57 protein-coding genes (1 of these 57 cut by a window edge) are annotated in these 54,106 nt (G+C 61.5%); 28 read left to right on the top strand and 29 right to left on the bottom strand.

Annotated features, from left to right (window positions below; translation table 11 throughout):
* From WNY61_RS17130 to lpxK, 6 genes are all read left to right on the top strand, one after another.
* Positions 1–1,326, top strand: the 3' portion of a protein-coding gene (locus WNY61_RS17130; protein WP_342852657.1) for a DUF2125 domain-containing protein. Its footprint begins 204 nt before the window's first position; 1,326 of the gene's 1,530 nt are visible here — the last part of the coding sequence; the start codon falls outside the window, past its left edge; the stop codon is at positions 1,324–1,326.
* A 112-nt stretch (positions 1,327–1,438) separates the two neighbouring features.
* Positions 1,439–2,785, top strand: coding sequence for a TldD/PmbA family protein (locus WNY61_RS17125; protein ID WP_342852656.1), 1,347 nt, complete (start codon positions 1,439–1,441; stop codon positions 2,783–2,785).
* Positions 2,778–3,554 carry a 3'(2'),5'-bisphosphate nucleotidase CysQ gene (locus WNY61_RS17120; RefSeq protein WP_342852680.1) on the top strand — a complete coding sequence of 259 codons (777 nt, stop codon included), beginning with the start codon at positions 2,778–2,780 and terminating at the stop codon, positions 3,552–3,554. The genes WNY61_RS17125 and WNY61_RS17120 overlap by 8 nt, the downstream gene beginning before the upstream one ends.
* 63 nt (positions 3,555–3,617) lie before the next feature.
* Positions 3,618–3,860 carry a DUF4170 domain-containing protein gene (locus WNY61_RS17115; RefSeq protein WP_342852655.1) on the top strand — a complete coding sequence of 81 codons (243 nt, stop codon included), beginning with the start codon at positions 3,618–3,620 and terminating at the stop codon, positions 3,858–3,860.
* A 6-nt stretch (positions 3,861–3,866) separates the two neighbouring features.
* Positions 3,867–5,099 (top strand): glycosyltransferase N-terminal domain-containing protein, encoded by a 1,233-nt coding sequence (locus WNY61_RS17110; RefSeq protein WP_342852654.1) that lies wholly within the window; start codon positions 3,867–3,869, stop codon positions 5,097–5,099.
* Positions 5,099–6,085, top strand: coding sequence for a tetraacyldisaccharide 4'-kinase (gene lpxK / locus WNY61_RS17105; RefSeq protein ID WP_342852653.1), 987 nt, complete (start codon positions 5,099–5,101; stop codon positions 6,083–6,085). The genes WNY61_RS17110 and lpxK overlap by 1 nt, the downstream gene beginning before the upstream one ends.
* Here lpxK and WNY61_RS17100 read toward each other — a convergent pair.
* Genes WNY61_RS17100 through WNY61_RS17090 form a run of 3 tightly spaced genes read right to left on the bottom strand, consistent with a single transcriptional unit; the run spans position 6,082 to position 8,433 of the window.
* Positions 6,082–7,200 (bottom strand): CaiB/BaiF CoA-transferase family protein, encoded by a 1,119-nt coding sequence (locus tag WNY61_RS17100; protein WP_342852652.1) that lies wholly within the window; start codon positions 7,198–7,200, stop codon positions 6,082–6,084. The genes lpxK and WNY61_RS17100 overlap by 4 nt on opposite strands.
* Entirely contained in the window at positions 7,200–7,886 is a 687-nt protein-coding gene (locus WNY61_RS17095; protein WP_342852651.1) for a DsbA family protein, read from the bottom strand. Before WNY61_RS17095 ends, WNY61_RS17100 begins: the two co-directional genes overlap by 1 nt.
* Before the next feature lie 37 nt (positions 7,887–7,923).
* A complete protein-coding gene (locus tag WNY61_RS17090) occupies positions 7,924–8,433 on the bottom strand; it encodes a DciA family protein (protein WP_342852650.1) in 510 nt (169 codons plus the stop codon).
* Positions 8,434–8,515: 82 nt separating this feature from the next.
* Here WNY61_RS17090 and mutY point away from each other — a divergent pair, with 82 nt between their 5' ends.
* The 3 genes from mutY (at position 8,516) to WNY61_RS17075 (ending at position 11,289) form a co-directional block, all read left to right on the top strand.
* Entirely contained in the window at positions 8,516–9,580 is a 1,065-nt protein-coding gene (gene mutY, locus WNY61_RS17085; protein WP_342852649.1) for an A/G-specific adenine glycosylase, read from the top strand.
* Between the two features lie 66 nt (positions 9,581–9,646).
* Complete coding sequence (locus WNY61_RS17080; RefSeq protein WP_342852648.1) at positions 9,647–10,795, top strand: alkane 1-monooxygenase; 1,149 nt, start codon at positions 9,647–9,649, stop codon at positions 10,793–10,795.
* Between the two features lie 68 nt (positions 10,796–10,863).
* Positions 10,864–11,289, top strand: a complete 426-nt coding sequence (locus WNY61_RS17075) for a response regulator (protein ID WP_342852647.1) — start codon at positions 10,864–10,866, stop codon at positions 11,287–11,289.
* A 114-nt stretch (positions 11,290–11,403) separates the two neighbouring features.
* Here the strand turns inward: WNY61_RS17075 and WNY61_RS17070 are convergent, their stop codons facing one another.
* The 3 genes from WNY61_RS17070 to WNY61_RS17060 form a co-directional block, all read right to left on the bottom strand.
* A complete protein-coding gene (locus WNY61_RS17070; protein WP_342852646.1) occupies positions 11,404–12,504 on the bottom strand; it encodes a site-specific DNA-methyltransferase in 1,101 nt (366 codons plus the stop codon).
* Positions 12,505–12,592: 88 nt separating this feature from the next.
* Positions 12,593–13,222, bottom strand: a complete 630-nt coding sequence (locus WNY61_RS17065; protein WP_342852645.1) for a ribonuclease HII — start codon at positions 13,220–13,222, stop codon at positions 12,593–12,595.
* Between the two features lie 125 nt (positions 13,223–13,347).
* Positions 13,348–13,929 carry a hypothetical protein gene (locus WNY61_RS17060; RefSeq protein WP_342852644.1) on the bottom strand — a complete coding sequence of 194 codons (582 nt, stop codon included), beginning with the start codon at positions 13,927–13,929 and terminating at the stop codon, positions 13,348–13,350.
* 217 nt (positions 13,930–14,146) lie between these two features.
* On the opposite strand from WNY61_RS17060, the gene WNY61_RS17055 reads away from it, so the two are divergent.
* From WNY61_RS17055 to WNY61_RS17045, 3 genes are all read left to right on the top strand, one after another.
* On the top strand, positions 14,147–14,440 hold the full coding sequence (locus WNY61_RS17055) for a hypothetical protein (RefSeq protein WP_342852643.1): 294 nt from the start codon (positions 14,147–14,149) through the stop codon (positions 14,438–14,440).
* Between the two features lies 1 nt (position 14,441).
* On the top strand, positions 14,442–15,116 hold the full coding sequence (locus WNY61_RS17050) for a hypothetical protein (RefSeq protein WP_342852679.1): 675 nt from the start codon (positions 14,442–14,444) through the stop codon (positions 15,114–15,116).
* A gap of 108 nt (positions 15,117–15,224) precedes the next feature.
* Positions 15,225–16,247, top strand: a complete 1,023-nt coding sequence (locus tag WNY61_RS17045; protein WP_342852642.1) for an aspartate-semialdehyde dehydrogenase — start codon at positions 15,225–15,227, stop codon at positions 16,245–16,247.
* Between the two features lie 78 nt (positions 16,248–16,325).
* Here WNY61_RS17045 and WNY61_RS17040 read toward each other — a convergent pair whose 3' ends face one another.
* A complete protein-coding gene (locus tag WNY61_RS17040) occupies positions 16,326–16,976 on the bottom strand; it encodes a carbonic anhydrase (protein ID WP_342852641.1) in 651 nt (216 codons plus the stop codon).
* 155 nt (positions 16,977–17,131) lie between these two features.
* Here WNY61_RS17040 and WNY61_RS17035 point away from each other — a divergent pair, with 155 nt between their 5' ends.
* The 3 genes from WNY61_RS17035 (at position 17,132) to WNY61_RS17025 (ending at position 19,734) form a co-directional block, all read left to right on the top strand.
* On the top strand, positions 17,132–17,509 hold the full coding sequence (locus tag WNY61_RS17035; RefSeq protein ID WP_342852640.1) for a hypothetical protein: 378 nt from the start codon (positions 17,132–17,134) through the stop codon (positions 17,507–17,509).
* Between the two features lie 63 nt (positions 17,510–17,572).
* Complete coding sequence (locus WNY61_RS17030; protein WP_342852639.1) at positions 17,573–18,955, top strand: leucyl aminopeptidase family protein; 1,383 nt, start codon at positions 17,573–17,575, stop codon at positions 18,953–18,955.
* A complete protein-coding gene (locus tag WNY61_RS17025; protein ID WP_342852638.1) occupies positions 18,952–19,734 on the top strand; it encodes an NlpC/P60 family protein in 783 nt (260 codons plus the stop codon). Before WNY61_RS17030 ends, WNY61_RS17025 begins: the two co-directional genes overlap by 4 nt.
* Here the strand turns inward: WNY61_RS17025 and WNY61_RS17020 are convergent.
* On the bottom strand, positions 19,731–20,078 hold the full coding sequence (locus WNY61_RS17020; protein ID WP_342852637.1) for a DUF2794 domain-containing protein: 348 nt from the start codon (positions 20,076–20,078) through the stop codon (positions 19,731–19,733). The two genes, WNY61_RS17025 and WNY61_RS17020, sit on opposite strands and share 4 nt — an antisense overlap.
* Positions 20,079–20,208: 130 nt before the next feature.
* Here WNY61_RS17020 and paaI point away from each other — a divergent pair, with 130 nt between their 5' ends.
* Positions 20,209–20,646, top strand: coding sequence for a hydroxyphenylacetyl-CoA thioesterase PaaI (gene paaI, locus WNY61_RS17015; protein ID WP_342852636.1), 438 nt, complete (start codon positions 20,209–20,211; stop codon positions 20,644–20,646).
* The gene (gene paaK, locus WNY61_RS17010) at positions 20,646–21,956 is read left to right on the top strand and encodes a phenylacetate--CoA ligase PaaK (protein WP_342852635.1); all 1,311 of its coding nucleotides are present in this window, start codon (positions 20,646–20,648) and stop codon (positions 21,954–21,956) included. Before paaI ends, paaK begins: the two co-directional genes overlap by 1 nt.
* An 11-nt stretch (positions 21,957–21,967) precedes the next feature.
* Here paaK and WNY61_RS17005 read toward each other — a convergent pair whose 3' ends face one another.
* Positions 21,968–22,453: an I78 family peptidase inhibitor gene (locus tag WNY61_RS17005; RefSeq protein ID WP_342852634.1), complete on the bottom strand. Its 486-nt coding sequence runs from the start codon at positions 22,451–22,453 to the stop codon at positions 21,968–21,970.
* Between the two features lie 155 nt (positions 22,454–22,608).
* Between WNY61_RS17005 and mbfA the strand changes: the two genes are divergently transcribed.
* Genes mbfA through WNY61_RS16975 form a run of 6 tightly spaced genes read left to right on the top strand, consistent with a single transcriptional unit; the run spans position 22,609 to position 27,449 of the window.
* Positions 22,609–23,583: an iron exporter MbfA gene (gene mbfA / locus WNY61_RS17000; RefSeq protein WP_342852633.1), complete on the top strand. Its 975-nt coding sequence runs from the start codon at positions 22,609–22,611 to the stop codon at positions 23,581–23,583.
* A gap of 55 nt (positions 23,584–23,638) precedes the next feature.
* The gene (locus WNY61_RS16995) at positions 23,639–24,568 is read left to right on the top strand and encodes an AEC family transporter (protein ID WP_342852632.1); all 930 of its coding nucleotides are present in this window, start codon (positions 23,639–23,641) and stop codon (positions 24,566–24,568) included.
* Positions 24,569–24,596: 28 nt separating this feature from the next.
* Entirely contained in the window at positions 24,597–25,430 is an 834-nt protein-coding gene (gene fghA / locus WNY61_RS16990) for an S-formylglutathione hydrolase (RefSeq protein WP_342852631.1), read from the top strand.
* 3 nt (positions 25,431–25,433) lie between these two features.
* On the top strand, positions 25,434–25,886 hold the full coding sequence (locus WNY61_RS16985; protein WP_342852630.1) for a YaiI/YqxD family protein: 453 nt from the start codon (positions 25,434–25,436) through the stop codon (positions 25,884–25,886).
* A 31-nt stretch (positions 25,887–25,917) separates the two neighbouring features.
* Positions 25,918–26,538 (top strand): HAD family phosphatase, encoded by a 621-nt coding sequence (locus tag WNY61_RS16980; protein ID WP_342852629.1) that lies wholly within the window; start codon positions 25,918–25,920, stop codon positions 26,536–26,538.
* Positions 26,535–27,449, top strand: coding sequence for an NAD(P)-binding domain-containing protein (locus WNY61_RS16975; protein WP_342852628.1), 915 nt, complete (start codon positions 26,535–26,537; stop codon positions 27,447–27,449). The genes WNY61_RS16980 and WNY61_RS16975 overlap by 4 nt, the downstream gene beginning before the upstream one ends.
* On the opposite strand, the gene WNY61_RS16970 is transcribed toward WNY61_RS16975, so the two are convergent.
* Entirely contained in the window at positions 27,446–28,687 is a 1,242-nt protein-coding gene (locus tag WNY61_RS16970) for an MFS transporter (protein ID WP_342852627.1), read from the bottom strand. The genes WNY61_RS16975 and WNY61_RS16970 overlap by 4 nt on opposite strands.
* A 127-nt stretch (positions 28,688–28,814) precedes the next feature.
* Here WNY61_RS16970 and WNY61_RS16965 point away from each other — a divergent pair, with 127 nt between their 5' ends.
* On the top strand, positions 28,815–29,246 hold the full coding sequence (locus WNY61_RS16965; RefSeq protein WP_243262086.1) for an Lrp/AsnC family transcriptional regulator: 432 nt from the start codon (positions 28,815–28,817) through the stop codon (positions 29,244–29,246).
* Between the two features lies 1 nt (position 29,247).
* Here the strand turns inward: WNY61_RS16965 and WNY61_RS16960 are convergent, their stop codons facing one another.
* Genes WNY61_RS16960 through WNY61_RS16945 form a run of 4 tightly spaced genes read right to left on the bottom strand, consistent with a single transcriptional unit; the run spans position 29,248 to position 32,211 of the window.
* Entirely contained in the window at positions 29,248–30,201 is a 954-nt protein-coding gene (locus tag WNY61_RS16960; protein WP_342852626.1) for an OmpA family protein, read from the bottom strand.
* Positions 30,198–30,767 (bottom strand): peroxidase-related enzyme, encoded by a 570-nt coding sequence (locus WNY61_RS16955; protein ID WP_342852625.1) that lies wholly within the window; start codon positions 30,765–30,767, stop codon positions 30,198–30,200. The genes WNY61_RS16960 and WNY61_RS16955 overlap by 4 nt, the downstream gene beginning before the upstream one ends.
* A gap of 11 nt (positions 30,768–30,778) precedes the next feature.
* Positions 30,779–31,495: a GNAT family N-acetyltransferase gene (locus WNY61_RS16950; RefSeq protein WP_342852624.1), complete on the bottom strand. Its 717-nt coding sequence runs from the start codon at positions 31,493–31,495 to the stop codon at positions 30,779–30,781.
* Entirely contained in the window at positions 31,492–32,211 is a 720-nt protein-coding gene (locus WNY61_RS16945) for a molybdopterin-binding protein (protein WP_342852623.1), read from the bottom strand. Before WNY61_RS16945 ends, WNY61_RS16950 begins: the two co-directional genes overlap by 4 nt.
* A gap of 48 nt (positions 32,212–32,259) precedes the next feature.
* Here WNY61_RS16945 and sfsA point away from each other — a divergent pair, with 48 nt between their 5' ends.
* Both sfsA and map read left to right on the top strand, forming a co-directional pair.
* Positions 32,260–32,967 (top strand): DNA/RNA nuclease SfsA, encoded by a 708-nt coding sequence (gene sfsA, locus WNY61_RS16940; RefSeq protein WP_342852622.1) that lies wholly within the window; start codon positions 32,260–32,262, stop codon positions 32,965–32,967.
* A gap of 51 nt (positions 32,968–33,018) precedes the next feature.
* Positions 33,019–33,849, top strand: coding sequence for a type I methionyl aminopeptidase (map, locus tag WNY61_RS16935; protein WP_342852621.1), 831 nt, complete (start codon positions 33,019–33,021; stop codon positions 33,847–33,849).
* 30 nt (positions 33,850–33,879) lie between these two features.
* On the opposite strand, the gene WNY61_RS16930 is transcribed toward map, so the two are convergent.
* From WNY61_RS16930 to WNY61_RS16905, 6 genes are all read right to left on the bottom strand, one after another.
* On the bottom strand, positions 33,880–34,956 hold the full coding sequence (locus WNY61_RS16930) for a DUF1513 domain-containing protein (RefSeq protein ID WP_342852620.1): 1,077 nt from the start codon (positions 34,954–34,956) through the stop codon (positions 33,880–33,882).
* The gene (locus tag WNY61_RS16925; protein ID WP_342852619.1) at positions 34,956–35,942 is read right to left on the bottom strand and encodes an imelysin family protein; all 987 of its coding nucleotides are present in this window, start codon (positions 35,940–35,942) and stop codon (positions 34,956–34,958) included. Before WNY61_RS16925 ends, WNY61_RS16930 begins: the two co-directional genes overlap by 1 nt.
* Positions 35,942–37,483 carry a di-heme oxidoredictase family protein gene (locus WNY61_RS16920; protein WP_342852618.1) on the bottom strand — a complete coding sequence of 514 codons (1,542 nt, stop codon included), beginning with the start codon at positions 37,481–37,483 and terminating at the stop codon, positions 35,942–35,944. Before WNY61_RS16920 ends, WNY61_RS16925 begins: the two co-directional genes overlap by 1 nt.
* Positions 37,484–37,583: 100 nt before the next feature.
* Positions 37,584–38,846: an imelysin family protein gene (locus tag WNY61_RS16915; RefSeq protein ID WP_342852617.1), complete on the bottom strand. Its 1,263-nt coding sequence runs from the start codon at positions 38,844–38,846 to the stop codon at positions 37,584–37,586.
* Positions 38,847–38,976: 130 nt separating this feature from the next.
* Positions 38,977–39,534: a 16S rRNA (guanine(966)-N(2))-methyltransferase RsmD gene (gene rsmD / locus WNY61_RS16910; RefSeq protein ID WP_342852616.1), complete on the bottom strand. Its 558-nt coding sequence runs from the start codon at positions 39,532–39,534 to the stop codon at positions 38,977–38,979.
* Positions 39,531–40,736 (bottom strand): FAD/NAD(P)-binding oxidoreductase, encoded by a 1,206-nt coding sequence (locus WNY61_RS16905; RefSeq protein WP_342852615.1) that lies wholly within the window; start codon positions 40,734–40,736, stop codon positions 39,531–39,533. Before WNY61_RS16905 ends, rsmD begins: the two co-directional genes overlap by 4 nt.
* 88 nt (positions 40,737–40,824) lie before the next feature.
* Here WNY61_RS16905 and WNY61_RS16900 point away from each other — a divergent pair, with 88 nt between their 5' ends.
* Entirely contained in the window at positions 40,825–41,313 is a 489-nt protein-coding gene (locus WNY61_RS16900; protein WP_342852614.1) for a peroxiredoxin, read from the top strand.
* 77 nt (positions 41,314–41,390) lie between these two features.
* On the opposite strand, the gene WNY61_RS16895 is transcribed toward WNY61_RS16900, so the two are convergent.
* From WNY61_RS16895 to WNY61_RS16860, 8 genes are all read right to left on the bottom strand, one after another.
* Positions 41,391–42,239: a mechanosensitive ion channel domain-containing protein gene (locus WNY61_RS16895; protein ID WP_342852613.1), complete on the bottom strand. Its 849-nt coding sequence runs from the start codon at positions 42,237–42,239 to the stop codon at positions 41,391–41,393.
* Positions 42,240–42,251: 12 nt separating this feature from the next.
* A complete protein-coding gene (locus WNY61_RS16890) occupies positions 42,252–42,560 on the bottom strand; it encodes a 4a-hydroxytetrahydrobiopterin dehydratase (protein WP_342852612.1) in 309 nt (102 codons plus the stop codon).
* Complete coding sequence (locus WNY61_RS16885; RefSeq protein ID WP_342852611.1) at positions 42,557–43,744, bottom strand: GNAT family N-acetyltransferase; 1,188 nt, start codon at positions 43,742–43,744, stop codon at positions 42,557–42,559. Before WNY61_RS16885 ends, WNY61_RS16890 begins: the two co-directional genes overlap by 4 nt.
* 48 nt (positions 43,745–43,792) lie before the next feature.
* Positions 43,793–44,554 (bottom strand): glycerophosphodiester phosphodiesterase family protein, encoded by a 762-nt coding sequence (locus WNY61_RS16880; protein WP_342852610.1) that lies wholly within the window; start codon positions 44,552–44,554, stop codon positions 43,793–43,795.
* A complete protein-coding gene (locus tag WNY61_RS16875; protein ID WP_342852609.1) occupies positions 44,551–45,009 on the bottom strand; it encodes a RidA family protein in 459 nt (152 codons plus the stop codon). The genes WNY61_RS16880 and WNY61_RS16875 overlap by 4 nt, the downstream gene beginning before the upstream one ends.
* A 90-nt stretch (positions 45,010–45,099) precedes the next feature.
* Positions 45,100–46,410 (bottom strand): HlyD family type I secretion periplasmic adaptor subunit, encoded by a 1,311-nt coding sequence (locus WNY61_RS16870; protein ID WP_342852608.1) that lies wholly within the window; start codon positions 46,408–46,410, stop codon positions 45,100–45,102.
* On the bottom strand, positions 46,407–48,143 hold the full coding sequence (locus tag WNY61_RS16865) for a type I secretion system permease/ATPase (protein ID WP_342852607.1): 1,737 nt from the start codon (positions 48,141–48,143) through the stop codon (positions 46,407–46,409). Before WNY61_RS16865 ends, WNY61_RS16870 begins: the two co-directional genes overlap by 4 nt.
* A 127-nt stretch (positions 48,144–48,270) precedes the next feature.
* Positions 48,271–50,532, bottom strand: a complete 2,262-nt coding sequence (locus WNY61_RS16860) for a PBP1A family penicillin-binding protein (RefSeq protein ID WP_342852606.1) — start codon at positions 50,530–50,532, stop codon at positions 48,271–48,273.
* Positions 50,533–50,803: 271 nt separating this feature from the next.
* Here WNY61_RS16860 and WNY61_RS16855 point away from each other — a divergent pair, with 271 nt between their 5' ends.
* Positions 50,804–52,111, top strand: a complete 1,308-nt coding sequence (locus WNY61_RS16855; RefSeq protein ID WP_342852605.1) for an ammonium transporter — start codon at positions 50,804–50,806, stop codon at positions 52,109–52,111.
* Between the two features lie 61 nt (positions 52,112–52,172).
* Here WNY61_RS16855 and WNY61_RS16850 read toward each other — a convergent pair whose 3' ends face one another.
* Positions 52,173–53,873: a histidine kinase N-terminal 7TM domain-containing protein gene (locus WNY61_RS16850; protein ID WP_342852604.1), complete on the bottom strand. Its 1,701-nt coding sequence runs from the start codon at positions 53,871–53,873 to the stop codon at positions 52,173–52,175.
* Positions 53,874–54,106: the final 233 nt, after the last annotated feature.

Here is a 54,106-nt window from a genome sequence, read left to right as displayed (position 1 = left end):
GTCGAAGATGGCGGCGATTTCTCCATGTCGCTCGGCACGCTGAGTTTTGAGCCCGAGAGTGACGGTGCCGTCAACGTCCGCATGCCCAATGTCATGCCGATGACCATCAACGTCGCCCCGGAAACGCCCGAAGATGAACCGGTGTCGATGGTGTTGAACTACGCCCAGACGGCCCCGGTGATGCGCGCCAGTGGCAGCCCCGACGCGCTGCAATACGACTATGCCGCCGACACGATCTCGCTTACCCTTGCGGGGCTCAAGGTTGGTGAGCAGAGCTATACCGAAGAAGAGGCCAAGTTCAGCGTCACCGGCAGCGGCGTCAGCAGCCGGACCGAAATGACCGGGACCGAGACGCGCCGCTATGACCAATCAGGGCGCATCGACAGCCTGCAGTATGACGTGGTGATGAAAACGCCCGATGATCCCGCGCGCGTTGCTGTAAAAGGCGGCGTCGATCAGGTGGTCTTTGACGGCAGTGGCGCCCTGCCCATGCTGGAAGCCGGCTCTGACATGGCCGCGATGATGCGCGCAGGCCTTACCTTTGACGGTAGCTTTACCGCGGGCGCGGGCCGTACCGACATGCAGGTCTCTGACCCTGAAAATGGCAATTTCCAACTGGTAACCGGCTCAGCGGGTGCCAAACTGGGTGTGGCCATGGGGCCAGAGGGGATGGTCTATGACGGTGGCCAGCAGGACATCGAAGTCAGTGTCACCGCCGCCGATATGCCCTTTCCGATCCAGTTCAGCATGGCGGAAAGCGCCTTTAACCTAAAAATGCCAGTGATGAAGTCCGAAGAACCGCAGGACTTTGCTTTTGGCGTCACGCTCGACAGCTTCAAGATGTCCGACATGATCTGGGGCATCTTTGATCCGACCAGCCAACTGCCCCGCGACCCCGCGACGTTTGTCGTGGACCTATCCGGCAAGGCCAAGCTGCTGTTCGAACTGATGGACCCCGAGGTGACCGCCACCATGGGCGATGAGTTGCCCGGCGAAATTCACGAATTGAATGTGAATGAAGTGTCACTTGACGTGGCGGGGGCAGAGTTCGATGCCACAGGCGCTATCACTTTTGACAATAACGATTTGGAAACCGTGCCCGGGATGCCCAAACCCGTCGGCGCGCTGGACCTGTCGTTGATCGGGGGCGTGGCCCTGCTCGACAAACTGGTAACCATGGGGCTGATCCCGCAGGAACAGGCACTGGGCGCTCGGATGATGATGGGCCTCTTTACCGTGCCGGGCGAGGGCGAAGACTCTCTGACCTCCAAAATCGAGTTCACCGAAGAGGGCGGCATCCTCGCCAACGGTCAGCAGATCAAATAACGGCACTGCGCGGGCCTGCGCCGCGTCCTCCCAACTCGGGAAAATACTGTGTTGCCCTTGCCCCTCTCGGGGCGGGGGATTACCCCTTTTGCAACCCAATCGGAGCCGAACCATGCCAGAAGCCCTTGATGCATTGACCAAGTCCCTCTTGCAGGCGGCCACAAACGCCGGTGCGGATGCGGCCGATGCCATGGCGATCACGGCAAGCTCTGTCTCGATCGAGGTGCGTGGCGGGGCACTGGAACAGGCCGAACGTTCGGAAGGGACAGACATCGGGTTGCGGGTCTTTGTCGGGCAACGCTCGGCCAATGTTTCGGCCTCCGACACGTCATCACGCACGATTGAGGAAATGGCCGAACGCGCCGTTGCCATGGCCCGCGAAGCACCCGAAGACCCCTATTCCGGGCTGGCCGACCCCGATCAACTCTCCGCCCGCCGCGATGCGGAAGGGCTGGAGCTTTATGACGCAACGCCCGAGCCATCCCCCGAAACCCTGCAAGATGACGCCGCCCGCGCCGAAGCTGCTGCTCTTGCCGTCAAAGGCGTGAGTCAGGTGCAATCGGCGGGCGCAGGCTATGGCGCGCAGGAAATCTACCTCGCTGCGACCAATGGGTTTGAGGGCGGCTATGCCCGCAGTGAGCGTGGGCTGTCCTGCGTCGCCATCGCGGGCAGCGGCACGGGGATGGAGCGCGACTACGACGGGGACAGCCGCATCTTTCAGGCCGATCTACGCGATGCGCAGGATATCGGCACGCGTGCGGGCGAACGGGCGTTGGCGCGGCTCGACGCACGCAAGCCACCCACCGGCAGCTATCCTGTGCTGTTTGACGAACGCATCGCTGCATCGCTGATCGGCCATCTGCTCGGCGCGATCAACGGTCAGGCGATCTCGCGCGGGGCGTCGTTCCTGCGAGGTGCGATGGGCGAACAGGTGCTGCCCGAAGGCCTGTCCCTGATCGAAGACCCGACCCGCATCCGCGCCACCGGCTCTCGCCCGTTTGACGCCGAAGGGCTGCCGACCCAGCAGCGCGCCATCGTCGACAACGGCATCTTGCAAGGTTGGACACTTGATCTGGCCAACGCGCGCAAACTGGAGGCTGCCCCCACCGGCAACGCGGCGCGGGGCACCGGCTCGGGTCCGCAGCCGTCGAACTGGAACATCGCGCTGACCCAAGGGGACGCCAGCCGCGACGATCTGATTGCTGAAATGGGCACTGGGCTGTTGGTCACCTCGATGATCGGCAGCACGATCAACCCCAACACGGGTGACTATTCGCGCGGGGCGTCTGGCCTGTGGGTCGAGAATGGCGAGATCACCCATGCGATCAACGAATGCACCATCGCGGGCAATCTGCGCGACATGCTGCGCGCGATGATCCCCGCCAATGATGCGCGCACGCATCTCAGCCGTGTTGTGCCCTCTCTGCTGGTGCCGGGGATGACCCTTGCCGGTGCCTGAGGACGACCTTGCCCTTTTGATCGACGCGGCCCGCAAGGCGGGTGCTGTGGCGCGCGGCTTTACGGGGGCCACGGCGAAACGCTGGGACAAGGCCGATAACGCGGGACCGGTGACCGAGGCCGATCTGGCGGTGAATGACCTGCTGCTGGCGGAACTGCGCGGTGCACGCGCCGACTATGGTTGGCTGTCGGAGGAGACCGATGACAATACCGACCGGCTGGGCCAAGAGCGGGTCTTTATCATCGACCCGATCGACGGCACCCGCAGCTTTGTCGAAGGCTCCGACACTTGGGCACATTCGCTGGCTGTGGCAGAGGCGGGCAAGATCATCGCGGCGGTGGTCTACCTGCCGATGCGCGACATGCTCTACGCCGCCAGTCGTGGTGGTGGGGCCACGCTAAACGGCGCGCCGATCCGCAGCTCATCGCAGACCAATCTGACCGAGGCCACGGTGCTTGCCGCCCGCCCCGCGCTGGTGGCCGAACGCTGGCACGGCGGCGCGCCGCCCGTGTTCAAACGCAGTTACCGCCCCTCGCTCGCATACCGCATGGCATTGGTGGCTGATGCGTCCTTTGACGCGATGATCACCCTGCGCCGTACATGGGAATGGGACATCGCCGCAGGGACGCTGATCGTGGCTGAAGCGGGCGGCACCTGCGCCACCACCAAGGGCGCGCCGCTCAGGTTCAACAACCCCGACCCGCGCGTGGATGGCATCGTCGCGGGCGGCCCAATGGTGCAGCGCGCGCTGATTGACGCCCTTGCGTGACCGGCCCCATCTGCTAGGCACTATGCGCAGCACCGCAGCTTTGACAGATCAAAGGACAGCTCCATGACCCAACGCCTGCACCTTGTTTTCGGTGGCGAACTTGTCGATCCGACCAAGAACGCGTTCAAGAACGTCGACGACATCCATATCGTCGGCATTTTCCCGGACTATGCCAGCGCCTATGACGCGTGGAAATCCGAAGCGCACCGCACCGTGGATAACGCTCACATGCGCTATTACATCGCCCATCTGCACCGCCTGCGCGACGAGGAAACCTCGGCTTCCTCTACCGAAGAGCTGGAATAAACCACCATGGCGGCGCGGTCGCTGGGGCTTACGGCTTATCGCGCCCTCGTGCGCCGGGGCGGGGCCGAAAGCGCGCCCGCCTATGCACCGCGCCCCCAAGGTGAACTGGTCTGGATGCATGCCGCCGAGGCGGGGAATGTGCTGGCCGTGCTTGACCTTGCCAAACGGCTGATGGCGATGCGCGACCGGTTGGCGGTTTTGGTGACCCTGCCCGAAGGCGCTGCGGCGCATGACATCCCGACGACAGAGGCCCGCGACCTATTCGTCGTCCAAGCGCCCAGCGAGCACCCTGAGAATGTGGAGCGATTCCTTGAGCACTGGCAGCCCAGTTTGTGCCTGTGGACGTGGGGCGCGCTGAGGCCGAACCTTGTGTTGGAAACCTCTGCCCGTGGCTGCCCAATGATGATGATCGACGCCGACAGTGCTGGTTTCGATGGCCGCCGGGACCGCTGGCTGCCCGACGTGACTCGGCAGTTGCTTGCGACCTTCGAACTTGCACTTACCCGCTCCCCAGTTGCCCTGCGCCGCCTCGTACAGCTTGGCCTGCCCCGCACGAAGGGAGAGGCGACCTCGCCGCTTTTGGCAGGGGGGCAGGCGCTACGCTGCGCGGATTCCGATTTGGCGGATATGTCGGCATGCCTGGTCGGTCGCCCGGTTTGGTATGCCACACAGATCCTGCCCGAAGAAATTCCCGTCATACTGACCGCCCACCGCCAAGCGCTGCGCCTGTCGCATCGGCTGCTGCTGATCTTGCACACCCATGACTACGCCACTGCCGACATTGCTTATGAACGTGCCCGCGCGCGGGGGTTCACCACGATGCGGTGGGGGGATGACCCCTACCCCGATGAAACCACGCAAGTCATGGTGGCTGATGATCCCGGCGACCGGGGGCTGTTTTTTCGCGTGGCGCCGGTGTCGTTCCTCGGGTCTTCGCTGGTGTCCGGCCATGGCGGCTGCGATCCCTTCGAGGCGTCGGCGCTTGGGTCTGCCGTACTCTATGGCCCAAAGGTGCGGAACTATTTGCCCTCCTACGGGCGGCTTGCCACGGCGGGCGCCGCGCGGATCGTCAATGATGCAGGCGCGCTTGGGAATGCCGTGTCGCGGCTGATTGCGCCGGATCAGGCGGCGACGATGGCCCACGCGGGTTGGGACGTGATCAGCGAAGGGGCCGAACTGGCCGACCGGGTGATTGAGCTGATGCAAGACCGGCTCGACGAACAAATGGGAGCCACATAATGCGCGCGCCTGACTTCTGGCACTTGCCCCGACCCGACTGGCGCGCCCGCTTGTTGCAGCCGCTTGGCGCGCTTTACGCCGCGGCCACCGCGCGACGGTTGGCTGGCGGCACGCCCCTGCGACTGGGGGTGCCGGTGATCTGCGTGGGCAACATCAACGCAGGCGGCACTGGCAAAACGCCCACGGTGATGGCGGTGCTGCAATATCTGCTAGAGCGCGGCCATCGCCCCCATGTCGTCTCACGCGGTTATGGTGGCACGCTCGAAGGGCCAGTGAGGGTTGATCCAGCTCAACACAGCGCGAATGAGGTGGGGGACGAGCCGCTGCTGCTGGCCGCATTCGCGGATGTTTGGGTAGCCCGTAATCGCGCGGCCGGTGCGCAGGCGGCAGAGGCGGCGGGGGCCAGTGTTGTGGTGCTCGATGACGGCTTTCAAAACCCGGCCCTGGTACAGGATCTGAGCATCGTTGTGGTGGATGCAGTCAAAGGCTTTGGCAACGGCCTCTGCCTGCCAGCCGGACCGCTGCGCGAGCCTGTCGCAGCCGGTCTGGCGCGGGCTGACTTACTGTTGTCGATTGGGGATGACGCAGCGCAGGCGGCTTTCGCGGCAAGGTTGCCAAAGACCGCTCTCCCCCATGCGCAGGCCGAACTCAAGCCTCTGCAAACAGGGATGGATTGGTCCGACTCTCAAGTGCTCGCCTTCGCAGGCATCGGCCATCCTGAGAAGTTCTTCGCCACGCTGCGCGGGTTGGGGGCCACCATCCTCCATGCCGAGGCGTTGGAGGATCACCAGCCGCTGACGGCGCGGCTAATGTTGCGGCTTGAGACCGAAGCCACGATGCGCGGTGCGCAGCTTGTCACCACCGAGAAAGACGCGGTGCGCCTACCGATGGAGTTCCGTGCCAAGGTGCTGACCCTGCCGGTGCGCCTGTCCCTGCCCGAAGGCAATGCGCTGCACGCAGCGCTGGACAGGCTGCCACCGCCCTAGGCCTTGTTGTCTTCGCCCAATTTCGGTGCGGGCCGGTGCAGCGAAAGCTCGGCCCCCGAGAATGTGAAGGGTGAACGCAGCCCCGGCACGCCATCAAGCTCAATCTGCATGCCCCGCGCCACGACCTGCGGATCTGCCATGACATCGGCCATGTCGTTGATCGGCCCGGCAGGCACGCCATGCGCCTCACAAGCGGCCAGCAGATCATCCCGGCTGCACAGACGGGTTGCCCCTGTCAGGCGGCGGATCATCTCGGGCCGGTTGGCGACACGGTCGGCGTTCTTGAGGTATTCCGGCGCGGTGGCCATATCCTCAAGCCCCAGCAACTGACACAGCCGCTGGTACTGCCCGTCATTGCCCGTGGCGATGATGAGATGCCCGTCGGAACATTCAAACACCTCATAGGGCGTCAGGTTCGGATGCGCATTGCCCATCCGTGTCGGCGCCTTGCCGGTGGTCAGATAGTTCATCGCCTGATTGCCGGTGATCGCCACAGCGCAGTCCAAGAGAGCCATGTCGATATGCTGCCCCACGCCGGTTTGGTGACGCTGGTGCACGGCGGCCAAAATCGCGGTGCTGGCATAGACACCAGTGAAGATATCGGTGATCGCCATGCCGGATTTCTGCGGGAGGCCGTCCGGCTCCCCGGTGATCGACATCAGCCCGGACATGCCTTGGATGATGAAATCATAGCCGGCGCGGTGGGCGTATGGGCCGGTTTGGCCGAAACCCGTGATCGAGCAATAGATCAGCTTGGGGAACTGCGCAGACAGGCTGGCATAGTCCAACCCGTATTTCGCCAATCCCCCGGTTTTGAAATTCTCGATCACGATGTCCGCGTCCGCCAAAAGCCCTTTGACCTGCGCCTGACCTTCCTCGGTGCGGAAGTCCACGGTGACAGAGGCTTTGCCCCGGTTCGTCGAATGGAAATAAGAAGCGGTCACGTCCTCGTCACGAGTGACGAAGGGCGGGCCCCATTGGCGGGTGTCATCCCCCGCCGGGCTTTCCACCTTGATCACCTCGCATCCGAGGTCCGACAGTGTCTGACCGGCCCAAGGGCCGGCCAGAACACGCGCCAATTCGACGACTTTCAGTCCTGCAAGCGGAGCGGTCATTAGCCAGCCAGCGCTTCGTCGAGGATTTCCTGCATGTCGGCATAGGCCATGTTGGAGTGCTTTTTGCCGTCGATGACAAAGCTCGGTGTGCTTGAGATGTCATCCTTTTCGGAGTTCTCGGTGTACCATGCCACCAACGCCTCGGCCTTCTCTCCGTCCTTCAGGCATTCATCGAGCATCTCATTATCGAGCCCGGCCAGACGGCCAATTTTGCGCAGTTCATCGACGATCGCCGCAGGCTCACCCGCGCGAGTCCATTCGCTTTGAGATTTGTAGATCAGATCGGCAATGCCAAAGAATTTCTCCTGGCCGCCGCAGCGCGCCACCATGGAGGCCCAAAGACCGTAGCGGTCAAAGAACACTTCACGGTAGATAAATTTCACTTTGCCGCTGTCAATGTAGTCAGCCTTCAGCTTTTTGAAGGTGTCGTTGTGGAAGGTCGCGCAGTGCGGGCAGGTGAAAGACGCGTATTCGATCACCGTGACCGGCGCATTTTCGTCGCCCATGACCATCTCGGTGATGCCAGAGGTATCCACATCGCCTTCAGTCGTCTGGGCATTCGCGGCACCAACGAAAGGTGTCAGCGCAGTGCTGCCGAGGGGAGAGGAGCCGAAGCTGCTTGCGGCAAACCAGCCACCGACGCCAAGTGTGGCGAGACCGCCAAGGATTACGTTTCTGCGATTCATAAGATGTTCCTTTGTCCGTTACGTCAGCTTTAGGTGGTCAGCTTTGGTTCTTGTTCAATATGTTCTCGCCCAGACGTGCAAGGGCTTCGCGCAGCCCCTCGTCTGCCACGGGCTGAGCGGCTTCGGCTGCTTTGCGTTGCAATGCAGGGCTCGGCGCGGTCTTTTCGGCCTTGGGTTTATGGTCAAACGCCACTTGCCCTTCGGCAAAGCCTGTCGCCGCCGTCTGGGTGATCCGCACCCGCGCAATGGCGTTATAGCCATAGACCGAATTGACCCGCGTGCGCAGTTGTTCCTTTTGCATCTCCAGCATGGGCGCATTGGCCCCGGTGGTCAGCAGGGTCAGCGTGGCTCCGATGCCTTCTTTCCGGCCATAGCTCACCTCAACCGGGCGTGAGATGGCGGCGGTCGCTTCGCCCACGATCTCGGTCCAATGGGTCAACAGACGCGATTGCGCAAAGCCACGGGTCTCGCTCGCCTTGCGAATCTGCTGCGAGAGCAGGCTATCGGTGCGTTTAAACCCTTTTGTAGTCGTACGACGTGGCGGCATGGCTTTGTTTCCCGAATATGCTGACATACATAACCATTTGCCCCAGCGTCACCAGCCCCTGCCCTGTGGAAAGGCTTAAACATTGCGTGAGAATACATCCGTCAGCAAGCTGCCGCCGATCCTGCTAGAGTGGTACGACACCCATGCCCGCGCCCTGCCGTGGCGGGTGCCGCCGCATGAGCGGATGGCCGGGGTCATGCCCGACCCCTACCGCATCTGGCTGAGCGAGGTCATGTTGCAGCAGACCACCGTGGCCACGGTGAAGGACTATTTCGCGCGGTTCACCGCCCGCTGGCCGGATGTGGCGGCCCTTGCTGCGGCTGAAGATGCCGATGTGATGGCCGAATGGGCGGGGCTTGGCTATTACGCCCGCGCCCGCAACCTGTTGAAATGCGCGCGTGTGGTGGTGGCAGAGCATGGCGGCAGCTTTCCGGCGGATCATGACGCGCTGCTGAAACTGCCGGGGATCGGGCCTTATACGGCGGCGGCGATCTCCTCCATCGCGTTCGATCTGCCCCATGCGGTGCTTGATGGCAATGTCGAGCGGGTGATGGCGCGGGTCTATGACATTCACACGCCCCTGCCCGCCGCCAAGCCCGAGTTGATGGCGCGGGCCGTCACGCTGACCCCGCAGGACCGGCCCGGAGACTATGCCCAAGCCGTGATGGATCTAGGCGCTACAATCTGCACGCCAAAGTCCCCCGCCTGCGGCATCTGCCCCTGGCGCGAGCCCTGCGTCGCGCGGGCAGAAGGCACAGCGGCGCTGTTGCCAAAGAAAACCCCAAAAAAGCCGAAACCCGTGCGGCACGGCACGGTCTACCTCGCCCAGCGCGAAGATGGCGCGTGGCTGTTGGAGACACGGCCCGACAAAGGGCTGCTCGGCGGGATGCTCGGTTGGCCCGGTTCTGACTGGGTCGACACGTCTGAACCGCGTCCCGAAGGGACGCCGCCGCTAACCGCCGATTGGCAGCCCCTGCCCGGCGAGGTACGCCATACATTCACGCATTTCCACCTAATGTTGACTGTGCAGCACGCACGAGTTGGCCATGACACCGCGCCTGAAAATGGCGAATTCATCGGCCAAAACCAATTCAGCCCCAGTGATTTGCCCACCGTGATGCGCAAGGCTTTCGACCTGACGCGCTAGCGCCGCGTCAGGCTTTGAGCGCCGACTGAACTGCGGTATATCTGACGCGAAGCAGTAAGGTGTCCCATGGCAAACCGAATTATCTCTCCACAAGACCTCGCCCGCCTGTCGCGCGCGCTGCCGTTCTGGATGTCGCTACTGCTGATCCCGCTGGCGTGGTTCTGTGCCATGCAGGGCGGCTGGACCATCGCGCTCCTGCCGCTGGTGACGTGGTATCTCTTTTCGATGCTCGACGCGGTGCTGGGGCTGAACCTCGACAATCCGGACCTAGAGGCCACCGAAGATGACCTCTATTGGTACCGCCTCGTCACGTTAATCTGGGCCCCGCTGCAATTTCTCACTGTCTTTGGGCTGATCTACTATGCCACGCGGGCCGCGCATCTGGATACGGCAGAGCGGATCTTTCTGTTCTTCGGCGTGGGCGTCATCACCGGCACCATCGGCATCAACTATAGCCATGAGTTGATGCACCAGCGGAATAAGACCGAACGCCTCTTGGCGGACACCTTGCTGGCGATGGTGCTCTATTCGCATTTTCGATCCGAGCACTTGCTGGTGCATCACCGCCATGTCGGCACCCCGCGCGACACGGTGACGGCGCGCTATAACGAAGGGTTCCACCGCTTTTACCCGCGCGTGCTGCGCGAGTCGCTGACGTCGGCCTTTCATGCGGAAAAGAACATGCTGGCGCGCAAGGGGCTGCCTTGGACCGACCCGGGCAATCCGTTTTTCAAATACTGGGCGCTGCAGGCCGGTTTTATGCTGCTAGCGCTGGTCTTGGGCGGGTGGAGCGGTCTGGGCCTGTTCCTCGTGCAGGCCGGGGTCGCGATTTGGCAGTTGGAGCTGGTCAATTACATTGAACACTACGGGCTGACGCGCAAACATCTGGGCGGGGCAAAATACGAACACGTCCAGCCGCGCCATTCGTGGAACGCGGCGCATAAGGCCAGCAACTGGTTGCTGATCAACCTGCAACGCCATTCCGATCACCACTACAAACCCGACCGGCGCTTCCCGGTCTTGCAGACCTATGGCCCGGGCGACGCGCCGCAGCTGCCCTATGGCTATCCGGTGATGACCATGGCCGCGATGGTGCCCCCGCTGTGGCGGCGCATCATGAACCCCCGCGTGCGCAAATGGCGCGAGATGTACTACCCTGAAATCACCGACTGGAAAGCCTATAACAAGGCCAGCAATCCCCTGCCCCGTCTCTGAGCGCGGCAACGCAAAGTTAAACTTTGCCTGTCACATAGGCTGCGATTGTTACCAGTGGAGTGGTATTGATGCAGCGACAGCAAGCGTCCTTGGGGGCGGCCTATGATGGCACCTGTCTGATCGTCGAGGACAGTGAGTTTGACAGAGAGAGGCTGCGCCGCGTTCTGGCCCGCGCCTATGGCGGGATGCGGGTGGAGTTCGCCCCCAGCATCGACGCCGCGCGCAAGGCGCTGAGCGCGGGGGACAAGGCGCTCATTTTGCTCGACAACAACCTGCCCGACGGGTTGGGCGCGAATTTCGCGCTGGAGCTGGCCTGCGACGACCGCCATGCACAGACGCCGGTGATTATGGTCAGCGATTGGCCCTCCCCCGGCATGTGGGAAAAAGCCGCCTCTGCCGGGGTGCTCTACATGGTGAATAAATCCGATTTCGATGCCCGCTATATTGACGCCGTGCTGCGTGAGTTTCAGGCCCGCAAGCGTTGGGTGAATTAGGCCGATCCAACAAAAAAACCCCGCCATGGGGCGGGGTCAAGGTAGGCACCCGTGTGGCTGCCCCTCACGCGGAGGGGCCACGGGTGCCGGCGGTGTTCGATTGTTCGGAGTAGATCAGTTGGCCATCTCGGCTCTGATCTGCTGACGCAAAATGTCGATGGGGACATTCTTGCCGTCTTTCTTGTAGCACCAATAGGTCCAGCCATTGCAGCTTGGCGCTTTCTCATAGGCCGCGCCCACCTGATGGATCGACCCTTTGACATCGCTGCCAATCAGGGTGCCATCGGCACGGACCTTGGCCTTGTGGCGGCCATTCATGGAATAGAGGTTTTCGCCCGGGCGCAGCATGCCCCGCTCGACCAACTGACCGAAAGGCACGCGCGGCTCGGCACGTTTGGAGGTGGTGGTTTGCAGCGCTTCGTTGTCGAACTTGCGCACCATGGAGATGCGTTTCTCGGCCACCTTGCGGTAAGCTGCCTCACGCTCGATCCCGATAAAATCACGGCCCAGCATCTTGGCCACAGCGCCGGTGGTGCCGGTGCCAAAGAACGGATCGAGAATCACATCACCGGGGTTGGTCGAGCCAACGAGGATGCGGTGCAGCAGGCTTTCGGGCTTTTGCGTCGGATGGGCCTTGTCGCCCGCATCGTCTTTCAAACGCTCATGGCCGGTGCAGATCGGCAGCACCCAATCGCTGCGCATCTGGATGCCTTCGTTCAACGCTTTCAGCGCTTCGTAGTTAAAGGTGTATTTGCTGTTCTCGCTCTTGCCGGCCCAGATCATCGTCTCATGGGCGTTGGTGAAGCGCTTGCCGCGGAAGTTCGGCATTGGGTTCGACTTGCGCCAGACCACATCATTAAGGATCCAGAACCCTTGGTCCTGCAGTGCCGCGCCAACGCGGAAGATGTTGTGATAGCTGCCGATCACCCAGATCGCGCCATCGGGTTTCAGCAAACGCCGTGCGGCTTTGAGCCAAGCACGGGTGAAATCATCATAGGCCTTAAAGCTGGCGAATTGGTCCCATTCGTCATCAACTGCATCGACCTTGGAGTTGTCCGGGCGATGCAAATCACCCCGCAACTGCAAGTTGTAGGGCGGATCCGCGAAGATCAGATCCACCGACTCTGCTGGGAGGGCGTCCATTGCCTCAATGCAATCGCCCGCAACAATAGTGTTCAAGGGAAGCGCCGCAGCACCCTTTGTCATCGTTTTCATATCTCTGCCTCATTACCCGGCGCTTAAGCGCTCATTGGTTGTGGATAAAATGGGGCATCAGAGATTCGTGGTCAATTTCTTTTTTGAATCAATCGGTTAACAAATTAGCTTGATACAAGATATTGTGTATAGGTTTGAACAAACGTCTATGGTGTGGGGTAACACCAAGATCCCGCAGGGCAGCCATGTGGCTTTTCGATCCATAGCCCATATTGGTTTCCCAACCATATCCAGGATGCTGTTGCGCCAAGTCCACCATGAGTCTATCGCGCACGGTTTTGGCAACGATAGAAGCCGCTGAGATCGACAGACAGCGGGCGTCCCCTTTCACCACAGGTTGCGCAGGCAGCGCCAGATCGCGCGGAAGCATATTGCCGTCGATCAATGCGTAATCCGCCGCGCAGGACAATCCGGCGAGTGCGCGGGTCATCGCCAAATGGCTGGCACGCAAGATGTTGTGTTCTTCGATCTCTTCGACGGTGGCATGGGCCACGCAAACGACAGCCACCGACATGATCTCATCATAGAGCCGTTCTCGGGCGCGGGCGGTCAGCTTTTTAGAATCGTTCAGCCCCTCGGGGATCTGCCCCTCGGTAAAGACCACAGCGGCGGCGGTGACCGGCCCGGCCAGCGGGCCACGGCCCACTTCGTCCACACCGGCGATGGTGCGAAAACCGCGGGTAATCGCCCCGCGTTCAAATTCAAAGTCTGGTATCATGGAGGCGGTGAAACCGCATGCGCCCAAAAGGTGCAACAAAAAAAGAGAAAGGGGAGGCGCCCGAACACCCCCCCTTTCAAAACCCGAGCGACAGGGACGTGCCGCTCGGTCAAGGCACGCCGGCGTTACCGACGGGCCAAGCTGTAACCCGAGTCGCGTAGACAGCGGGCGTCATAGCCGTAGCGCGCGCCTTCAGTCGTACTGACGCGTTTGGCGCAGTAGCTGGGCAGGCGATCGGCATAGGAGTAATTCTGTTCAAGGCAGGGCTCGCCAAACATCATGACTTTGCCCTCATCGCCCTGATAGCTGCGGAAGCACTGCTGCGGCAGCAGCTTGCGGTCGACCCGCTCTGGCAGCGGGCGCACTTCGCGCGTGGGATAGGTGGCGCGGTCGCGCTCAGGGTTAGTCCGGTCGCTGCGGCGCGGTTCGGGGCGCGGATCAATATAGGGGCGCGGGTGGGGCCGTTTGGAAACCGTGGGGTAATAACGCGGCGCCTCATACACCGGAGCGGCGCGGCGGCGGGTGACCATTTCGCGTTCTTCGCGGTCCTTTTTGTTGTCGTAGATCATCTTGCCTACGATCGCGACGCCCGCAATCGCGGCGAGGGTGCGCAACACTTCCTTTTCATCGGCAGCGGCAGGACGGGCACCAAAAGCGGTGATGGCAACCGCTGCGGCGGCGATGGTAGCAATGAACTTGCGGTACATGGGTCTGGTCCCTTCTCGTTTATCGGCGCGTTCGATGCGCCCTTGATCGTCTACGGCCTTAACTCGGGGGCCGCGTATCGGTTCGTGTGTCTGTTGGTGCCACCAAATTGGGGGGAGGGCCAAAGACAGGCAATAACAGGGGGTCGTTATTGGATAACAAGGCGCCCAAAGCGCCTTGGTTATTGAATATCAGCGGGCGAAAGAGCATTAAAAACATATGAAAAACCCATGTCTCTCCTTACTGACCGCGCTGACGGTCATACTGGCCCTGCCCGCTGCGGCAACGGCCGGATGCTTTGCCGATTACAAGGCCAAGCAAGACAATCCGCTGCGCCTCCATTACGGGGTGGCGCAGATTTCCGAGGCCTGTGAGCCAGCCTCCGCCGAAACCGAACTCACACCGCGTCTTGCGGCGGAGGGCTGGACATTGTTGAATGTACTGTCCGTGTTCGATGACGACGGACTGGATCAAAGGAAAGACAGTGCAGGAACATTCTACCTCCGCTTCTGACATGCGCAGATTTGGCGGGCGTTTCGTGATCGGTGGCATCGCCGCCGTCGTGGCCGTACTTCTGGCCGGGGCGGTTGTGCTACTTTGGGCGCTGCCAGATGCGAACGTCTTTAATGCGCGGGTTGAGCGGATCTTTATCGAGAATGACGATCTGACCACCCAAGCCGAGATCAAACTGCTCGAAATTCTCGCCCAATCCGGCACTGCATTCTCAGAGACTTTGGCCAGCTACCGTGTCGTGATCGTTGTGTTGCTGATCTTTGCCAGCGCCATGCTGGTCGCAGCGATGGTGTTTTTGTTCATGCTGGTCGGCTTCAACCGCCGCATGGCGCAGATTGAGCGGACCGGCATTCAGGTGAATTCCCTACTGATCAGCCGCGAAGAAAATACCGTTTACCTCAACAACCTTGGTTTCAAACTCACCGCCGCCGCGATGGAGACGATGTCTGTCCTTGCCGAAGCGCGGATGGATGACGACGTGCTGTCAGGTTCTGAGATTGAAGGGATGATCTCGGGTCGCAATGCCGCGGATTGTGATGAGGCCGCCGGGGCCACGCGGATCAAACGTTTGCGCGACACATTAGGCAATCAATTGGTGTCGGAACTGCTGGTCAAAAACATCGCCCGGCGTGGCTATATGCTGGCGATCAACAAGGACGTCATCAAGGTTCTTTAACCCCGGCAGAGCGGCGCCCTGCCCGGTCTGCGCGCGGCTGGCCCTAGCCAATGCCCCGCAGGCACGTTAAATGGCGTCAAATTTAATTGGACAGACTGGAGTAATCAGATGGGTTATCGCGTCGCCGTCGTCGGTGCCACAGGCAATGTGGGCCGTGAAATGTTGAACATCCTAGCAGAGCGTCAGTTCCCCGTGGACGAGATCGTGGCCCTGGCCAGCCGCCGTTCGCTGGGCTCGGAAATCAGCTTTGGGGATAAAACCCTTAAGTCCAAAGACCTCGACGCTTTCGATTTCACTGGCTGGGACATCGCACTTTTCGCCGTGGGTTCCGAAGCGACCAAGAAATACGCCCCCGCCGCTGCCAAGGCTGGCTGCGTGGTGATCGATAACTCGTCGCTCTACCGCTATGATCAAGACGTGCCGTTGATCGTGCCGGAAGTGAATCCCGAGGCCGTGCACGGCTATTCCAAGAAGAACATCATCGCCAACCCCAACTGCTCGACCGCGCAGATGGTTGTGGCGCTGAAACCACTGCACGACCGCGCCAAGATCAAACGCGTTGTCGTTTCGACTTACCAGTCGGTTTCCGGCGCGGGCAAAGAGGGCATTGATGAGCTTTGGGACCAGACCAAGAGCATCTACAACCCGACTGACGACAAGCCTGCCACCAAGTTCACCAAGCAGATCGCCTTCAACGTGATTCCGCATATCGACGTCTTCCTTGAGGACGGTTCGACCAAGGAAGAATGGAAGATGGTCGCCGAGACCAAAAAAATCATCGACACCAGCATCAAGGTCACCGCGACCTGCGTGCGCGTTCCGGTTTTCGTAGGCCACGCCGAAGCCATCAACATCGAGTTTGAAGACCACCTTGATGAAGCCGAGGCCCGCGACATCCTGCGCGAAGCACCCGGCATCATGGTGATCGACAAGCGCGAAGACGGTGGCTATGTCACGCCCGTCGAGTGCGTGGGTGATTTTGCCACATTCATCAGCCGCATCCGTCAGGACAGCACCATCGACAACGGTCTGAACCTGTGGTGCGTTAGCGACAACCTGCGCAAAGGTGCCGCCCTGAACGCCGTGCAGATTGCCGAACTGCTGGGCCGCGAAGTGCTGAAGAAGGGCTGAAGCTCAGCTACAGTTCTGGAATAAAAAAGGGGGCCAAGCGGCCCCCTTTTTCGTCTCTACGGTTTCGGTTCGACAAACTTAAACCGGCTCGAACTTATGCGCCTTGGCGTCGTAATATTCCAAACTGCCTTCACCGATATCGGTCCAAAGCCCGTGCAGGCTCAGCGTGCCGGAATCAACCTTGTCCTTGATCCACGGGAAGGTCATCAGGTTCTCAAGCGAGGTCAAAACCGCCTCCCGCTCCAGCAACAACTGCTGTTCGGCGGGGTCTTCGACCTTCTCGACCACCTCATATTTCGGGCGCAGCAGGTCCATCCAGCGGCCCACGAAACTGTCTTGGTTCTCAAGCTCGGGCGCTTTGCCCTGACACATCTGGATACAACCCGCGACGCCACCGCAGCTGGAATGGCCCAGCACGATCAGATGCGCGACCTTCAGTGCATTGACGGCATATTCCACTGCCGCCGAGGTGCCGTGCTGTTTACCATCCGGCTCGTAGGGCGGGACGAGGTTGGCGATATTGCGGTGAATGAAGAACTCACCCTGATCGGCGCCAAAGATCGAGGTCACATGCACGCGGCTGTCGCAGCAAGAGATCACCATCGCGCGCGGGCGCTGCCCCTCAGCGGCCAACCGGCGGTACCATGTCTGGTTCTCGGCATAGCCGGTCGCCTTCCACCCTTGATAGCGTTGCAACAGATACGACGGCAGAGCCTTGGCCTTGTCCATGTGTAAACGTCCCCTAATGCGTGATGCGGTTTAAGCGCAGATAGCGCAAATGCCATACGAATTCGAGAGAAAAGGCACTGCCATCGCAACCCTTTGCACACCTTCTCGCGCCATAGTGCTTCAAGGCCGTGGGGGCTGATTGAAGGATGATAACGATGCAACTTATGCAAATACGCCCGACCGAGCAGGTCAATGTCGATCAGGATTGTTTGGGACTGCTTTACACCCAACTTGGCGAGGTGGGGGCCGAAGATGTCGTTTGCCGCGCGATGGAGGAATTAGCCCTGCGCATGTCGCATTGCAAAAAGCTACATCAGGCACAAGACCGGGCCGGGTTACGCAAGAGCGTGCACCGCCTGATCGCAATTGCCGAGCAGATTGGCATGGCGCTGGTGGCACGGGTGGCCGTAGATGTGGTGGCCTGTATCGACGCCGAGGATGATATCGCGACGGCGGCAACCCTGTCACGGTTGGTCCGCAGCGGAGAACGGTCACTGACCGCGATTTGGGACTTGCCGGACCTGACGATCTGACGCCTTGCGGGTGGCGATGGAAAAGGTAGGCTGCGCGCAAATCCCGATTTGCAAAGGTTTGTCATGTCCGCCGAATTCGCCACCCCCTCTTCCGCCACCCTGCCGCTGCATGTCTTGAGCGAAGCCGCGCTTGAGGGTTGGCTTGCCGATCAACCCAAGCCGGTGCAGGCTTGGGTGAACGCCAGCGGCTTTGCCGGGGGTCTTGGTCAGGCGCTTGTCGTGCCGGGCGCCGAGGGCACGCCGGTGATGGCGCTGGCAGGCTTCGGCAATGACGCGGCACGCCGCCGGGGGCGGTTCCACCTTGCTGCTGCCGCCGCGCGCCTGCCCGCAGGCGAGTACCGCATCGAGAGTGGGCTGCCCAAGGATCAGGCGGCGAATGAGGCGCTTGGCTGGCTGCTGGCAGGCTACCGTTTTGACCGCTACCGCGACCAGACTCCGCTGGCGGCCCGTCTTGTCGCGCCCGACGGGATCGACGCCGATCAAGTTGCCGCGCTTGCGACCGGCGAGATGCTGACCCGCGACCTGATCAACACCCCCGCCTCTGACATGGGCCCGCCCGATCTCGAAGCTGCCGCGCGCAAACTGGCCGAGCAGCATGGCGCGAAGATTGAGGTCACCACCGGCGACGCGCTGCTAGAAAATAACCTGCCGATGATCCACACCGTAGGCCGCGCCGCCGACCGCGCGCCGCGCTTGATTGATATGACGTGGGGCGACAAGGGGCCAAGGCTCACGCTCGTTGGCAAAGGCGTCTGTTTCGATACAGGTGGGCTGAACCTCAAGCCCGGTGCATCGATGGCGCTGATGAAAAAGGACATGGGCGGGGCCGCTGCCGTGCTGGGGCTTGCACATATGATCATGGCCACTGGCATGGCCGTGCAGCTGCGCGTGCTGATCCCGGCGGTGGAAAATTCCGTCTCTGGCAATGCCTTCCGCCCCGGAGACATCCTGACCTCGCGCAAGGGGCTGACGGTTGAGATTAACAACACAGATGCCGAAGGGCGTCTGGTATTGGCCGACGCACTGGCCTTGGCGGATGAGGGCAAGCCGGATCAGATCATCTCAATGGCGACGCTCACCGGGGCTGCGCGTGTCGCCGTGGGGCCGGACCTTGCGCCCTATTACAGCGATGACAGTGATTTCGTCACGGCACTGGAAAACGCTGCCGCAGGTTCTGCCGATCCGGTCTGGCGGATGCCTTTCCATGACGCTTACGAGGCGCTGATCGAGCCGGGCATCGCCGACCTCGACAATGCGCCCAAGGGGGGCTTCGCCGGGTCGATCACCGCGGCACTTTTCCTGCGCCGCTTTGTGACCGACAGCAAATACGCGCATTTCGATATTTATGGCTGGCAGCCCGCCGACGCTCCCGCCCGCCCCAAAGGCGGAGCAGGCCAAGGCACCCGCGCGCTCTATGCCGCGCTACCAGCCCTACTGAAACTATGAGCGACCCGCGCCTCACCCCTGATCCGGCGCTGATGACCCTAAACCGCCCAGCGCAGGTGGCGGTGCCGGTGGCTGACCTTTGCCGCCGACCCGACGGGCCACGCGACCGGCAGGTGTTGTTTGGTGAGCCGTTGACCGTGCTGCATGAAGCCTCAGGCTGGGCCTATGTGCAGGCCGAGAAGGACAGTTACTGCGGCCATGTTCTGCAAAGCGCGCTCGCCGCGCCGCGCAAGGCCACGCATCGCGTCAGCGTGCCCGCCACCCACGCCTATGCCCGCGCCGATCTGAAATCGCCTGACCTGCTTAGTCTTAGTTTCGGCAGTTTGGTGACGGTCACGGAGATGACCAAAGGTTTTGCCGAAACGCCGCAGGGGCATATCCCCAAGGGGCACCTCGCCCCGCTGGACCAGCTTAACGACAACCCGGCCTCGGTGGCAGCGCTTTTTCTCGGCACACCCTACCTTTGGGGCGGTAACAGCCGCTGGGGGATCGATTGTTCGGGCCTTGTGCAGGCAGCACTTCTGGCTTGCGGCATCCCCTGCCCCGGCGACAGCGATCAGCAAGAGACCACCGTAGGTGCGCCGGTCAGTGGTGACTACCAACGCAATGACCTCCTGTTCTGGAAGGGCCATGTGGCGCTGGTCGTGGATGCCGATACAATGATCCACGCTAATGCACATGCAATGGCCGTCACCTATGAGAACATAGCCGATGCCATCACCCGCATCGATAAAGGCGGCGATGGCCCGGTCACTGCACATCGACGCCTCGGCGCTTAATCCACCGACCGGATCAGCTTGCGTTCCAACACGCGCAGCACGGCCTTAAGGTCATGGCCCCGCCGCAAAACCTGCCCGCCGGTGCCGACAACCGCATACATCCCCTGCCGATTGCGCAGCTTGGGCCGCTTTTCGATCCGGTAAAGCGGTATCTCTGCCGTGCGCCGAAAGACCGAGAACACAGCCACTTCCCGCAGATGAGAAATTCCGTAGTCGCGCCACTCTCCCGCGGCGACCATCCGGCCATAAAGCGAGAGGATCAGCGACAGCTCCGTGCGGTGAAAGGCGACCTGTTCAGCGGGGCGCTCGAAAGCCGATATCGGCGATGGTGGCTCAATGCTCATAGTTTGACAGTTGACCCTGAAGGGGGCCAAATCAAGCCCTGACATGGTCAAATGCGCCGCTCAAATTTTCTTGAAAGCGTTACAGAATTGTGCAACCAATCTGAAAAATGAAACACAAAGGCATGGCGAAATGACCCCAGAAGCCCGCGCCCGCAAGTGCGCCGACGTGATGTTCGCCCAAGATTCCGCCTCGGCTGGACTGGGCATGACCATCGACGACGTGACCCCCGGCGGCGCGGTTCTGTCGATGTCGGTGCGCGCGGAAATGCTGAACGGGCACGGCATCTGCCACGGCGGATTTATCTTCACACTGGCCGACAGCGCTTTTGCATTTGCCTGCAACAGCTACAACCAAACCACTGTCGCCCAGCAAAACCAGATCACCTATCTCAGCCCCGGCCAGCCGGAGGAGCGGCTGACCGCCACCGCCCGCGAAGTGTCGCGCAGCGGGCGGTCGGGCATCTATGATGTGACCGTCACGGGTGAGGATGACCGTGTCGTGGCCCTGTTTCGCGGGCTCTCCCGCACCATCAAGGGCCAGCTATTTACCGAGGAGGAGCCGACCTGATGAAAGACCTGACCCCCGCGAAGGACACGCTCGACCCGATTGAGATCGCCAGCCGGGACGAGATCAGCGCCCTGCAATTGGGCCGTCTGAAATGGTCTCTGCGCCACGCCTACGACAATGTGCCATTCTATAAGAAGAGTTTTGACGATGCGGGTGTGCATCCGGACGATCTGAAAGACCTGTCGGACCTCTCGCGCTTTCCTTTCACGGTGAAAACCGATCTGCGCGACAATTACCCCTTTGGCATGTTCGCTGTGCCGCGCGATCAGGTGGCGCGCATTCATGCGTCTTCGGGCACCACCGGACAGCCGACCGTGGTGGGTTACACTAAGGACGACCTCGCCAATTGGGGCCAAGTTGTAGCGCGTTCGCTGCGCGCGGCAGGGATGCGTCCCGGCGATATGCTGCACAACGCCTATGGCTATGGGCTTTTCACTGGCGGCTTGGGCATCCACCTTGGCGCCGATGCGCTTGGCCTCTCGACCGTGCCAATCTCAGGCGGGATGACCCCACGCCAAGTGCGGCTGATCGAGGACTTCCAGCCCAAGGGCATCACGGTGACGCCCTCCTACGCCCTGTCAATTTTGGATGAATTCGCCAACCAAGGCATCGACCCGCGCCAATCCTCGCTTGAGGTTGGTATCTTCGGAGCCGAGCCGTGGACCAACGCCATGCGTCTGGAAATCGAACAGGCCTTCGACATGCATGCGGTCGATATCTATGGCCTCAGCGAAGTCATGGGGCCGGGCGTATCGATGGAATGTGTGGAAACCAAGGACGGGCTGCACATCTGGGAGGATCACTTCTACCCCGAGATCATCAACCCCGAAACCGGCGCGCCGGTTGAGGACGGCGAGATGGGCGAGCTGGTGTTCACCTCCCTCACCAAACAGGCCTTCCCGATCATCCGCTACCGCACCCGCGATCTGACACGGCTGCTGGCGGGCACCGCGCGCTCCATGCGCCGGATGGAAAAGGTCACGGGCCGCAGCGACGACATGATCATCCTGCGCGGGGTGAACGTCTTCCCCACCCAGATCGAAGAGGCGTTGATGGCCACACCGGGCCTTGCGCCGCATTTCCAGATCGAGCTGTCGCGCCCCGACCGGATGGATCAGATGCGCGTGCTTTGTGAATGCGCGGATGCCAGCATCACCACCGACGCCCGCACCGCGGCGATCAAGGCGCTCTCGGCCCAAATTAAACAAACGGTCGGCATCTCGGTTAAGGTTGAGGTCATGGACGTGGGCGGCGTTGCCCGGTCAGAGGGCAAAGCCGTGCGCATTCTCGACAAGCGACCGAAGGTCTAGACACCTTTAGCCTAGCCGCAGGTGACCCGTGCGATCTTTCCTTCCGCGTCCAACACGATGTTGGTGCGGTTGGGGTTGGCGTCCATAGTCACTGAATCGCCCTCGGTATAGACGCGCTTGGGCTCTGACACGATGCTTGCAGCGGCACGTGGGCGTCCAACCAGACCCCACCAGCTGCCCTCCTTACAGGATTCCGCCAGTGGCTTGGCAGGCGTGGGCGCGGTCGATGTGCTTGAGCTGCTGGAACTGCTGGATGGCTCATTCACCGCATTGATGACCGAACTGGGCAGGGGTTTGGGCTTGGGTTTGGTCGAGGCGGCGGCTGTTTCTGTTCGTGCCGGGCGGGGCGCTGTCTGGGCGGGCGGTGTCGTTGTGGCCCTCGGAGGCGTTATCTGTGCCGTCGGCGCCGTGGGTGCCGGAATGGGGTTTTGCACCGGTGCAGTCGCCACTTCGGCGCAGCCTGCCACCAATAGGGGTGCCAAGAAAACTAATCTCATGTTCCAAACCTCGTAATTCGCGTGGCGTCGGAGCAAGGGCCGACCATCCCGCAACAGGTAGGTCCATCCCGCGCGCCGCCAAGGGCAAGGCGCTTTGCATTTGCTGGAACCCGCCGATAACACTACTGTAAGCGCCAGATCACGGAGCCTCCCCCATGCGATTTTCTTTCAACCGCAAACGTTTCAAAGACCTGAACGAACAAGAGGTGCTGGCGCTCGCCATCTCCTCCGAAGAGGATGACGCGCGCATCTATCGGGGCTACGCCGAACGGCTGCGCGCCGAATACCCCGACAGCGCCGCCGTCTTTGACGGGATGGCCGAGGAAGAAAATGAACACCGCCGCCGCCTCATTGACCTACACCGCAGCCGCTTTGGAGAGGTGATCCCCCTCATCCGGCGCGAGCATGTTTCAGGTTACTACGCGCGGCGCCCAGTCTGGCTGATCGAGAACCTCTCGCTGGAACGCATCCGGCAAGAGGCCGCCGCGATGGAGCAGGACGCCGAGAAATTCTACCTCGCCGCAGCAGCCCGCACCACTGACGCTGCCACCCGCCAGTTGCTCGGCGATCTGGCCGCGGCCGAGGCAGGGCACCAAGACAGCGCGCAAGATCTGACCGAAAAACACCTCAATGACGACAGCCGCAGCGACGAGGACAGCCGCGCGCATCGGCAATTCCTGCTGACATGGGTGCAGCCGGGGTTGGCGGGTCTGATGGACGGGTCCGTCTCAACCCTCGCCCCGATCTTTGCCACCGCCTTTGCCACCCATAACACATGGACGACCTTCCTTGTCGGCCTCGCCGCCAGTGTCGGCGCGGGCATCTCGATGGGGTTTACTGAAGCCGCGTCTGACGATGGCGAGTTGTCGGGCCGGGGATCCCCTATCAAACGCGGGGTGGCGTCGGGCGTGATGACCACTGTGGGCGGCTTGGGCCATGCGCTGCCGTATCTGATCACCGACTTCTGGACCGCGACCGTGGTGGCGATCATCGTCGTCTTTGTGGAGCTTTGGGCGATCGCGTGGATCCAGAACAAGTTCATGGAAACACCCTTTTTCCGCGCCGCTTTCCAAGTTGTGCTGGGCGGCGCGCTGGTCTTTGCCGCCGGGGTGCTGATCGGCTCGGGCTAAGGCAATGCCCCCTGCCCCATTGCACCCCGCGAGCGGGCTGGCTAATGCTTGACCCATGGTCGCGATCTTCCTAAAAACCCTGCCGTTCTTTGCGCTGATCGGCCTTGGCTATTGGGCCGGGCGCACGCGGTTCTTCTCAGCCGAAGCGACGGCTTACCTCACCAAATTCGTCTTCTACTTTGCCCTCTCGGCGATGCTGTTCCGCTTTTCCGCCAATCTGTCACTGGCCGAGGTTTGGGACAGCCGCCTTGTCGCCGCCTATCTTTGGGGAACAGCTTTCGTCTATGCCATCGCCAGCCTCGTCGGTTTCCTGCGCAGGCTCGACGTAGCAACCAACGGGATCGAGGCGCAATGCGCGGTGATTGGCAACACCGGCTTTCTAGGCGTGCCGATGCTAACGCTGCTCTTGGGGCCAGAGGCGATCGGCCCGGTGCTGCTGGCGCTGACCGTCGACATGATCATTTTCTCAAGTCTGATCGTGATCCTGATTGTCGGGTCGCGCGAGGGGCAATTGCGGCTCGCGACCCTCAAGATCGTCGGGCTTGGGCTGCTGAAAAACCCGATGATCGTCGCCATCACCTTGGGGTTCCTCTGGTCCGGCTTCGGCATCCCGATCCCAGTACCGCTGAACGAATTCCTCGCCATCCTCGGCGGGGCCGCCACCCCCGGGGCGCTTTTTGCCATTGGTGCCTCGCTTGCCTCCAAATCCGCCGAGCGGATCGAAATCGCGGGCTGGCTGACCTTTTGCAAACTGGTGCTGCACCCGCTTTTCGTGGCCTTCGCGGCGCTGTTTCTTTTCGGCGTCGATCCCTACAAAGCCGGGGTCATCATTGCCACGGCATCCCTCCCGGTGGCGGGCAATGTCTATATGCTCGCCCAACATTACGGCGTCGCCCCTCAGCGCGTCTCCGCCGCCATTCTCGTCTCAACCACGGTCAGTATCGTTACCGTCAGCCTTGTCGTAGGCTGGGTTTCGGCGCTGTGACACATTCAAGTTCGAAAGGAACGCTGCCATGAAAACCATCTCGGAAAACGCCTGTTTCGGTGGCACGCAGGGGGTCTACTCCCACAACTCCGACGCCTGCGGCTGCGACATGACCTTTGGCCTCTTCCTACCTGCCGAAGCCCAAGACGGCCCGGTGCCGGTGCTTTGGTATCTGTCGGGTCTGACCTGCACCCATGAGAACGCCATGACCAAGGCGGGCGCGCAGCTTTGGGCGGCAGAGCATGGCATCGCAGTGGTCTTCCCCGACACCTCGCCGCGCGGCGATGATGTGGCGGATGATGAGGCCTACGACCTCGGCAAAGGCGCGGGTTTCTATGTGAATGCCACGCAGGAGCCTTGGGCGACGCATTATCAGATGTGGGACTATCTGGCCGATGAACTGCCCGGCTTGATCGGCGAGAACTTCGCCATCGATATGGAGCGGCAGGGCATCACTGGGCACTCCATGGGCGGCCACGGCGCGTTGACCTTGGCGATGAACCTGCCGGAGCGCTTCCTGTCGGTCTCGGCCTTCGCGCCGATCACCCATCCGACGTCGAGCGATTGGGGCAAAAAGCAACTCAGCGCCTATCTGGGCACGGATGAAACCACATGGGCCAAGCATGACAGCACGCTGCTGATGCGCGAAAAGGGCTTTGATGGCCCGATCCTGATCGACCAAGGCAGCAGCGATCAGTTCCTTGATCTGCTGAAACCCGAAGCATTGGCCGAAGCCATGACCGCTAAACGCCAGCAAGGCACGTTCCGCATGCAGCCGGGATATGACCACAGCTATTTCTTTGTGGCGAGTTTCATGGAAGATCACGTGGCTTTCCATGCCGACGCGCTCTATGCGGGCTAAGCCATGACCGCGCTCTACATCGACGCCGACGCCTGCCCCGTCAAAGCCGAGGCCGAACGGGTGGCGACCCGCCATAAGGTCACCATGTACCTCGTCTCGAACGGCGGTTTGCGCATGTCGCAAAATCCGCTGGTCGAAGTAGTGATCGTGCCGGACGGGCCCGACATTGCCGACATGTGGATCGCTGACCGCTGCGGAAAAGGCGATGTGGTGATGACGGGGGATATCCCACTGGCGGCCAAATGCGTCGAAGCGGGTGCGCGGGTGCTGAAACACAACGGCGAAGCGCTGACGCAGGCCAACATCGGCAACGTGCTGGCCACGCGTGATCTGATGACCGACCTGCGCGCCGCCGACCCCTTCCGCCAAGGCGGCGGCAAGGGGTTTACAAAGACCGACCGCTCGCGCTTTCTCGAGGCATTGGAGCGGGAACTGCGCGCGGCGGCGCGCGGCTAGCCCGCGTTAGAGAATTGTTAGGGCAAGTGATATGACACCACAGGCAGTCGTTTTCGACATCGGCAATGTGCTGATCGAATGGCAACCAGAACGCTTCTACGACAGCGTCATCGGCAAAGACCGCCGCCGCGCAATGTTCGAGGCGGTTGATCTGCACGGCATGAATGACCGCGTCGACAGCGGTGAAAACTTCCGCGACACGATCTATGCCACGGCTGAGGAATACGCCAACTGGCGAGATGAAATCCGTCTTTGGCACGACCGCTGGATCGAGATGGCCGCCCCGGTGATCGACCACTCCCTACGGCTGATGAAAGCGCTGCAAGCGCGTGGCGTGCCGGTCTTCTCGCTCACTAATTTTGGCATTCAAAGCTATGACCACGCGGCGACGCACTATCCTTTCCTGCGCGAATTTGACCGCGATTTCATCTCGGGCCATCTGGGCATGATCAAGCCAGTGCCTACCATCTACGAGGCGGTCGAGCAGGGCAGCGGCCTGCCGGCGCAAGCACTTCTCTTCACCGATGACCGCGCCGACAACATCGCCGCCGCCGCCGCACGCGGCTGGCAGACGCATCACTTCACCGGGCCGCAAGGCTGGGCCGACCGGCTCGTCAACGCCGGGCTGCTGAGCCGGGAGGAGGCCGCATGACCAACTTCCCCAATATTTCCTTCGTCGAAGGTGAGGCGCTGCTGGATTGGATCGCGCTGACCGACGCGCTGGCGGCAGGCCACGATCTGCCCAAGGCCGAAATCGGTGACACTTTCCTCTATCGCGGTAAGGATACGCTCTTGAGCCGCGCGGCTTGGATCGACGGGCTAGGCATTGCGGTGAAATCGGCCACGATCTTCCCCGGCAACCCCGACCGCGAAGTGCCGATGGTTAACGGTGGTGTATCTCTGTTTGATGACGAGACCGGGACGCTGGCTGCCACCGTCGACTTCCACCTCGTTACCAAATGGAAGACCGCCGGAGATAGCCTACTGGCCGCACTCCGCCTTGCCCGGCCGGACAGCGAAAACATCCTAATCGTCGGCGCAGGCACCCAAGGCCGCGCGCTGCACGCCGCCTACTCCGCCGCCTTCCCGCAGGCGCGTTTCACCGTTTGGAACCGCACCGCCAAAAACGCCGAAGCCATGGCGGCTGAGCTTAAGATCAACGTGGCCACCGACCTCGAACAGGCCGTGCGCGCCGCCGATATCGTCACCTCTGCCACCATGTCGACCGACCCGCTGATCAAGGGCGACTGGCTGCAACCCGGCCAGCACATCGACCTCATCGGCGCCTACCGACCCGACATGCGCGAGGTGGACGACACCGCGTTGCTGCGGTCGCGTGTCTTCGTCGACAGTTTCGATACCACTGTGGGCCATATTGGCGAAATCAACATCCCGCTAGAGGCAGGCACGATCCTCCGCCACCATCTGATCGCGGATTACTACGACCTCGGGGCCTTCACCCGTCAAAGCGATGACGAAATCACCCTGTTCAAGAACGGCGGCGGTGCACATCTGGACCTGATGACCGCGCGGCACATACTCGAACGTTGGCGGGCGCGTTAAGCTGTCACCAGCCCCTCCAACCGTTTCTCGCGGATCGGCAAGTGGACCACGGCGCTGAACGCCCCCACGGCCACGCCGACCCACCAGACGCCCGTGTAGCTGCCATAGATGTCATACATCCGCCCGCCCAGCCACACACCTAGGAAGCTGCCCAACTGGTGGCTAAAGAAGACGATCCCATAAAGCGTGCCCATATAGCGCAGCCCATAGATATGCGCGACCAATCCGCTGGTCAGCGGCACCGTCGCGAGCCATAGCGCGCCCATGCCGACGGAGAATAGGATCACCGTGACTGGCGTAATCGGGAACATAATAAACAGCGCGGCAATCACCGTACGTCCGACATAGATACCCGCCAAAAGGTACTTCTTAGAGTACCGCTTACCCGCCCATCCAGCGAGCAAAGTCCCAGCGATATTAGCCAAACCGATCAGCGAGATCGCCACCGCGCCGAGCGCCGATGTGGTGGTAATGCCGATGTTATGCAGCACGCCACCGGCCAAAATCGGGCCGCACATCTCGGTCACGAAAGCCGGGAAATGCGCGGTGATAAAGGCCAGTTGGTAGCCACAGGAGAAGAACCCAAGAAAGATCAGCGTATAGGACGGATCGCGGAACGCTTTGCCGAGGATCTGCCCCATCGACTCTTCTAGCTCTGCCCGGCTGGCCATCGCAGGCGCGCGCATCATCGGTAGGGTCAGCAACATCGCAAGGATCACGCCCGCGAAACTGACAAAGGTCATCTGCCAAGACATGAAGCTGAGCATCCACTCCGCCACCGGCGCGCCAAAGACCTGCCCCGCGCTGCCCGCCGCCGTGGCGATGGCCAGCGACATGGAACGGTTGTCGTCTGACGACGCCCGGCCCACCACCGCCAAGATCACGCCAAAGCCCGTGCCAGCGATGCCGAACCCCACCAGCCAGGCATAGGTTTGATGCTCAATCGGTGTGACGGAATTGGCCGATAGCAGCAGCCCCACGGCATAGATGAGCGCCCCGATGATGATCGCCTTCCGGTCGCCAATCTTTTCCGCGAGCGCCCCAAAGATCGGCTGGCCGATGCCCCACGCAAGGTTTTGGATCGCAATGGCGAGGGAGAATTCGCTGCGCGCCCATGCAAATTCTTCGGCAATCGGGATTTGGAACACGCCGAAGGAGGCGCGCACGGCGAAGCTGACCATGATGATGATGCAGCCCACCATAAGGACCGGGGTGAACAGGGGCGCGCGCGTCTGCATGGAGGAAATCCTTTCCGCCGCAGATTATGAGTTTCCCCGCCGCCGTCAATTGGGCATCGCAGGGCAAAGGCTGGCCAGCCTGCCCGCGCTGCCGTAAACCCTAACCAACAAAGCAAACGGAAACCCCATGGACGAAATCGACAATAAGATCATCGCAGAACTGCGCCGCGATGCGCGGATGTCCTATTCTGCGCTGGCCGCCACAACGGGCCTGTCGCGGGTCACGGTCCGCGCGCGGGTTGAGCGTTTGGTCAGTTCCGGCGCGATCTTGGGCTTCACGCTGATCCTGAAGGAAGATATGCGCCACAGCCCAATCCGGGGTCACACCCTGCTGGCCATCGAAGGCGCGGGCACCGACCGGATCAAACGCATCCTTGCGGGCATGCCCGCGGTACAGGCGATCCATTCGACCAATGGTAAATGGGATTTGATTGTCGAGACGGGGACCGAGACCGTCGAAGAACTGGACAGCGTTCTGGGGCAAATTCGGCGCATTCAGGGGGTGAGCTCAAGCGAGACGAACCTGCTGCTGGCCACGCAGATGACGGTTACAAAATAGCTCAGTCGGCAGACAACAAAACCACCTCGACCCGCCGGTTATTTTCGCGGCCTGCTTCGGTCAGGTTGCTACCGCGCGGCGCGAGATAGCCTGCGCCCCGCGCCTCCAGCCGGTCAGGGTCCACGTCATAGCTCTGCACCAACCGTTCCCGCACCGCCTCTGCGCGCTTGCGCGAGAGGACGGTGTTCGCTTCCAAGCTGCCTACCGCATCGGTATGCCCCACCAGCGCCACGCGCAGGCCGGGGTCTGCCTTTAGCAGCTCGGCCAAACGCTCCAAGGTGGCAAAGGGGCCGGGACCAAGCGCCGAGGTGCCGGTTTCGAACTCCAGCCGGGTGAGCACCACATGCCCCTCGGCCTTTAGCGTCGCCGCGAGGTCGCCCGTTGCCGTGGCAAGGTGCACCTCGGCAGTCGCTTCCGGCGTGATCGGCGCGCTTTCGCCCGCAGGCGCATCGCCGCTGCGGGCCTGAACGATTTGCACATAGGCCGAGGTCGCCGCCGTGCTGGCAAGGATGCTGATCGCCTCGGTCGGCGTTCCGTCGTCCGCCCGGCGCAGGGCGGTGATGAAATGAAAGGCGCGCAGGTTGACGTACATATTCGGTCCCGGCAGCACCTCTATGGCGAAACGGAAATCAAAGCCGCCGCATTCAGACGCGGCACAGTCGAGCATGATGTCGTAGCCCGCTTCGCTGAGTTGCTGCCGCAGCGGGTGCATCACCTGCAAAGCCGTCAAGCCCGGCGTGTCCAGCCGCCAAGCGGCCCGGCGCACATCGCCATCCACGTTAACCCGGGCCACCTGCCCTTCAGCATAGACCCCGACCGGCGCGGCATAGCGATCCGGCGCGGTGTTACGCTCTGCCGTCATCCGCGCGGTGCTGGGCAGCGCCAGCTCAAACGCCGCAGCCGGGGCCGCCAGCAGCATTCCGATTAGGGCCGCAGCGACGCCCGCCCGGCTCATCGCGCCTGCGCGTGGTAATCGTCGTTCGGACGCATGTCGGTGGCGCTGGCCACCCGGTTTGTCATGTTGAAAAACCCCGCCACGCTGGCGATGTCGAATATGTCCCGATCAGTGAAGCCCGCATCGCGTAGCGCCTGTCGGTCGGCTTCTTCGACCTTGGCGCTCGCCTCGGTCAGTTTCACGGCGAAGTCCAACATGGCGCGTTGTTTTGTGGTAATCTTGGCAACGCGGTAGTTCATCACCAGCGCCTCACCCAGTTGCGGATCGCCGGAAAGCTCACGCACCGCAGCGCCATGGGCCACAAGGCAGTAGTAGCATTTGTTCACCGACGAGACCGCCACCGCGATCATCTCACGCTCAAGCTTGCTCAGCGCGCTGTCGCCCAGCATCAGATCGTTATACATGCCCGCAAAAGCGTTCAGCTTGTCGATATCAAAGGCATAGGCGCGCAGGACATTGGGCACCATGCCGAGCTTTTCCTGACAGATATCAAAATACTTCTGCGTCGCTTCTGGCAGCGGATCGACCATTGGCAGATCAAGGGCGGTGGGCATGTCGTTGGCCATGGTCTTATCCTTTACTCAGTGCTTTGACGGTAATGATAGCGCCCGACCGGGGCAAAGCCCAGTTTGGCGTAAAGCGCCTGCGCGCGGGTATTTGCATCGACGCAGAGCACCGACAGTTGCTGCGCGCCCTGCGCTTGCCCCCAATGGGCCGCAGCACGCATGATCCAAGTGGCCACGCCTTGGCGCTGTTGATGCGGCAGCACTTCGACGGCGTGCACCATACAGATGTCTTCGTGCACCCCGGCAAAGGCCACGCCGGCGGGTTTCTCATTCCAGCGCGCCAGAATGCCTGTCTTGGTCGCGGCGCGGTCCATCACGGCAAGGCGCGCGGGGCCAACACCTCCGGCCGCCCAGACCTCGGCCATGATCGCCAGCGGCTCCCAAATGCAAAAGGCGGTGACCGGGGGCATTGGTACATTCGTGAGACGGGTGATCGGCGCGCTCAGCACCGTGACCGGATCGACCACGTCATAGCCCCGCGCGGCCAGCAGCGCGTCAAGGTCATCTTCGCCCCCGCGCACCATGAAAAGCGGGCGCTGGTCCATCTCACGCATTGCCGCTTCGGCAGCCGGAATATCGGTATCGGAGATCGCCCCACGCGCTGTCGCCGCCGAAACACGTTTGCCGCCGCCCTGCCCTTCGCGCAGGGTCCATGGCCCGTGATCAAACCGCCGCGCAGCCGGCCATGTCGCGTCGCCCGCATCAAAAAACGCCTGCGCTTTACTCATGCGAAAGCGGCCTTAAGCTTTTCCATCGCCGCTTCGACCATTCCCGGATCGCTGCCCCGGATCACCACATGCGCGCCGTAAATACCGTCTTTTTGAAATGGGTAGCTGCCCATCGACAGATGCGGGTATTCCTCGGCCAGCGCGCCCAACGGCCCGGCAATATCACCCTCGCCCCGGTCAATGCGCAGGGTCTCACTGATTAGCGGCTGTCCACCTGTAAGCCCCGGCAAAACACTGGCGACCATGGCTTCAAACACCGCAGGCACCCCGGCCATGACATGCACATTCTCAACCACAAACCCCGGCGCGGCAGAGACCGGGTTTTCGATCAGCACGGCACCGTCGGGGATACGCGCCATGCGCAGGCGGGCGTCGTTCATCTGAGTGCCCGCGCGGGCGTAATGTTCCGCCAGTATCTGACGCGCATCGTCGCGCACGTCGATATCGCGGTTAAAGGCGGCGGCGATGCAGTCGGCGGTAATGTCATCATGGGTCGGCCCAATGCCGCCCGAGGTAAACACATGCGTATAAACCGCCGAAAGCGCCTGCACGGCGGCGATGATCGCACCATGATCATCCGACACCACGCGAACTTCTTTCAGGTCGACCCCCACTTTCGTCAACTCCCCCGCAAGGTGATGCATATTGCTGTCGCGGGTCCGGCCCGAGAGGATTTCGTCGCCGATCACGATCATCGCGGCGGTGGGGTTTGACATGGGGGCGGCTCCTTGAGGATGGCGTCCCTTCGGTATAGGCCGCGTGCCATGCGCTTTCAAACCCAACTTGTTCCCGCCCGGCTGATCCGCCGCTACAAACGCTTTCTAGCCGATTGCAGGCTGGACGAGACGGGCGAAGAGGTCGTGGCCCATTGCGCCAACCCCGGCTCAATGATGGGGCTGGCAGAACCGGGCAGCCGGATTTGGCTAGAGCCGAACGACGACCCAAAGAAAAAGTTAAACTATGGTTGGCGGCTGGTCGATCATGAGAACGGTCATTTCACCGGGGTCGACACCGCCCTGCCCAACCGCGCAATGAAAGCGGCACTGATCGCGCGCGAGGTGGCGCCACTTGCCGGCTATACCGAGGTCCGGCCCGAGGTGAAATACGGTGAAAACTCCCGCATCGACTTCCTGCTGCGCGGCGATGGCCTGCCCGATGCCTATGTCGAGGTCAAATCAGTTACCCTCTCGCGCCAAACGGGTCTGGCGGAGTTCCCCGACAGCGTGACCGCACGCGGCGCGAAACACCTCGGCGAACTGGCGCGGATGGCTGAAGCTGGGCACCGCGCCGTGCTGCTGTATCTGGTCCAACGCACTGACTGCACGCAGATGACCCTCGCGGCAGATATCGACCCCACCTATGCTGCCGCGTCCCAAGCCGCACGGGCGGCGGGGCTGGAAATCTATGCCATCGGCACCCATATCACGCCCCAAGCCGTCACACTGGCGCAACCGATCCCCTTTACGGGCTGAGCTGCACTGGCCCTCGCCGGAAAGCCACGCTAAATAGGAGCGAACAAAAGGATGGAGAGAGCGGTGAACAACGCACACCGAGGCCGCCAGACACGCGACGGCATTCGCATTTACGAGCCTTCGGATCACGCCGGGATGCAAGCGGCGGGCCGTCTGGCCGCCACGATCCTCGACGAGATCGCAGAGCATGTCTTCCCCGGTCAAACCACCGGAGAGCTTGACCGCCTGATCGAAGAGAAGGTCAACGCCGCCGGCGCGAAATCCGCGACGATTGGCTACAAGGGCTATCAGCATGCCAGCTGCATCTCGGTGAACCATGTGGTTTGCCACGGGATCCCGAGCGACAAGAAGCTGAAAGACGGCGACATCCTGAACATCGACGTGACCGTGATCGTTGATGGCTGGTTCGGCGACACAAGCCGCATGTATGTCGCAGGCAAGCTGCCCCGCAAGGCTGAGCGGCTGATCAACGTGACCCACGACAGCCTGATGTGCGGCATTGAGGCGGTAAAGCCGGGCAATACCTTTGGCGACATCGGCCATGCAATTCAGACATTTGTCGAAGGCCACCGCATGTCCGTCGTGACCGATTTCTGCGGTCACGGTCTGGGGCAGGTGTTTCACGCGCCGCCCAACGTGCTGCACTATGGCCGTCCGGGCACCGGTGCTGTGCTAGAGCCGGGCATGTTCTTTACCATTGAGCCGATGGTGAACCTTGGCCGGGCCGAGACCAAAACTCTGGCCGATGATTGGACAGCGGTAACCCGCGACAAATCTCTGTCGGCGCAGTTTGAGCATTCGGTCGGCGTGACCGAAGACGGGGTTGAGATCTTCACCCTGTCGCCGGGCGGATTGTTTCACCCGACGTATAAGACCGACTAAGACGCGGCGAGGGGCATGGCCCCCGCCCGCCTATGCGTCGATCGCAACCAGATGGTTGTCCCACGCCCGCGTGGCCGTGGTCAGCCCCGAAAGCGTCGCATCCTGTAGCGACAGGATACCGCCCAGTCCGTCCGTGGCGACGAACCCGCCCCGGCCCGGCGCCAACCCGCAGACATCGGCGCGGCGGTGGCTGGCGAGGAAACCACCTTTACTGTCAAACAGATGCAGCCGCCCGCCGCGCGGTGACGTGATGCCGACCGACCCGCCATCTGCGGCAAATGCCACGCTGCCTGCGTAGCCTTCCATGGCGATTTGCTCGGCCAGATCGGCCTCCGCTAGGATCGCTGACTGCCCGCGCCGGTGCAGCCCCAATAACGGCACGCCATCGCCCGGCTCCCCCTGCCATTGCATGGCAAAAGCCACCTGCCCGTCAGGGGCCAGCGCCAGATGGCGGATCGAATTGAGGTGCAGGTCATCGGGCAGTTCGACCTGCTCCAGCATCTCGCCCGAGAGGCTGACATAGGACAGGTTAGGCCGCATATCGTCGATGTTCAGCTTTTCCCGCCCGCTGTCGGGATGGGTGCGAATGCCGCCATTGGCCACGACCAGCACATCCTCGGCCCAGCGGCGAATTTCATGCGGGCCGATCCCGCCCGAGGCGATCTCTCCGATCCGGGCATAGCCCTGCGCGCGAGACCACAGGCCGATACGCCCCTCGCCTGTATCGATCTCATTCTCGCTGGTGGCAAGGATGGCCCCGCCCTTAAGATACGCCCCATGTCCGTAGAAATGCCGTCCCTCCGGCGCGTCGAGCCGATGGGACGCACGGCCCTGCACACAGTCAATCACCAGCGCGAAACGCCCCGGTCGGCGGGCAAAGGCAACCGCCTCAGGCGCAGTGGGATGCGCCGCAGCCGCATGGCCCCGGTCAGGGAGCGGAATGCGGAAAATGTCGTGGCCGGTATCGTCCAACCCAAAGAGCGCATAGGCCCCGGATGGGTCGCGCGCGGCGGCAAGGTAGGCAGGGCTACCAGCGGCAGCCCAGCCCATACGCGGCAGGCCAGTGGCAGCGGCCAAGCCGGCGAGGAAGTGGCGGCGCGAGGGCATCAATCACCATCCGCCGAGTTAAACCCGACCGTGACGCCAAGTGCCGGGGCGATCTCCTCGCCCACCGTTTCCAAGACGGCGCGCACATCATTGTGCAAAGCCTCGACCCGGATGCGGCCCAGCGGGTCGGCCACCCCGGCAAAGACCGGGTCTTCCAAAGCGCGGGCGGCGGTGAGCGCGCGGTCAAAGGCGGCGTCGGTTTCGGGTGTGGGTTGGTCCGACAGAGTGCGGGCAAAGTCCTGCAACGCTTCGAGCGACAGCGCCACATTGCGCAGGCTGCGGCCTGAGCGGCGCGCCTCCGCCACCTGCGGTTTGGGGGCGTCAAAACTGCCCATCGGGCGGCCTAAGCGTTGGTCGGCGACGAACTCCAACCCCGTGGCGAGGGCGGTGTAGAGCGCCTGCGCTGCCTCGCGCAGGCTGAGGAAACGGCTGTTGCCCGCCTCCCCTGCGCTGCTGAGCGTGGCGGCGAAATCCTCACGCCAAGCGGTGTCGACCTCGCGCCCCAGCGCGGCCAGATCGGCAGACATCGCACGAACCAGCGCGCAGCTATAGCTGTCGGTCGCGTAGTCTGCGAAATCTTCGTCATATAGCAGCCGTTCCAGCGCAAAGAAGCCGCGTGCCGCGATGGAGACTTCGGAATAATCCCCGGCCTCTACAATCGGGTCTTCGTCGGCCACCAGCCGCGCCACGCTGCGCCCCACCATGCCGCGTGTGTCTGGCCAAAAGGCGATGGCCAGCCCGCGCCCGTCCTCTTCCAATGGCCCAAGGGTCAGATGCGCGATACCGAGCCACGCATCGAAGGCATCCTGATAGGAAGGCTGCAGCGCCGCGCTGGTACAATCCGCCTGCGCGGCGCTGTCGAGTACTGCGGTTGCCTCGGCAAAGCGGGCAGTTCCCGGCAGGGCGTGATCGTTGATCACCTCGCTCACCCCGGCGAAGGCGGGGGCGGCGGACAACAGAAAGGTGGCGGTCAGAAGGCTGCGCATCAGAGGCTCTCCAAATAGCGGATCAGGGCGTCACGGTCGGCTTTTGGCATCTCCACCACGGCATCGCGGGCGGGCTGTGCTTCGCCCCCGTGCCACAGCACCGCTTCGAGCAAGGATCGCGCGCGCCCATCGTGCAGGAATTGGGTATGCCCGTTGACCTGTTCGGTCAAGCCAATCCCCCAGAGCGGCGCGGTGCGCCATTCGCGCCCATTCGCGCGGCCTTCGGGGCGGTTGTCGGCCAGCCCTTCGCCCATGTCATGCAGCAAAAGGTCGGTCATCGGCCAGATCAGTTGGAAACTTTGCTCTGGTTGATCTTCCAGCCTTTCGGTCACGAATTTCGGCTGGTGACAGGAGGTGCAGCCGACCTCATGGAACACCGCCTTGCCGCGCAGCACCTCAGGATCGCTGACATCTCGGCGGGCGGGCACGGCGAGGTTGCGGCTGTAAAAGGTCACCAGGTCCAGCCCTTCGGCGTCGATCTCTGCCCCGCGCGCGTCACCATCCCCATGCGGCGCGTCTCGGCAGGCGGTCTGCTCGGTGGTGCAATCGCCCCATGCCGCATCAAAGATCGGGGAGGAAATGCCGATGTCGCCCGCGAAGGCGCTGGCGGATTGCTCGCGGATCGTCGGCGCCCCGGCTTTCCAGCCGAAACGGCCCAGCATCGGGCGCGCGTGTTCAAAGGACCAGACGATCTGAGCGCGCCCCGAGATACCGTCGCCATCCGCATCCTCCGGGTCTTCCAGCGCCATGATATCCGCTGCCGGGATCGCCTCGAGCAACCCCAAGCCGATCATCGGCGGGGCCACGCGCGGGCTGAGCATCGCGCCGTCGGCCAAGGGGCCATAGCCGAGGTCTTCGGCGCTGTAGGTGGGGCGGCGCAGGCTGGCTGTTTCGCCGTCAGATAGGGCGACTTCCACCTCTTCATAGCGCACGTCCAGCCGGTATTCGGCCGGATGCCCCGCCGTCCCGAAGTCTTGCAATTGACCGCCATAAACCGGATCAGGCCGCGTGCGTGGGGTGCTGTCGCCCACCGAGAGCAGGAACGCCTCGATCTCACTCATCGCCTCTTCGGGCGCGGCGGGAACCGAGATGCGCAGGAACATCGACACCGCGTCATCCTCCGGCCCTTCGGGCGGATGGCCGCGCCCATCTTTCAGGTGGCAGCGCTGACAAGAGCGCGCGTTGAACAGCGGACCCAAGCCGTCGGAGGCAAGGGTGGAGGACGGCGAGGACACCCAGAGCTTTTTGAACAGCCCGTTGCCCACCTTGAAATCCAACTCACTCTCAAAGGGGATGTTGCCCGATGGTAGCGAAAACGCATCAGCATTGCCGCGTGGGCTGACCGTGGCGGCACCTGCGGGGTTCGTCTCGAAGGGTTCGGGTTTGTCGAATTCGGTCGCAGGGGTCGTCACTGTGGCAATCCGGGCGGCCTCTTCGGCGGTGCGAGGAATCACATTCAGATGCGGCGCATCAAGGTCCGGCGGAGCGGCGAAGGCTGTCGTGGCAGCGGTGGCCAAAAAGAGTTGGATTAAGTAACGCATGACGGCAGCCTTGGCTCTTGGAACGACGGGCACGGCATCCGGCGCGCCCGTCGTTCCGTATCCCCCCGTACCGCAAATGCGGCCCGGGGGGGAGGTTAATTTATTGAAAAACCGCGTCCGGCGCGTCGAGGCTGTCGGAGCCTTCAAAGGCGATTTCATCACCGCCCAAAACGGTCACGGCACGCTCGATCGCGCGGGTCTGGTTGACCAGCGCATCGACCGCGCTCATGATCAACGCTTCGCCCTCGGCATTGCCCCGCTCTAGCATCATGTCATAGCTGAAACCCGCCTCGGCGGCGGTCTTGATCTGACCCAGTTCCACCATGGAAGCATTCAACCCCGCGCGCAGGTCCGCATCGACGGTGGCATCGGCGCTGGCGACGAGATCGGACAGCGACGCACCGGCCACCACGCGGCCATCGACGCGCAGATATTCACCCAAATAAACGTTCCGCACGCCCAAACCATCGTAGTAGTGGCTGTTGTGGGTGTTGTCAGAGAAGCAGTCATGCTCCTCTTCGGGATCGTTCAGCATGACGCCCAGTTTCATCCGCTCACCAGCCTGCTCGCCGTAGGAAAGCGAGCCCATGCCGGTCAGGATCGCGTCGATCCCGGCGTCTTCGTCTTCGAGCACGGCGGCACGTGCGCCACCACCTTCGGCCCACTGGCCGGACATCCATTCCAGATCGCTGACCAACAGATCGGTCGCCGCTTTCAAGTATTCGCCGCGACGGTCACAATTGTCACCGGTGCAGTCTTCGCCGGTCGCGTAGTCCGTCCAAGGACGGTTGCCCGCGCCGTGATCAGTACCGTTCAGGTCTTGGCCCCAAAGCAGGAATTCGATGGCGTGGTAGCCGGTGGCGACATTGGCCTCGACCGCGCCCGCCTCGTGCAACTGCCCTTCGAGCAGGTCTGGCGTGATCGCGGAGGCATCCACCTCTTCGCCGCCCAGCGTGAAACTCGGGTTGGCGATGACGTTCAGTACCGCCAGTTGGTTTTCATCCGTCTCACCGCCGTAGGACGCGTCGACATAATCGATCAGCCCCTCATCCAGCGGCCATGCGTTTACCTTGCCTTCCCAATCATCGACGATGGCGTTGCCAAAGCGGAAAACCTCGGTCTGTTGGTAGGGCACACGGGCGGCGAGCCATGCGGATTTCGCAGCCTGAAGCGCCTCGGCAGAAGGGGTTTCGATCAACGCGTTAACAGCCGCTTGCAGGGTCTGCGCGGTGGTCAGGCTGTCTTCGTAGCCCGCCTGTGCGATGTCGGCATAAGTGCCAAGCACCTCGGCCTTGTCTTGGGCAATTGCCGGAGCGGCGGCGAATGTTATCAGCGCAATGGCCGTGGTCGCTTCGAGGCGCATCGAATGTCCTTCCTTAAATATCACTTTGGCACCGACACGACCTGCGACGGGCCTTCGGGCAATAGGTGACTTAATTAGTCGGAAAAGACAAGAGCCTATGTAGAGAGGGATTGTACTGGGTTAAAAGCCGTTAGTTCCCAGCTCCTTGCAGCAGTGTTACATGGGTATCACCATATTTCCGCGTATCGATCCGGACGAATCCCTCGGGTGCGTGCATGGGGGTATTTTCCTCCCAGACGATCATCGCGCGGGGGGCAAGCCAGCCGCCTTCAGCAGCCGCGAGAAGCGCCTTTTGACCCATGGACTTGCCATAAGGCGGGTCTAGAAAGACCAGATTGAAAGCGTCCTGCGTCCACAGGCCGAGCCGAGTGGCATCGTTGCGCAGCAGTTGTGTTTCAGCCTCAGCCCCAAGCGTGCGGGTATTTTCACCGATCAGACGTTGCCCGGTACGGCCATTTTCGACGAAACAAACGGATGCGGCCCCGCGCGACAGCGCTTCGAACCCAAGTGCGCCGGTCCCTGCGAACAGATCAAGCACCCGCGCATTTTGGATAACATCGTGATGGGTCAGCATTGAAAACAGGCTCTCGCGGACCCGGTCCGAAGTCGGGCGCAAATGCGCTCCGGCGTCGCCTTTACCAAGCGCCGCTAACGGACGACCACGGTATTTTCCGGCGATGATCCTCATGGCCGGAGCAGCGCCTTGAGGTCAGTCGCAGGGTCCGCGATCAGCGCGGGGTCGGGCGATTTGCCCGCCTCAATCAATCGCTTGCCGACCATATAACCACGCGGGTCGTTGGCGGCATCGACGGCCAACAACGTCTCACCAAGGTAGTACCAGAAGGACGCGCTGCCCTCGCCAAGTCTGCTGACCACGCGGTCAAAGCCTGCGTTCAGCCCAGCAATCTGGAGTTTCACGTCGTATTGGTCGGACCAGAACCACGGCGTAGCGACATATTCCTTGCCCGCGCCAAGGATGTTTTCCGCGACAGTTTCGGCCTGATCAATCGCGTTCGGCACGCTTTCCAACCGGATGCGCCCGCCGCGATAGGGGAAAGAGGTGCAGTCCCCCGCCGCCCAGATGCCCGGTACACTTGTGCGGCCCTGCGCGTCGACTTTGATGCCGTTTTCGACCTCAATCCCCGCTGCTGCCGCCAGCACGACATCGGGCTCAATGCCCACACCGGTGATGACGAAATCGGCGGCGATCTCTGTCCCGTCGCTCAGCCGTGCGCCGGTGACTTGAGTGTCACCCAACAGCCGATCTAGCCCAACACCTTCGCGCAACGTGACGCCGTGCCGTTCATGCAGGGCGCGGAAATAGTCGCTTGTTTCGGGGGCTGCGACCCTTTGCAGGATGCGGTCGGCCATTTCCACCAGCGTGACCTCAAGCCCCAGCTTGGCCGCAACCGCCGCCGCTTCCAGCCCGATATAGCCGCCGCCGACGATCAGAACTTTCGCGCCTTTCACGAAACGCGGGGCCATCGCATCGACATCCGCCAAATCGCGCACGGTGAAAACGCCCTCAAGCGCCCCGCCAATCGCCGCAGGCAGGCGGCGCGGGACTGAGCCGGTGGTCAGCACCAGTTCGTCATAGACGATCTCGCCATCGGATGTGGAAAGAACACGCGCTTCAGGGTCAATGGCGGTGACGCGGCAGTTGGTTTTGAGCGTGATCCCTCGGTCGGCATAGAATGCCTCAGGCCGCAGAAACAGCCGCTCCAACGTCATCTCCCCCAACAGATACCCCTTCGACAACGGGGGCCGTTGGTAGGGTGGGCAAGGCTCAGCACCGATCAGGGTAATCTGCCCCTCGAACCCGCCATTGCGCAGTTTCGCTACGCAAGAGGCCCCCGCCTGCCCGGCTCCGATCACCACCACATGCTGCATCTGCCTACCCCCGATTGATCTGGTTTCAGTCGCGGTCAAAGCCTATATCTGGCCCCAAGACAACCGCAATGACAGGAGAGGCTATTCCATGACGATTTCTCAAGGCTCGACACTGCCCGACGCAAAATTGGTTCAAATGGGCGCGGATGGGCCCGAGCCGGTGCAGATGGCCGACAAGCTCAAAGGCCGCAAAGTTGTTGTCTTTGCCGTGCCGGGCGCTTTCACCCCGACCTGCCACTCCGCCCATGTGCCTAGCTTTGTGCGCACCAAGGATCAGTTCGACGCCAAAGGCGTGGATGAGGTGATCTGTATTTCCTGCAACGACCCATTCGTGATGAAAGCATGGGGTGAGGCGACTGGCGCGACAGAGGCCGGGATCACCATGTTGGCCGACGCGAGCAGCGAATTCACCCGAGCCATCGGCATGGATTTCGATGCCGAAGGTGCCGGGCTGGTCGGCCGATCCAAGCGCTATGCGATGCTGGTCGACGACGGCAAGGTGACCCTCTGGCAGCCAGAAGAAAGCCCCGGTACCTGCGAGATTTCCGGCGGTGAAGCGCTGCTGGACAATATGTAAAAACGCGAACGCCCGGTCAGATTGGCCGGGCGTTTTGCTGAAAGGGCGGCCCCAAAAGGTCCAGCAGGGGCGAAGACCTACTCCGCCGCAGCCTGCACGAGGGTGCGCGTGGGGAACGGGATGTCGACACCGCCCTCATCCAGCGCCTCTTTGACCTTGCGGGTCATATCGGCCTTGAAGGCAAAGTAGTCCCCGGCACTGCACCAAACCCGCACCAAGAAATCCACAGAACTGTCGCCGAGGTTGTTCACCTGAATAAAGGGCTCAGGGTCCGTATGGGCGCGCTCATCCGCCATGATGGTGCTGCGGATGATCTCTTCGGCGGTCTTGAGGTTCGCCCCATAGCCCACACCAAAGGTCCATTCCGCGCGCCGCGTCGGGTTGACCGAATAGTTGGTGATCACATTGCCCCAAACTTCGGAGTTCGGCACGATCACCTGCACGTTGCTGAGATCCGCTAGCACCGTATAGTTCAGGTTGATCTGCTTCACGGTGCCCATCTCACTGGCGATGACCACAAAATCGCCAATCTTGATCGGGCGGAACAGGATCAACATGACCCCCGCCGCGACATTCGACAGCGTGCCTTGCAACGCCAGACCAATCGCCAGACCCGCCGCACCGATGACCGCCACAACCGAGGTCGTCTTGACCCCGAAGGTGTTGAGCACAAACAGAATTGTGAAGCCCAGCACCACATAGCGCACGATGGAGGCAAGAAATTCGAACAGCATCTCGTCCAGATGCTTGTTGCGCTTGCCAAGGTTCTCGACGCGGGTTTGCAGCCAGCTTGAAATGATCCAGCCAAAGAGAAGAATAACGATCGCGCCGATCACTGATCCCGCTGCACTGGCAAGGAATTCAAGCGTCAGCAGATCGGCAATCGTCTTGCCCTGCCACAGTTCCGTTTCAAACAAATCTTGCATCCGCTCTCTCCGTCAGTCTTTCCCGGCCCCAAAGAGACCATCCATCTTACGCGCCAGTTTCGCATCAAGCGAGCTTAGCCCGTCTACGTCATGGGTGATCAACGTTACCTCCACACGGTTGTAAACATTGCCCCATTCGGGGTGGTGATTCCACTTTTCCGCCCAAATAGCCACCCTTGTCATCCAACCAAAGGCATCGGCGAAATCCTTGAACTTGAACGTCTTATGGATCGCATCACGGGTCTCGACCATTTCCCAGCCGGTGTCGAACAGCGGTTGCAGAAGGGTTTTTCGGGTTTCGATGCTCAGTCTCTCGGTCATTCTTGTTCCTCGATCGTCGTCTTTTTGAAGGGGCCGTAGTCGGTCAGCACGCTGATCTCCTCGTCCACGGCATCGCGTTCTGCTTGCAGGTATTCCCCCACCGCCGAGGCGAAGCCGGGGTCGCGCATCCAATGAAGCGACCATGTCGGCGAGGGCAGATAGCCCCGCGCGAGCTTATGCTCGCCCTGCGCGCCCGCCTCGACACGGGAAAGCCCATGGGCGATGGCGAAATCCATCGCGCGATAATAGCACAGTTCAAAATGCAAAAAGGGGTGATGCTCAATGCAGCCCCAGTAGCGGCCAAACAGCGTCTCTGCCCCGATGAAATTTAGCGCTCCGGCAATCCACCGTCCGTCGCGCTCGGCCAGCACCAGCGCGATGTCTTCGCGTAGGCTTTCTTGCGCATGGTCGAAAAACTCACGCGTGAGGTAGGGCGAGCCCCATTTCCGCGCGCCGGTGTCTTGGTAGAACCGCCAGAAGGCATCCCAGTGCTCCGGCTCAATCTGATCTCCGGTGAACGTGTGGATAACCCCGCCGAAATCCTGCGCCTGCGCACGTTCTTTGCGGATGTTCTTGCGCTTGCGCGAGGACAGGCTGGCGAGGAAACCTTCAAAATCGGCGTAGTCGCGGTTGTGCCAGTGAAACTGCTGGCTCTTGCGGCTCATCAGGCCCAAGCCTTCCGCCCGCGCGACCTCTTCTTCGGTGCAAAAGGTGACATGCAAAGACGACAGCGCGTTGTTATCGGTCAGCTGCACTGCGCCTTGAATAAGCGCGGCAGTCCCTGTCTCTTCAAACTCAGGCCGCACCAAGAAACGCCGCCCGGTGGCGGGGGTGTGCGGCACAGCGATCTGCAGTTTGGGATAATACCGCCCGCCCGCGCGCTCATAGGCATGCGCCCAGTTGTGGTCGAATATATATTCGCCCTGACTGTGCGATTTGGCATACATCGGGGCTACAGCAATTACTTGGCCTGCGATGCGCGCCATCAAATATTGCGGTTGCCAACCCGTGCCGGGGCCGACTGAGCCGCTGCGCTCTAGTGCTGAAAGAAAACGGTATGTGGTGAAAGGGTCGCGCGGCCGCGCCCTGCCTGCGGCCTCAGGGCACGCACAGGCGTCCCAATCCTCTTGGCCGATCTGTGCCAGTTCCGGCACCACCGTAATCTCGATTTCCTGCGCGTTCATCTGAGCCTTGCCTGCCTTGCGTCCTATGTGTGGCCTTGGCCGCGCAGATCAAGGGCGCGGTTGCGGCAGATAGCCCTCAAAGGTCACGTTCTGCGCCACCTGACGCACGATATCTTCCTCTGCTCGACTGCGGACGGTCCAACAAAGCACCGCCGCCCCTGCGGCCTTTAGCTCCGCCACGCGCGGGCGGCTCAGGTCGTCAGCCTCATGGCTGATAAAACAGGAACCACTCTCGACATAATCGGGAATTCCACGCAGCCTGTCGCAGGTTTGGGCGGGCAGCGGCCATTCGTCGGGGCGGTAGGCGCTGGTGGTCAATCCGCGCGGCACGTCTGGCAGCAGGCGCGCAAGTTCGCGCACTGAATGCGGATTAAACGACATGACGGCCAAATCACCACGATAGCTGCCAATCAACTTGGCAGCGGCAGCCTCAAGCGGGCCCACGTCCGGCCCCATGCCACCGTCCTGATCCTTGAATTCCACCAGCAGTGGCACGCGCCCCCCCACAAGATCGAGGATTTCCTCAAGCGTCGGGATCCCCTCGTCGCCGCCTTTCAACGGGATAGCCGCAAGGGCGCTTGCGTCGCGCAGCCGAACCGCACCGCGCTCTGCGGTCAATCGTTCCAGCCCATAGTCGTGAAAGACCATCGCTTTGCCATCGGCGCTAAGTTGCAGGTCAATCTCGATCCCGAAACCCGCCTCGACCGCCGCACGCACCGCCGCACGGCTGCTTTCGGGCCGTCCGGCGGTCACGTCATGCAGCGCGCGGTGCGCCAGAGGGGTGTTCAGAAAGGCCGCAGGAAGGGTCATTCGATTTCAAAGATGCCTTCGATTTCGACAGCAACGCCCAGTGGCAGCGATGCGGCAGATACCGCCGAGCGGGCGTGACGGCCCGTGTCGCCCAGAGCCTCGACCATGAAATCGGACGCGCCGTTGATGACTTTGGGCTGGTCGGTAAAATCAGCGGTCGAGTTCACGAAGCCGGTCAATTTCACCACCCGCTTGAGCCGATCCAGATCGCCGTCGCAGGCCGCACGAACCTGCGCCAAAAGACTCAATGCGCAGCTGCGCGCGGCGGCGGCCCCGGCCTCGACATCCATGCCATCGCCCAAACGCCCGGTGATCAACCCATCCGGCCCGTTGGAGGTTTGGCCCGAGACATATACGGTATTGCCGGTGACCACGAAGGGCACATAGTTCGCGGCAGGTGCGGGCGCGTCGGGCAGAGTAATGCCGAGCTCGGCAAGGCGGGCGGTCAGGGACATGGCGATTTCCTTTGGTTGCAGGTTCAAGCGGACGCTAACCGCCCCTCGCCCCGAGGAAAAGCCCTTTTGCCGATCCCCCAGCCCAGTGTCTCAGCTTTCCCGGAAAGCACGGGCAAAATAATCTGCCATCGGCTTGAGAAGATAGGCCATGGGAGTACGTTCGCCGGTTCTGATAAACGCCTCTACGGGCATGCCGGGGAGCAAGATCGTGCCCTCTTCCAGTTTGTCCGTCTCGCCGGGGTTAAGCGCAATCTCGGCGCGGTAGTAGGTCTGGCCAGTTGCGTCATCCTCAATGGAATCTGCTGATACCTGCAAGACTTTCCCCACCAATTCCGGCGTGGTGCGTTGGTTCAAAGCGGACAGGCGCAGGTTCACTTCCTGCCCGACGGCGACCTGATCAATATGAATTGTTTGCACCCGTGAAGCGATGATTAGCGGGCGATCTTGGGGGACGAGGTACATCAACGGCTCCGCCGCGCGCACGACCGATCGCGGGGTCTGTATCTGCATGGCATAGATCACCCCTGACACCGGTGCGCGAATATAAAGCCGGTCGATTTCGCCCTTAAGCGCGCGGCGCTGTTCGGCGATCTCTAACTCTCGATAACGCAGATCCCGAAGTTGGGTAATCGCCTCTTCGCGGCCGGCCGAGCGCAGCTTGAGCCGCTCAATATCGATCTCCGTCACGCGTTCCTGCGACTGCGCCTTTTGCGCTGAGAGTTCGCCGATCTGCCCGCGAAGCCGCGCTTGTTCGCGTTGCAGGTTCAAGACGGCAGAGGCTTGCGTCAGCCCGCGATCCAGCAGCGACTGCTGATTTCCCAACTCTTCTTCGATCAGCTCCAACTGCCGGGCAAGCGCCGTTTCCTGCGCATCGACCCCGCGTATTTGCGCATTGATCTGCGCCCGGCGTTTGCCCAATTGCTCAAGCTCTTGGGCCACGCTGACGCGGCGCGCGTCAAACAGATTGCGCTGGCCATCCACCAGTTCCTGCACATCCGGATTTGCAGACGCCGCGACGTTCAACTCTTTGTCAAAGACAACTTCTTCGGCTTCGTCACGCTGCGCTTCCAAACGTCCCCGGCGGGCCATGAGTTCATAAAGTTGCCCCTCAATGATGGCCAACTGCGAGGTCAACTGCTCTGCATCAAGCTGCAACAAAACATCCCCAGCGGCGACGCTATCGCCTTCATCCACAAGGATTTCTGCCACCACGCCGCCCGTTTCATGCTGCACGATTTGCCGATTGCGGTCGACTTCGATCCGGCCTGACGCGACCACAGCCCCAGTGATTTGACTGGTCATGGCCCATGTGCCGAACCCACCAAAAAGCACGATCAGCCCCAGAAACCCAAGAATCAAGGGCCGTGTCGCCGACCAACGTTTGTCAGACTGATCGCTCATGCCACCCCCCCGGAATGCGCGGGCGCTTGTTTGATTTCGCGGTGGTTCTGCACCATTTCGGCCAGCACTTCATCCTTGGGGCCAAAGGCTTTGCGCATACCGCTGTCGAGCACCAAGAGCGTGTCACATTCCTGAATGGCCGCCGGGCGGTGCGCCATAATCAACACCGAGCGCCCACTGGCCTTCATCTGCCGGATCGCATGGTTCAACGCCTGAGAACCGACATTATCGAGGTTCGAGTTCGGCTCATCCAACACAACAATCACCGGGTCATCATAAAGCGCGCGCGCCAGCCCGATGCGCTGCATCTGCCCACCGGAGAGCCGCACTTGGCCCGCGCGAATGGGGGTGTCATAGCCTTGAGGGAATTCGAGGATCATCTCATGGGCCGCAGCCATTTTGGCGGCTTTGACCACCTTTGCGTCGTCGGGGTCGGGTGACAGCCGGGCAATGTTTTCAGCGATGGTACCGTCGAACAATTGCACCCTCTGCGGAAGGTATCCGATATGCCGCCCCAATGTCTCGCTCCCGTAATGCTCAAGCGCGGCCCCATCCAGACGGATTGAGCCACCCGCAGGTTGCCAGACGCCGGTAAGCGTGCGGGCCAGTGTCGATTTCCCGGCACCCGAGGGGCCGATGACACCCACCGCCTGCCCCGGCTCTACAACAAAGTTCACTGACTTTAACGCGGCCTGTTTTTCGCCCGGTGCGACAACGGTCAACGCTTTGGCAACCAGTTTGGCTTTCGGTTTGGGCAGCGCGGTGCGCGTGGGCTCAACCCCCACGGCCCCCAACAGCTGCGCGAGATTGGCCCAACCCGCCCGTCCGCGTTGCACCGCGGGCCATTGGTTCAAGGCCAATTCAACCGGTGCCAAGGCCCGCCCCAATAAGATAGAACCAGCGATCATCGCACCCGGCGTCATCTGATTTTGCAAGACCAACCAGGCACCAAGACCCAGCATCGCAGATTGCAAAAACAACCGCAGCGTCTTGGTCATTGCCGTGAATGTTCCGCCGACATCCGCAGCCCTGACCTGCTGCTCAAGCGCCTGACCACGCGCCTGCTGCCAGCGTGAGAAAGCCGCGTCGCGCATGCCCATGGCCTGCACCATCTCGGCCTCAACCCTGATCTGGTCTGACATGGCATTCGCCGCCTGCCCTACGGTGCCTGCCCGCGCTTGGCTTTCGCGCGACAGCATTTGGTTGGCCACGGTGATCGCGATTAGCACCACCGCACCGCTTACCGCCAGCCAACCCAGCAGCGGATGGAACAGAAAGATCGCGGCGAAGAAAATCGGCGTCCACGGCGCATCAAATGCGGCCATCAGCACGGGCGAGGTCATTAAACGCTGCACAGCTTCGAGATCGGCAAGACCTGCGTTGGTTTTAACATCTGGGGCCACGGCGGATTTACGCACGACTGCGTCAAACACCCGGCGGTCGAGATCGGATTGAAACCGCGCGCCCACCCGCGCCATGATCCGACCACGCGTGTAATCCAACACCCCCATCACAGCATAAAGGAAGACCACGAGGACCGAGAGGGCGATTAAGGTTTCCTCTGAACCAGAGCCGAGCACGCGATCATAGACCTGAAGCATATAAAGCGGGCCGGTGAGCATGAGCAAATTGGCGAAAAGGCTGAACAAGGCCACAGCCCAATAAAGACCGCGGCTGCGGCTGCGCACGCTGCGCAGTTCTGCCAGCCCTCTTTTTACCACATCGCTTTGCATCGATACCTTTCGACCCCGTCAGCAGCCCGGCACCGTTGTCTCGCGCACCATACCTTCCTTAAAGGCATAATTAATTTAACAACCTATTGCCAACTCTCCTTTTCTGAGAGCCCGACACCCGACCGGGTTAGCGGTCGAGAAAGCCCGGCGCGGGGGCGGCAGAGCCGCTGCCACTGCTCCCGCCGCCAAAGATGTCGCGCAAAACCCGGTCGATTACGTTTTCAGCGCCTCCGCCTCGGTTGCCGCCGCCTTGTGGCTGTTGCGGTTGCTGCGGTTGCGGCTGGGGTTCAGGCTGCACTTGAGTGAAATTGCTTGGCGGGGCCGGGGCCAACATTGGCAATTCGGTTAGCGGCATCCCCTCGTGGACGCGGCTCATGGTTTCGCGCCAAATTTCTGCGGGCAAACCGCCGCCCGTGACCCCGGTCAGCGGCGTGTTGTCGTCATAACCCATCCAAACACCGGCCACATAATCCGCCGAGAAACCAACGAACCATGCGTCCTTGTTGGCAGAGGTGGTGCCGGTCTTGCCCGCCAATTGCCGTCCGCCAAACTGGGCGCGCTGCCCTGTCCCTTCCGAGATCACCTTCTCCATCATATAGACCAACTGGCGCGCGGCATCTTCTTGGATCACCCGCTCGTTGATACCGCCCCCGGTGCCCATCAACGGTTCCGTTTCACCGAGCAGACGCAGATCAACCAGACCATAAGGGGTCACCGACGAGCCGCCGTTCAGGATGCCCGCATAAGCGCCGGTCATCTCAAGCAGGGTGCCTTCAGACGCGCCAAGCGCCAGCGCCGGGCCTGCGGCCAGATCGCTTTTAATGCCGAACTGCGTGGCGACCGTACTTACCGTCTCGCGGCCAACGCTTTCAGAGACTTTGACCGCCGGGATGTTTAACGAATCCTTTAGCGCATCGGTCAGACTTACCGGCCCTTTGAAGTTATTGGTGTAGTTCTTGGGACACCATTCGCCCGAGCCGGGAATGTTCAGACAGTAAGGTTCATCAACGATCAGATCATCGGGTGAATAGCCCAGATCAAGTGCGGCGGCATAGATGAAGGGTTTGAACGCCGACCCGGTCTGACGCATTGCCTGCGTGGCACGGTTGAACGCCCCTGCGACCTTGGTTTTACGCCCCCCCACCAATGCGCGCACTGCCCCATCCGAAGACATAACGACAATCGCTGCCTGCGCTTCGGAACTGTCGCGCACTTTATTTTCGAAAATCCATTTCAACCCGTCTTCGGCAGCGCGCTGAATGCGTTGGTCGAGGGTCGTTTTGATGATGACATCTTCGGTGGTGTTGCGGGTAAAGAACTCTGGGCCCGAGGACATAACCCAGTCGGCAAAGTAGCCACCGGCTTCGGCCTCGGCCGCTTCGGAGAGTTGTGCGGGATTGGCGATGGCTTCATCAGCCTCAGCAGCGGTTAAATAGCCCTGTCCTTCCATCAAGCGGATCACCGTGGCGGCGCGGCTTTGCGACCGATCAAGGTTGTTGGTGGGCGATAGCGTGGTGGGCGCGGTCAGCAGACCGGCCAGCATCGCACCTTCAGAGGCGGAAAGCGCCGCCGAGGGTTTGCCAAAGAAACGCTGTGCCGCGGCCTCGGCACCAAAAGCACCGCCGCCCATATAGGCACGGTTGAGGTAGATCGAGAGAATGTCATTCTTGGAGTATTTCAGCTCCATCGCCACGGCAAAGAGCGCTTCCTTGGCTTTGCGGCTTAAGGAAGACCTACGACAATCTGCCTCATACTCTTTCTCGGTCATGCCCGAGCTGGCGTCATAGGGTTCGCCCAGACACAGCAGCTTGGCCGTTTGCTGCGTGATGGTCGAACCGCCGTGGCCCGAAAGCGGGCCGCGCCCCTCACTGAGGTTGATGCGTACCGCCGATGCGATGCCACGCGGGCTGACGCCGAAGTGTCGGTAGAAGCGCCGGTCTTCGGTAGCAATGACCGCGTTCTTGAGGTGCTTGGACACCGATTCCGCTGTGACCACGCCGCCAAACTGATCCCCGCGCCAGGCAAAGACATCGCCTTCGCGGTCCAACATGGTGACAGAGCCGCGCGCGCGGCCATCCAGCAACGCTTCGAGCGGCGGGATCGTGGTGTAGATATAGCCGACAGCCAAGGCCAGCACGAGGAAGGCCACAAGGCTCACACGCCATGTTATTGTCCAGATCAAACGCCAGAACCAACGGGCCAGTCCGGCAAAGAAGCCAACTACCCCCCCGCGCCGAGGCCGCTTGGCTCGGGTCGCCTTACGACGCGCGGGTGCCGCCTTGCGCGCGGCTGGTTTGGCCTGCGCGTTTGCCTTGGGCTTCGGCTTGGCCTTGCCCGCATACCGTCTGTCAGCCACGAGAGGGCGTTTGCGCTTGTTTTTATCGGTCATATAATTGCCTGCCCGGCCTGATTTTTCGACACTCTAAACTGCTTGCAGCGGATTGTTTAGCGCTGCAACGCGCAATCGGCGTCAAATGTCTGATTAATTTATAAGCAGATTCCAGCCGGCGCCCGTTTTTTAAGCGACGATGCCAATGAATGGCGCAAATTTGGCAAGCAAACCTGTCCAAGCGCGCCTGATTCCTCGTTTTCTCATGCTGCACGGGCAACCGCCCACTTCGGTAAGCACGCATTCGGACCCGCAGACAGGAAACGACCATATGAAACCCATCTTAATACTTCCCCTCGCAGCAGCGGTCAGCGCTCTGCCCGGGCTGGCGCTGGCACAGGACGCAGAATACGCGACGCTGGCGGATACGACCTTCATCTTTAACACACTCCTCTTCCTGATCGGCGGCTTCCTCGTCTTTTGGATGGCGGCAGGTTTCGCCATGCTAGAGGCCGGGCTTGTCCGCTCCAAGAACGTTACAACGCAGCTGACTAAGAACATGGGCCTCTTTGCCATCGCGGCGGTCATGTATTGGCTGGTCGGTTACAACATCATGTATCCCGGCGACGGCAACTGGATCGTCGAAGGCATCTTTGGCACCTTCGGCACCAAAGACATCAAGACCGAGATCGACGCAGGTGGTTATTCCAACGCCTCTGACTTCTTCTTTCAGCTGATGTTCTGCGCCACCACGGCCTCCATCGTGTCGGGCGCGCTGGCCGAGCGGATCAAACTCTGGCCCTTCCTAATCTTCGTGGTCGTACTGACAGGCTTCATCTACCCGATGGAAGCATCCTGGCAGTGGGGCGGCGGTTTCCTTTCCGCCATGGGCTTTAGCGACTTCGCGGGTTCGACCCTCGTTCACGCCGCTGGTGGCTTTGCCGCCCTCGCAGGTGCCATCGTACTGGGGCCACGTTTGGGCAAATACGGCAAGGATGGCCGCGTTGTGCCGATGCCGGGCTCCAACCTTGCGCTTGCCACTTTGGGGACATTCATCCTTTGGATGGGTTGGTTCGGCTTCAACGGCGCGTCGCAGCTTGCCATGGGCACCATCGAAGACGTTGACGCCGTGGCGCAGATCTTTGCCAACACCAATATGGCCGCTGCAGCCGGTGCTGTCGCCGCGCTGATCCTGACACAGGTGCTTTATAAAAAGGTCGACCTGACTATGGTGCTGAACGGCGCACTGGCGGGTCTCGTCTCGATCACCGCTGGGCCGCTTGACCCAACATTGTTCGGCGCGCTTTGGATCGGTGCCGTGGGCGGTATCATCGTGGTGCTGACCGTGCCGATGCTCGACAAGTTCAAGATCGATGACGTGGTCGGCGCGATCCCGGTTCACCTGATCGCTGGCTTCTGGGGCACGCTGGTTGTGCCGGTCTATACCGAGGGCACATCCTTCATCACGCAGATCATCGGCTTTGCCGCAGTGGGCATCTTCGTCTTCGTGGTCAGCCTTGTTGTCTGGATGATCATCAAGGCCGTCTCTGGCATCCGCGTCAGCGAAGAAGCCGAGATCACCGGGCTGGATATGTCGGAGCTGGGGATGGAAGCCTACCCCGAGTTCGCCAAAGGCTAAAACGCCCGCGACAAACGTAAGACGACACACCGCCCGGCCCGAAATGGCCGGGCGGTTTGCGTTAGGGGGCTAAAGGCAACGCAATCGAGAAAGTGGTGCCGACACCCGGCGCGCTGACATAGCGCACGTGGCCGCTGTGACGGTCCAGGATTTGCCGGGTGATATGCAGGCCCAGCCCACTGCCATAGGCGGTTTTTGTGTCGGAGCTATCGAGCTGCGAAAAGGGCGCGAAAACTTGATCCTCAGCTCCCGGTGGGATGCCACAGCCGCTATCAGTCACAGTCACTTCCGCCATGCCCTTGTGCTGCTGCAAACTGATCTCGACCAGCCCACCCGGCAATGAGAACTTCACAGCGTTAGAAAGCACATTGTCCAAAGCCTGGGCCATCCGCTCGGCATCCGCTTGCACCACAAGTGCAACGTCAGGAAGGTCGCAGGAAAAGCGGATACATTTGTCGGGTTGCAGGCTTTCGGCGCGCGCCACCGCATTTTGCACCATGGGGCCAAGGGCACAGGGTTCCAACGCCATGCTGAACTGCGCGCTGCTCAGGCTTTGGGTATCAATCAGATCATTCACAAGTTTCGTCAGCGTGTCAGAGCTGCTGGTCGCCCGCCCGATCAAACGGGCTTTTTGCGCGTCGTTTACCTTTGTCCCGCCTTGAGACAACAGGCCAAGAGCACCGTTGATCACCGTCAGCGGGGTCCGCAGTTCGTGGCTAACCGTGGCAAGGAATTGCGCCTGCATCTGCTCGGCAGCGATCGCTTTTTGTGCGGCGATTTTCTGCACGGTTACATCCAAAAGCGCGACCGCCCAGCCAACCTGTTTTTGCCCCTCACCCAATGAGATCGCATGAGCGCGAACCGCAAAGTGGCGGCGGCCCAGCTGAATGTCGGTCACATCCGGCAGGCATCCCCGGGCCGCGAGGTAGCGTACAATTGGGCCCAACTCTCCAAAATCACGCAGGAGTGGGACAGGCTCCGCCTCTTTGCGCAGCAACTCTGCCGCCGCTGGGTTCGTTTCAATCGCCGCCCCCGCTGGGTCGATTACAAAGACAGGGTCGGTGCTGTTGTAAAACAAAAGCTCTCGTGCGATCGCGCTGACATCGATCCAGCGATTGTCGGCCACCAGCCAAACCACAAGCGTCAGTGATAGGGCAAAGGAGAACGGCGTGGGATCGGTGTCAAAAAGCGTAAACCCACCCAAAATATAGGCCAGGTTGGCGGCCATCGGAATAAGCGTCGCTGCAAAGAGCTTGTGAAAGAAACTGCGCACCGCGGGGTTGGCCGTCCGAACTGCGCTGCCTGCTACGACCGCTGCCGCCATGATCACCATATAAAGATAGGTGATCGCCACAAAGAACAGCGGACCATGATCTGACAGGACGAAAGAGCCGTTCTCCCCGGTTAACCATTTGGTCTCTGGCCCGTAAAATTTCTGGTGCCAGTCCGTCGTCACCGCGGCGGATGTGATTAACGCAGGCGCGACGATGATACCCAGAGGCACCAGCCAGCGTGGCACTTTGGCCCCAAGCGCGTATTCGTACAGAAAGAAAGCCCAGAAGGTCGGCAGCAGGACAAAGCCAATCCAAGCCCATCGGCTGATGGCAAAGGCGCAGGTGGCTGAAGGGGCAGAAAGTTCGATCCCGACTGAGAGAAGCCAGAGGTCCATGGCAACGATGGCCAAAAGGAACCAATGTTTGCCGGGCAGGCTGCTATGCCCACGCACCCAAACGCCCAACCCGGTGACGAGCGTGGCTGTCACAATCACCAGCTGTATGGCCGGCGAGGCTACATCCAATCGAATGCACTGAAAAATTGATTCTAAAATCTGCCCGACCCTAAGTTTTTGTTTAGGGTAACCAAACAGGCCATTCCGGCCAAGATTTGATTTAATCGAGACATAACCGGGGCATAGCGTATCGCTCTCCGGAACAATCGAGGATGTCAGGAGAGTTCGGGCCGCGACAGGCGCATCTCCGAGCCCACGAGACCGTC

It is taken from the genome of Sulfitobacter sp. AS92, from assembly GCF_038900015.1.
GTDB lineage: Bacteria > Pseudomonadota > Alphaproteobacteria > Rhodobacterales > Rhodobacteraceae > Sulfitobacter.
The sequence above is the reverse complement of the archived record's forward strand: the minus strand, read 5'-3'. Positions and strand labels throughout refer to the sequence as shown.

What these genes read in the sequence shown, in the direction of transcription:
- WNY61_RS17125 (WP_342852656.1), top strand. Translation starts at nt 1,439, where the DNA reads ATGCCAGAAGCCCTTGATGCATTGACCAAGTCCCTCTTGCAGGCGGCC.
- WNY61_RS17115 (WP_342852655.1), top strand. Translation starts at nt 3,618, where the DNA reads ATGACCCAACGCCTGCACCTTGTTTTCGGTGGCGAACTTGTCGATCCG.
- WNY61_RS17110 (WP_342852654.1), top strand. Translation starts at nt 3,867, where the DNA reads ATGGCGGCGCGGTCGCTGGGGCTTACGGCTTATCGCGCCCTCGTGCGC.
- lpxK (WP_342852653.1), top strand. Translation starts at nt 5,099, where the DNA reads ATGCGCGCGCCTGACTTCTGGCACTTGCCCCGACCCGACTGGCGCGCC.
- WNY61_RS17100 (WP_342852652.1), bottom strand. Translation starts at nt 7,200, where the DNA reads ATGACCGCTCCGCTTGCAGGACTGAAAGTCGTCGAATTGGCGCGTGTT.
- WNY61_RS17095 (WP_342852651.1), bottom strand. Translation starts at nt 7,886, where the DNA reads ATGAATCGCAGAAACGTAATCCTTGGCGGTCTCGCCACACTTGGCGTC.
- WNY61_RS17090 (WP_342852650.1), bottom strand. Translation starts at nt 8,433, where the DNA reads ATGCCGCCACGTCGTACGACTACAAAAGGGTTTAAACGCACCGATAGC.
- WNY61_RS17080 (WP_342852648.1), top strand. Translation starts at nt 9,647, where the DNA reads ATGGCAAACCGAATTATCTCTCCACAAGACCTCGCCCGCCTGTCGCGC.
- WNY61_RS17075 (WP_342852647.1), top strand. Translation starts at nt 10,864, where the DNA reads ATGCAGCGACAGCAAGCGTCCTTGGGGGCGGCCTATGATGGCACCTGT.
- WNY61_RS17070 (WP_342852646.1), bottom strand. Translation starts at nt 12,504, where the DNA reads ATGAAAACGATGACAAAGGGTGCTGCGGCGCTTCCCTTGAACACTATT.
- WNY61_RS17065 (WP_342852645.1), bottom strand. Translation starts at nt 13,222, where the DNA reads ATGATACCAGACTTTGAATTTGAACGCGGGGCGATTACCCGCGGTTTT.
- WNY61_RS17060 (WP_342852644.1), bottom strand. Translation starts at nt 13,929, where the DNA reads ATGTACCGCAAGTTCATTGCTACCATCGCCGCCGCAGCGGTTGCCATC.
- WNY61_RS17055 (WP_342852643.1), top strand. Translation starts at nt 14,147, where the DNA reads ATGAAAAACCCATGTCTCTCCTTACTGACCGCGCTGACGGTCATACTG.
- WNY61_RS17050 (WP_342852679.1), top strand. Translation starts at nt 14,442, where the DNA reads ATGCGCAGATTTGGCGGGCGTTTCGTGATCGGTGGCATCGCCGCCGTC.
- WNY61_RS17045 (WP_342852642.1), top strand. Translation starts at nt 15,225, where the DNA reads ATGGGTTATCGCGTCGCCGTCGTCGGTGCCACAGGCAATGTGGGCCGT.
- WNY61_RS17040 (WP_342852641.1), bottom strand. Translation starts at nt 16,976, where the DNA reads ATGGACAAGGCCAAGGCTCTGCCGTCGTATCTGTTGCAACGCTATCAA.
- WNY61_RS17035 (WP_342852640.1), top strand. Translation starts at nt 17,132, where the DNA reads ATGCAACTTATGCAAATACGCCCGACCGAGCAGGTCAATGTCGATCAG.
- WNY61_RS17030 (WP_342852639.1), top strand. Translation starts at nt 17,573, where the DNA reads ATGTCCGCCGAATTCGCCACCCCCTCTTCCGCCACCCTGCCGCTGCAT.
- WNY61_RS17025 (WP_342852638.1), top strand. Translation starts at nt 18,952, where the DNA reads ATGAGCGACCCGCGCCTCACCCCTGATCCGGCGCTGATGACCCTAAAC.
- WNY61_RS17020 (WP_342852637.1), bottom strand. Translation starts at nt 20,078, where the DNA reads ATGAGCATTGAGCCACCATCGCCGATATCGGCTTTCGAGCGCCCCGCT.
- paaI (WP_342852636.1), top strand. Translation starts at nt 20,209, where the DNA reads ATGACCCCAGAAGCCCGCGCCCGCAAGTGCGCCGACGTGATGTTCGCC.
- paaK (WP_342852635.1), top strand. Translation starts at nt 20,646, where the DNA reads ATGAAAGACCTGACCCCCGCGAAGGACACGCTCGACCCGATTGAGATC.
- WNY61_RS17005 (WP_342852634.1), bottom strand. Translation starts at nt 22,453, where the DNA reads ATGAGATTAGTTTTCTTGGCACCCCTATTGGTGGCAGGCTGCGCCGAA.
- mbfA (WP_342852633.1), top strand. Translation starts at nt 22,609, where the DNA reads ATGCGATTTTCTTTCAACCGCAAACGTTTCAAAGACCTGAACGAACAA.
- WNY61_RS16995 (WP_342852632.1), top strand. Translation starts at nt 23,639, where the DNA reads ATGGTCGCGATCTTCCTAAAAACCCTGCCGTTCTTTGCGCTGATCGGC.
- fghA (WP_342852631.1), top strand. Translation starts at nt 24,597, where the DNA reads ATGAAAACCATCTCGGAAAACGCCTGTTTCGGTGGCACGCAGGGGGTC.
- WNY61_RS16985 (WP_342852630.1), top strand. Translation starts at nt 25,434, where the DNA reads ATGACCGCGCTCTACATCGACGCCGACGCCTGCCCCGTCAAAGCCGAG.
- WNY61_RS16980 (WP_342852629.1), top strand. Translation starts at nt 25,918, where the DNA reads ATGACACCACAGGCAGTCGTTTTCGACATCGGCAATGTGCTGATCGAA.
- WNY61_RS16975 (WP_342852628.1), top strand. Translation starts at nt 26,535, where the DNA reads ATGACCAACTTCCCCAATATTTCCTTCGTCGAAGGTGAGGCGCTGCTG.
- WNY61_RS16970 (WP_342852627.1), bottom strand. Translation starts at nt 28,687, where the DNA reads ATGCAGACGCGCGCGCCCCTGTTCACCCCGGTCCTTATGGTGGGCTGC.
- WNY61_RS16965 (WP_243262086.1), top strand. Translation starts at nt 28,815, where the DNA reads ATGGACGAAATCGACAATAAGATCATCGCAGAACTGCGCCGCGATGCG.
- WNY61_RS16960 (WP_342852626.1), bottom strand. Translation starts at nt 30,201, where the DNA reads ATGAGCCGGGCGGGCGTCGCTGCGGCCCTAATCGGAATGCTGCTGGCG.
- WNY61_RS16955 (WP_342852625.1), bottom strand. Translation starts at nt 30,767, where the DNA reads ATGGCCAACGACATGCCCACCGCCCTTGATCTGCCAATGGTCGATCCG.
- WNY61_RS16950 (WP_342852624.1), bottom strand. Translation starts at nt 31,495, where the DNA reads ATGAGTAAAGCGCAGGCGTTTTTTGATGCGGGCGACGCGACATGGCCG.
- WNY61_RS16945 (WP_342852623.1), bottom strand. Translation starts at nt 32,211, where the DNA reads ATGTCAAACCCCACCGCCGCGATGATCGTGATCGGCGACGAAATCCTC.
- sfsA (WP_342852622.1), top strand. Translation starts at nt 32,260, where the DNA reads ATGCGCTTTCAAACCCAACTTGTTCCCGCCCGGCTGATCCGCCGCTAC.
- map (WP_342852621.1), top strand. Translation starts at nt 33,019, where the DNA reads ATGGAGAGAGCGGTGAACAACGCACACCGAGGCCGCCAGACACGCGAC.
- WNY61_RS16930 (WP_342852620.1), bottom strand. Translation starts at nt 34,956, where the DNA reads ATGCCCTCGCGCCGCCACTTCCTCGCCGGCTTGGCCGCTGCCACTGGC.
- WNY61_RS16925 (WP_342852619.1), bottom strand. Translation starts at nt 35,942, where the DNA reads ATGCGCAGCCTTCTGACCGCCACCTTTCTGTTGTCCGCCGCCCCCGCC.
- WNY61_RS16920 (WP_342852618.1), bottom strand. Translation starts at nt 37,483, where the DNA reads ATGCGTTACTTAATCCAACTCTTTTTGGCCACCGCTGCCACGACAGCC.
- WNY61_RS16915 (WP_342852617.1), bottom strand. Translation starts at nt 38,846, where the DNA reads ATGCGCCTCGAAGCGACCACGGCCATTGCGCTGATAACATTCGCCGCC.
- rsmD (WP_342852616.1), bottom strand. Translation starts at nt 39,534, where the DNA reads ATGAGGATCATCGCCGGAAAATACCGTGGTCGTCCGTTAGCGGCGCTT.
- WNY61_RS16905 (WP_342852615.1), bottom strand. Translation starts at nt 40,736, where the DNA reads ATGCAGCATGTGGTGGTGATCGGAGCCGGGCAGGCGGGGGCCTCTTGC.
- WNY61_RS16900 (WP_342852614.1), top strand. Translation starts at nt 40,825, where the DNA reads ATGACGATTTCTCAAGGCTCGACACTGCCCGACGCAAAATTGGTTCAA.
- WNY61_RS16895 (WP_342852613.1), bottom strand. Translation starts at nt 42,239, where the DNA reads ATGCAAGATTTGTTTGAAACGGAACTGTGGCAGGGCAAGACGATTGCC.
- WNY61_RS16890 (WP_342852612.1), bottom strand. Translation starts at nt 42,560, where the DNA reads ATGACCGAGAGACTGAGCATCGAAACCCGAAAAACCCTTCTGCAACCG.
- WNY61_RS16885 (WP_342852611.1), bottom strand. Translation starts at nt 43,744, where the DNA reads ATGAACGCGCAGGAAATCGAGATTACGGTGGTGCCGGAACTGGCACAG.
- WNY61_RS16880 (WP_342852610.1), bottom strand. Translation starts at nt 44,554, where the DNA reads ATGACCCTTCCTGCGGCCTTTCTGAACACCCCTCTGGCGCACCGCGCG.
- WNY61_RS16875 (WP_342852609.1), bottom strand. Translation starts at nt 45,009, where the DNA reads ATGTCCCTGACCGCCCGCCTTGCCGAGCTCGGCATTACTCTGCCCGAC.
- WNY61_RS16870 (WP_342852608.1), bottom strand. Translation starts at nt 46,410, where the DNA reads ATGAGCGATCAGTCTGACAAACGTTGGTCGGCGACACGGCCCTTGATT.
- WNY61_RS16865 (WP_342852607.1), bottom strand. Translation starts at nt 48,143, where the DNA reads ATGCAAAGCGATGTGGTAAAAAGAGGGCTGGCAGAACTGCGCAGCGTG.
- WNY61_RS16860 (WP_342852606.1), bottom strand. Translation starts at nt 50,532, where the DNA reads ATGACCGATAAAAACAAGCGCAAACGCCCTCTCGTGGCTGACAGACGG.
- WNY61_RS16855 (WP_342852605.1), top strand. Translation starts at nt 50,804, where the DNA reads ATGAAACCCATCTTAATACTTCCCCTCGCAGCAGCGGTCAGCGCTCTG.